Origin of the sequence: Lentibacillus sp. CBA3610 (assembly GCF_013373365.1) — a bacterium.
In the GTDB taxonomy this organism is placed as follows: domain Bacteria; phylum Bacillota; class Bacilli; order Bacillales; family Amphibacillaceae; genus Lentibacillus.
The window spans coordinates 1,730,147-1,787,569 of the sequence record NZ_CP035925.1; the positions used below are offsets into that span (position 1 = coordinate 1,730,147).

65 protein-coding genes, 2 pseudogenes, 1 riboswitch and 1 other annotated feature (1 of these 69 running past the window's edge) are annotated in these 57,423 nt (G+C 41.5%); of the genes and pseudogenes, 21 read left to right on the top strand and 46 right to left on the bottom strand.

Annotated features, from left to right (window positions below):
* Both Len3610_RS08770 and Len3610_RS08775 read right to left on the bottom strand, forming a co-directional pair.
* Nucleotides 1-257, bottom strand: the beginning of a protein-coding gene (locus tag Len3610_RS08770) for an SDR family oxidoreductase (RefSeq protein WP_176447615.1). It extends 502 nt beyond the left edge of the window; the window shows 257 of its 759 coding nt (coding positions 1-257); its start codon is at nt 255-257; the stop codon falls past the left edge of the window.
* A gap of 136 nt (nt 258-393) precedes the next feature.
* On the bottom strand, nt 394-546 hold the full coding sequence (locus Len3610_RS08775) for a hypothetical protein (protein ID WP_176447616.1): 153 nt from the start codon (nt 544-546) through the stop codon (nt 394-396).
* Nucleotides 547-679: 133 nt separating this feature from the next.
* Between Len3610_RS08775 and Len3610_RS08780 the strand changes: the two genes are divergently transcribed.
* On the top strand, nt 680-1,114 hold the full coding sequence (locus Len3610_RS08780; protein ID WP_176447617.1) for a universal stress protein: 435 nt from the start codon (nt 680-682) through the stop codon (nt 1,112-1,114).
* A 103-nt stretch (nt 1,115-1,217) separates the two neighbouring features.
* Here the strand turns inward: Len3610_RS08780 and Len3610_RS08785 are convergent, their stop codons facing one another.
* The 10 genes and pseudogenes from Len3610_RS08785 to Len3610_RS08830 form a co-directional block, all read right to left on the bottom strand.
* Entirely contained in the window at nt 1,218-1,730 is a 513-nt protein-coding gene (locus tag Len3610_RS08785; RefSeq protein WP_176447618.1) for a MogA/MoaB family molybdenum cofactor biosynthesis protein, read from the bottom strand.
* Between the two features lie 15 nt (nt 1,731-1,745).
* Nucleotides 1,746-2,933, bottom strand: a complete 1,188-nt coding sequence (locus tag Len3610_RS08790; RefSeq protein ID WP_176447619.1) for an acetate kinase — start codon at nt 2,931-2,933, stop codon at nt 1,746-1,748.
* A gap of 23 nt (nt 2,934-2,956) precedes the next feature.
* Nucleotides 2,957-3,933, bottom strand: a pseudogene (locus Len3610_RS08795) (class I SAM-dependent methyltransferase).
* 176 nt (nt 3,934-4,109) lie between these two features.
* The gene (locus Len3610_RS08800; protein ID WP_176447620.1) at nt 4,110-5,609 is read right to left on the bottom strand and encodes a recombinase family protein; all 1,500 of its coding nucleotides are present in this window, start codon (nt 5,607-5,609) and stop codon (nt 4,110-4,112) included.
* Entirely contained in the window at nt 5,609-6,217 is a 609-nt protein-coding gene (locus tag Len3610_RS08805) for a hypothetical protein (protein ID WP_176447621.1), read from the bottom strand. The genes Len3610_RS08800 and Len3610_RS08805 overlap by 1 nt, the downstream gene beginning before the upstream one ends.
* 151 nt (nt 6,218-6,368) lie before the next feature.
* A complete protein-coding gene (locus Len3610_RS08810; RefSeq protein WP_176447622.1) occupies nt 6,369-6,671 on the bottom strand; it encodes a YolD-like family protein in 303 nt (100 codons plus the stop codon).
* 289 nt (nt 6,672-6,960) lie between these two features.
* Nucleotides 6,961-7,710, bottom strand: a complete 750-nt coding sequence (locus Len3610_RS08815) for a hypothetical protein (RefSeq protein ID WP_176447623.1) — start codon at nt 7,708-7,710, stop codon at nt 6,961-6,963.
* A 421-nt stretch (nt 7,711-8,131) separates the two neighbouring features.
* Nucleotides 8,132-8,632 carry a thiol peroxidase gene (tpx, locus tag Len3610_RS08820; RefSeq protein ID WP_176447624.1) on the bottom strand — a complete coding sequence of 167 codons (501 nt, stop codon included), beginning with the start codon at nt 8,630-8,632 and terminating at the stop codon, nt 8,132-8,134.
* Between the two features lie 100 nt (nt 8,633-8,732).
* Nucleotides 8,733-9,284, bottom strand: coding sequence for a GerW family sporulation protein (gene ytfJ, locus Len3610_RS08825; RefSeq protein WP_176447625.1), 552 nt, complete (start codon nt 9,282-9,284; stop codon nt 8,733-8,735).
* A gap of 13 nt (nt 9,285-9,297) precedes the next feature.
* Nucleotides 9,298-9,873 (bottom strand): DUF2953 domain-containing protein, encoded by a 576-nt coding sequence (locus Len3610_RS08830; protein ID WP_176447626.1) that lies wholly within the window; start codon nt 9,871-9,873, stop codon nt 9,298-9,300.
* Nucleotides 9,874-9,994: 121 nt separating this feature from the next.
* On the opposite strand from Len3610_RS08830, the gene Len3610_RS08835 reads away from it, so the two are divergent.
* Complete coding sequence (locus tag Len3610_RS08835) at nt 9,995-10,795, top strand: NAD kinase (protein WP_176447627.1); 801 nt, start codon at nt 9,995-9,997, stop codon at nt 10,793-10,795.
* Nucleotides 10,796-10,866: 71 nt separating this feature from the next.
* Here Len3610_RS08835 and Len3610_RS08840 read toward each other — a convergent pair whose 3' ends face one another.
* The 6 genes from Len3610_RS08840 to refZ all read right to left on the bottom strand — a co-directional run bounded on the left by Len3610_RS08840 (nt 10,867) and on the right by refZ (nt 16,722).
* Nucleotides 10,867-11,073, bottom strand: a complete 207-nt coding sequence (locus Len3610_RS08840) for an alpha/beta-type small acid-soluble spore protein (RefSeq protein ID WP_010532381.1) — start codon at nt 11,071-11,073, stop codon at nt 10,867-10,869.
* A gap of 281 nt (nt 11,074-11,354) precedes the next feature.
* Complete coding sequence (gene thiI, locus Len3610_RS08845) at nt 11,355-12,557, bottom strand: tRNA uracil 4-sulfurtransferase ThiI (protein ID WP_176447628.1); 1,203 nt, start codon at nt 12,555-12,557, stop codon at nt 11,355-11,357.
* A gap of 6 nt (nt 12,558-12,563) precedes the next feature.
* A complete protein-coding gene (locus Len3610_RS08850) occupies nt 12,564-13,703 on the bottom strand; it encodes a cysteine desulfurase family protein (protein ID WP_176447629.1) in 1,140 nt (379 codons plus the stop codon).
* A 112-nt stretch (nt 13,704-13,815) separates the two neighbouring features.
* Nucleotides 13,816-14,124 (bottom strand): hypothetical protein, encoded by a 309-nt coding sequence (locus tag Len3610_RS08855; RefSeq protein ID WP_176447630.1) that lies wholly within the window; start codon nt 14,122-14,124, stop codon nt 13,816-13,818.
* A 1-nt stretch (nt 14,125) separates the two neighbouring features.
* On the bottom strand, nt 14,126-15,820 hold the full coding sequence (ezrA, locus tag Len3610_RS08860) for a septation ring formation regulator EzrA (protein ID WP_176447631.1): 1,695 nt from the start codon (nt 15,818-15,820) through the stop codon (nt 14,126-14,128).
* A 278-nt stretch (nt 15,821-16,098) separates the two neighbouring features.
* Nucleotides 16,099-16,722 (bottom strand): forespore capture DNA-binding protein RefZ, encoded by a 624-nt coding sequence (refZ, locus tag Len3610_RS08865; protein ID WP_176447632.1) that lies wholly within the window; start codon nt 16,720-16,722, stop codon nt 16,099-16,101.
* A 122-nt stretch (nt 16,723-16,844) separates the two neighbouring features.
* On the opposite strand from refZ, the gene Len3610_RS08870 reads away from it, so the two are divergent.
* Complete coding sequence (locus tag Len3610_RS08870; protein WP_176449602.1) at nt 16,845-17,330, top strand: GAF domain-containing protein; 486 nt, start codon at nt 16,845-16,847, stop codon at nt 17,328-17,330.
* Between the two features lie 253 nt (nt 17,331-17,583).
* Entirely contained in the window at nt 17,584-18,186 is a 603-nt protein-coding gene (gene rpsD / locus Len3610_RS08875; RefSeq protein ID WP_176447633.1) for a 30S ribosomal protein S4, read from the top strand.
* Between the two features lie 1,403 nt (nt 18,187-19,589).
* Here rpsD and Len3610_RS08880 read toward each other — a convergent pair.
* The 7 genes from Len3610_RS08880 to Len3610_RS08910 form a co-directional block, all read right to left on the bottom strand.
* Entirely contained in the window at nt 19,590-19,976 is a 387-nt protein-coding gene (locus Len3610_RS08880) for a retropepsin-like aspartic protease (RefSeq protein ID WP_176447634.1), read from the bottom strand.
* On the bottom strand, nt 19,976-20,233 hold the full coding sequence (locus tag Len3610_RS08885; protein ID WP_176447635.1) for a hypothetical protein: 258 nt from the start codon (nt 20,231-20,233) through the stop codon (nt 19,976-19,978). Before Len3610_RS08885 ends, Len3610_RS08880 begins: the two co-directional genes overlap by 1 nt.
* Before the next feature lie 78 nt (nt 20,234-20,311).
* Nucleotides 20,312-20,524 (bottom strand): YolC/YozM family protein, encoded by a 213-nt coding sequence (locus Len3610_RS08890; protein ID WP_176447636.1) that lies wholly within the window; start codon nt 20,522-20,524, stop codon nt 20,312-20,314.
* Between the two features lie 365 nt (nt 20,525-20,889).
* Nucleotides 20,890-21,078, bottom strand: a complete 189-nt coding sequence (locus Len3610_RS08895; RefSeq protein ID WP_176447637.1) for a hypothetical protein — start codon at nt 21,076-21,078, stop codon at nt 20,890-20,892.
* A 28-nt stretch (nt 21,079-21,106) separates the two neighbouring features.
* Complete coding sequence (locus tag Len3610_RS08900) at nt 21,107-21,292, bottom strand: hypothetical protein (RefSeq protein WP_176447638.1); 186 nt, start codon at nt 21,290-21,292, stop codon at nt 21,107-21,109.
* A 13-nt stretch (nt 21,293-21,305) separates the two neighbouring features.
* Nucleotides 21,306-21,851, bottom strand: coding sequence for a transposase (locus Len3610_RS08905; RefSeq protein WP_176447639.1), 546 nt, complete (start codon nt 21,849-21,851; stop codon nt 21,306-21,308).
* A 37-nt stretch (nt 21,852-21,888) separates the two neighbouring features.
* Nucleotides 21,889-22,110: a transposase gene (locus Len3610_RS08910; protein ID WP_176447640.1), complete on the bottom strand. Its 222-nt coding sequence runs from the start codon at nt 22,108-22,110 to the stop codon at nt 21,889-21,891.
* A 530-nt stretch (nt 22,111-22,640) separates the two neighbouring features.
* On the opposite strand from Len3610_RS08910, the gene Len3610_RS08915 reads away from it, so the two are divergent.
* The 8 genes from Len3610_RS08915 (at nt 22,641) to Len3610_RS08950 (ending at nt 28,730) form a co-directional block, all read left to right on the top strand.
* A complete protein-coding gene (locus Len3610_RS08915) occupies nt 22,641-22,961 on the top strand; it encodes a hypothetical protein (protein ID WP_176447641.1) in 321 nt (106 codons plus the stop codon).
* Between the two features lie 130 nt (nt 22,962-23,091).
* A riboswitch (TPP riboswitch) is annotated at nt 23,092-23,202 on the top strand.
* Between the two features lie 95 nt (nt 23,203-23,297).
* Nucleotides 23,298-23,945, top strand: a complete 648-nt coding sequence (locus Len3610_RS08920) for a thiamine phosphate synthase (protein ID WP_176447642.1) — start codon at nt 23,298-23,300, stop codon at nt 23,943-23,945.
* Nucleotides 23,938-25,053 (top strand): glycine oxidase ThiO, encoded by a 1,116-nt coding sequence (thiO, locus tag Len3610_RS08925; RefSeq protein WP_255259851.1) that lies wholly within the window; start codon nt 23,938-23,940, stop codon nt 25,051-25,053. The genes Len3610_RS08920 and thiO overlap by 8 nt, the downstream gene beginning before the upstream one ends.
* A complete protein-coding gene (gene thiS, locus Len3610_RS08930; RefSeq protein WP_176447644.1) occupies nt 25,050-25,253 on the top strand; it encodes a sulfur carrier protein ThiS in 204 nt (67 codons plus the stop codon). The genes thiO and thiS overlap by 4 nt, the downstream gene beginning before the upstream one ends.
* Nucleotide 25,254: 1 nt before the next feature.
* Complete coding sequence (locus Len3610_RS08935; RefSeq protein WP_176447645.1) at nt 25,255-26,019, top strand: thiazole synthase; 765 nt, start codon at nt 25,255-25,257, stop codon at nt 26,017-26,019.
* Entirely contained in the window at nt 26,019-27,035 is a 1,017-nt protein-coding gene (locus tag Len3610_RS08940; RefSeq protein ID WP_176447646.1) for a thiazole biosynthesis adenylyltransferase ThiF, read from the top strand. Before Len3610_RS08935 ends, Len3610_RS08940 begins: the two co-directional genes overlap by 1 nt.
* 85 nt (nt 27,036-27,120) lie before the next feature.
* A complete protein-coding gene (locus tag Len3610_RS08945) occupies nt 27,121-28,452 on the top strand; it encodes a PTS galactitol transporter subunit IIC (protein WP_176447647.1) in 1,332 nt (443 codons plus the stop codon).
* The gene (locus Len3610_RS08950; protein ID WP_176447648.1) at nt 28,449-28,730 is read left to right on the top strand and encodes a PTS sugar transporter subunit IIB; all 282 of its coding nucleotides are present in this window, start codon (nt 28,449-28,451) and stop codon (nt 28,728-28,730) included. Before Len3610_RS08945 ends, Len3610_RS08950 begins: the two co-directional genes overlap by 4 nt.
* 152 nt (nt 28,731-28,882) lie before the next feature.
* Here Len3610_RS08950 and Len3610_RS08955 read toward each other — a convergent pair whose 3' ends face one another.
* Nucleotides 28,883-29,458 (bottom strand): sigma-70 family RNA polymerase sigma factor, encoded by a 576-nt coding sequence (locus tag Len3610_RS08955; RefSeq protein WP_176447649.1) that lies wholly within the window; start codon nt 29,456-29,458, stop codon nt 28,883-28,885.
* Nucleotides 29,459-29,549: 91 nt separating this feature from the next.
* On the opposite strand from Len3610_RS08955, the gene Len3610_RS08960 reads away from it, so the two are divergent.
* Entirely contained in the window at nt 29,550-29,699 is a 150-nt protein-coding gene (locus tag Len3610_RS08960) for a hypothetical protein (protein ID WP_176447650.1), read from the top strand.
* Here Len3610_RS08960 and Len3610_RS08965 read toward each other — a convergent pair.
* Both Len3610_RS08965 and tyrS read right to left on the bottom strand, forming a co-directional pair.
* Nucleotides 29,686-29,859 carry a hypothetical protein gene (locus Len3610_RS08965; protein ID WP_176447651.1) on the bottom strand — a complete coding sequence of 58 codons (174 nt, stop codon included), beginning with the start codon at nt 29,857-29,859 and terminating at the stop codon, nt 29,686-29,688. The genes Len3610_RS08960 and Len3610_RS08965 overlap by 14 nt on opposite strands.
* A gap of 159 nt (nt 29,860-30,018) precedes the next feature.
* Nucleotides 30,019-31,290 (bottom strand): tyrosine--tRNA ligase, encoded by a 1,272-nt coding sequence (tyrS, locus tag Len3610_RS08970; RefSeq protein WP_176447652.1) that lies wholly within the window; start codon nt 31,288-31,290, stop codon nt 30,019-30,021.
* A 491-nt stretch (nt 31,291-31,781) separates the two neighbouring features.
* Nucleotides 31,782-32,007, bottom strand: a binding site (T-box leader).
* Nucleotides 32,008-32,132: 125 nt separating this feature from the next.
* On the opposite strand from tyrS, the gene Len3610_RS08975 reads away from it, so the two are divergent.
* From Len3610_RS08975 to Len3610_RS08990, 4 genes are all read left to right on the top strand, one after another.
* Complete coding sequence (locus Len3610_RS08975) at nt 32,133-35,162, top strand: transglycosylase domain-containing protein (RefSeq protein WP_176447653.1); 3,030 nt, start codon at nt 32,133-32,135, stop codon at nt 35,160-35,162.
* Nucleotides 35,163-35,495: 333 nt separating this feature from the next.
* Nucleotides 35,496-36,149, top strand: coding sequence for a GNAT family N-acetyltransferase (locus Len3610_RS08980; RefSeq protein WP_176447654.1), 654 nt, complete (start codon nt 35,496-35,498; stop codon nt 36,147-36,149).
* Nucleotides 36,149-36,799, top strand: coding sequence for an acetoin utilization AcuB family protein (locus Len3610_RS08985; protein WP_176447655.1), 651 nt, complete (start codon nt 36,149-36,151; stop codon nt 36,797-36,799). The genes Len3610_RS08980 and Len3610_RS08985 overlap by 1 nt, the downstream gene beginning before the upstream one ends.
* A complete protein-coding gene (locus Len3610_RS08990; RefSeq protein ID WP_176447656.1) occupies nt 36,796-37,965 on the top strand; it encodes an acetoin utilization protein AcuC in 1,170 nt (389 codons plus the stop codon). The genes Len3610_RS08985 and Len3610_RS08990 overlap by 4 nt, the downstream gene beginning before the upstream one ends.
* 35 nt (nt 37,966-38,000) lie before the next feature.
* On the opposite strand, the gene motS is transcribed toward Len3610_RS08990, so the two are convergent.
* The 13 genes and pseudogenes from motS to Len3610_RS09050 form a co-directional block, all read right to left on the bottom strand.
* The gene (gene motS / locus Len3610_RS08995) at nt 38,001-38,801 is read right to left on the bottom strand and encodes a flagellar motor protein MotS (RefSeq protein ID WP_176447657.1); all 801 of its coding nucleotides are present in this window, start codon (nt 38,799-38,801) and stop codon (nt 38,001-38,003) included.
* The gene (gene motP / locus Len3610_RS09000; RefSeq protein ID WP_176447658.1) at nt 38,791-39,609 is read right to left on the bottom strand and encodes a flagellar motor protein MotP; all 819 of its coding nucleotides are present in this window, start codon (nt 39,607-39,609) and stop codon (nt 38,791-38,793) included. The genes motS and motP overlap by 11 nt, the downstream gene beginning before the upstream one ends.
* A 52-nt stretch (nt 39,610-39,661) precedes the next feature.
* Nucleotides 39,662-40,657 carry a catabolite control protein A gene (gene ccpA, locus Len3610_RS09005; RefSeq protein WP_176449603.1) on the bottom strand — a complete coding sequence of 332 codons (996 nt, stop codon included), beginning with the start codon at nt 40,655-40,657 and terminating at the stop codon, nt 39,662-39,664.
* A 779-nt stretch (nt 40,658-41,436) separates the two neighbouring features.
* The gene (locus Len3610_RS09010) at nt 41,437-42,522 is read right to left on the bottom strand and encodes a bifunctional 3-deoxy-7-phosphoheptulonate synthase/chorismate mutase (RefSeq protein WP_176449604.1); all 1,086 of its coding nucleotides are present in this window, start codon (nt 42,520-42,522) and stop codon (nt 41,437-41,439) included.
* A 138-nt stretch (nt 42,523-42,660) separates the two neighbouring features.
* Complete coding sequence (locus tag Len3610_RS09015; protein ID WP_176447659.1) at nt 42,661-43,110, bottom strand: YtxH domain-containing protein; 450 nt, start codon at nt 43,108-43,110, stop codon at nt 42,661-42,663.
* Nucleotides 43,111-43,132: 22 nt separating this feature from the next.
* A complete protein-coding gene (locus Len3610_RS09020) occupies nt 43,133-43,540 on the bottom strand; it encodes a DUF948 domain-containing protein (RefSeq protein WP_176447660.1) in 408 nt (135 codons plus the stop codon).
* A 510-nt stretch (nt 43,541-44,050) separates the two neighbouring features.
* The gene (gene murC / locus Len3610_RS09025) at nt 44,051-45,376 is read right to left on the bottom strand and encodes a UDP-N-acetylmuramate--L-alanine ligase (protein WP_176447661.1); all 1,326 of its coding nucleotides are present in this window, start codon (nt 45,374-45,376) and stop codon (nt 44,051-44,053) included.
* Nucleotides 45,377-45,493: 117 nt separating this feature from the next.
* Entirely contained in the window at nt 45,494-45,628 is a 135-nt protein-coding gene (locus Len3610_RS20845) for a hypothetical protein (RefSeq protein ID WP_255259852.1), read from the bottom strand.
* A 214-nt stretch (nt 45,629-45,842) separates the two neighbouring features.
* Entirely contained in the window at nt 45,843-48,059 is a 2,217-nt protein-coding gene (locus Len3610_RS09030) for a DNA translocase FtsK (RefSeq protein ID WP_176447662.1), read from the bottom strand.
* Between the two features lie 205 nt (nt 48,060-48,264).
* Nucleotides 48,265-48,863: pseudogene (gene ytpR / locus Len3610_RS09035) on the bottom strand (YtpR family tRNA-binding protein).
* A 15-nt stretch (nt 48,864-48,878) separates the two neighbouring features.
* The gene (locus Len3610_RS09040; protein WP_176447663.1) at nt 48,879-49,685 is read right to left on the bottom strand and encodes a DUF1444 domain-containing protein; all 807 of its coding nucleotides are present in this window, start codon (nt 49,683-49,685) and stop codon (nt 48,879-48,881) included.
* 16 nt (nt 49,686-49,701) lie between these two features.
* A complete protein-coding gene (locus Len3610_RS09045; RefSeq protein WP_176447664.1) occupies nt 49,702-50,019 on the bottom strand; it encodes a thioredoxin family protein in 318 nt (105 codons plus the stop codon).
* A 125-nt stretch (nt 50,020-50,144) separates the two neighbouring features.
* Nucleotides 50,145-50,663, bottom strand: coding sequence for a hypothetical protein (locus Len3610_RS09050; RefSeq protein ID WP_176447665.1), 519 nt, complete (start codon nt 50,661-50,663; stop codon nt 50,145-50,147).
* A 154-nt stretch (nt 50,664-50,817) separates the two neighbouring features.
* Between Len3610_RS09050 and Len3610_RS09055 the strand changes: the two genes are divergently transcribed.
* Entirely contained in the window at nt 50,818-51,258 is a 441-nt protein-coding gene (locus Len3610_RS09055; RefSeq protein WP_176447666.1) for a YtoQ family protein, read from the top strand.
* 596 nt (nt 51,259-51,854) lie between these two features.
* On the opposite strand, the gene Len3610_RS09060 is transcribed toward Len3610_RS09055, so the two are convergent.
* Both Len3610_RS09060 and Len3610_RS09065 read right to left on the bottom strand, forming a co-directional pair.
* Nucleotides 51,855-52,364, bottom strand: coding sequence for a DUF84 family protein (locus Len3610_RS09060; protein WP_176447667.1), 510 nt, complete (start codon nt 52,362-52,364; stop codon nt 51,855-51,857).
* A 9-nt stretch (nt 52,365-52,373) separates the two neighbouring features.
* Nucleotides 52,374-53,438 carry a M42 family metallopeptidase gene (locus tag Len3610_RS09065; protein WP_176447668.1) on the bottom strand — a complete coding sequence of 355 codons (1,065 nt, stop codon included), beginning with the start codon at nt 53,436-53,438 and terminating at the stop codon, nt 52,374-52,376.
* Nucleotides 53,439-53,630: 192 nt separating this feature from the next.
* Between Len3610_RS09065 and Len3610_RS09070 the strand changes: the two genes are divergently transcribed.
* On the top strand, nt 53,631-53,945 hold the full coding sequence (locus Len3610_RS09070; RefSeq protein ID WP_176447669.1) for a PepSY domain-containing protein: 315 nt from the start codon (nt 53,631-53,633) through the stop codon (nt 53,943-53,945).
* Between the two features lie 129 nt (nt 53,946-54,074).
* Nucleotides 54,075-54,329, top strand: a complete 255-nt coding sequence (locus tag Len3610_RS09075; RefSeq protein WP_176447670.1) for a hypothetical protein — start codon at nt 54,075-54,077, stop codon at nt 54,327-54,329.
* 105 nt (nt 54,330-54,434) lie between these two features.
* On the opposite strand, the gene Len3610_RS09080 is transcribed toward Len3610_RS09075, so the two are convergent.
* Together Len3610_RS09080 and trmB are read right to left on the bottom strand one after the other, a co-directional pair.
* Entirely contained in the window at nt 54,435-55,298 is an 864-nt protein-coding gene (locus Len3610_RS09080) for a YtnP family quorum-quenching lactonase (RefSeq protein WP_176447671.1), read from the bottom strand.
* 245 nt (nt 55,299-55,543) lie between these two features.
* Complete coding sequence (gene trmB / locus Len3610_RS09085; RefSeq protein ID WP_176447672.1) at nt 55,544-56,182, bottom strand: tRNA (guanosine(46)-N7)-methyltransferase TrmB; 639 nt, start codon at nt 56,180-56,182, stop codon at nt 55,544-55,546.
* 70 nt (nt 56,183-56,252) lie between these two features.
* On the opposite strand from trmB, the gene Len3610_RS09090 reads away from it, so the two are divergent.
* Nucleotides 56,253-56,540 carry a YtzH-like family protein gene (locus tag Len3610_RS09090; protein WP_176447673.1) on the top strand — a complete coding sequence of 96 codons (288 nt, stop codon included), beginning with the start codon at nt 56,253-56,255 and terminating at the stop codon, nt 56,538-56,540.
* Here Len3610_RS09090 and Len3610_RS09095 read toward each other — a convergent pair.
* Complete coding sequence (locus Len3610_RS09095) at nt 56,527-57,342, bottom strand: phosphotransferase family protein (RefSeq protein WP_369693662.1); 816 nt, start codon at nt 57,340-57,342, stop codon at nt 56,527-56,529. The genes Len3610_RS09090 and Len3610_RS09095 overlap by 14 nt on opposite strands.
* Between the last annotated feature and the right edge of the window lie 81 nt (nt 57,343-57,423).

Here is a 57,423-nt window from a genome sequence, read left to right on the forward strand (position 1 = left end):
TTGTTAATCAGGTAGTCAATCCCGCCATGGTGTTGAACAGCACTGTTGATCAAGTTGATGATGTCTGCTTTGTTCGTAACATCCGCTTTTTCAATATGCAGGAATTGGCTGTATGATTCGAATTCTTCCTGAACCTTCTTAGCCTTTTCAGCATTTCTGAAATACGTTGTTGTGACATGATAACCGGCTTCCAGAAATTTTTTGACCACTTGTTTTCCCAACCCGGATGTACCTGCTGTTATCAGTGCGTGTCCCATTGACCGTCCCTCCTTTTCATCATAATTTAGGTTGAACGCCCATCATGATTGGCATTATAACATAATATACTGTTAAAAAGGCAGAAAAACAATCCACCCCCTGGACAATGGTTCAAAGGATGGATTGATTAGCATGTTAGTTTTTTTGATTGTTGTACGTGTGGATACTCCTGTTATTGGAGAGTTTATCCTTATCTTCAATAACCCCGCTCTGATAACTTTCGAACAATTGGTTTTTAACGGCGGAAATACCTTTTTTATCTTCAACCCATTTATTTTTCTTGGCCAAGTTTCCTCACCTCCAGTTTTAGTATGTTCATATTAAAGACACAAAAAAGTGCTTTCTCTTTCCAGTTTTGGAAATTCTGATTGTCATGCCGATAAAAAGGGTATTAGAATAATAAGAAAAGGAGGGGATGATTGTGGATGCCGAATACAAGAATATCGTTGTTGCGGTAGATGGGTCAGAAGCTTCGGAAAAAGCATTCCGAAAAGCACTGGATATTGTTAAACGAAACGACGCAAGAATGATACTGGCTCATGTGGTTGATTCCAGAACATTTGCTACAGCTGAGGCATATGACAGGACGCTTGCAGAACGTGCAGAAGAATATGCAAAGGATCTGGTGGACAGTTACGTGGAAAATGCGAAAGTTTCCGGTATCACAAATTTGGTGAGATGTATCGAGTACGGATCACCTAAAGTTAAAATTGCCAAAGACATCGCTGGTAATTTTGGCACGGATCTGATTATCTGTGGTGCAACCGGTATGGGGGCCGTTGAACGATTCCTGATTGGCAGCGTCTCAGAAAGCATTACACGATACGCCAGCTGTGACGTGCTGGTTGTACGCTGAACAATGGACGTACTGTATACATGCGCTTATGACAGAATGCAGTTATCGCGCGACCTGGTTACTGCCATCGCGCGACCTTTGTGCTGCCATGATTTCGGCAACATTATCTGATATCTTTTTTTACTTCTTGCACGACATGCGTTATTTCCGGAATAATCAATTTATTCATGGCTAATTTAACAGCACCTGATGAGCCGGGTGTTGCAAAAATGGCTGTATGTCCGATGACACCGGCAATGGCTCGTGATAAAATGGCTGCCGAACCAATATCTTCCTGATAGCTGAGCACGCGGAAGATCTCACCAAACCCACTCATTTCTTTACTGAGCATAGGTTGTATCGTCTCAATCGTCACATCACGATAAGCGATACCCGTACCGCCATTCGTTAAAATAACATCGACATTGGCATTTTCACAGCCGGCAGCAACCGCATTCTGAATGACGTCCTTTTCATCGTGAATAACCTTCTTAATGGTTACTGAATGCTCTGCTTCCTCCAGCAGTTCCTTCATCAAATTTCCGCTCTTATCCGTTTCCTCAGTTCGTGTGTCACTGATTGTTAACACCATGCATTTAACCGGATTATTCTCCTGTTTATGCTGATGAACAGACAAAACAAATCTCCTCCCTTAGCCTTGTTCTGTTAGCCTGACTGTATCACGGGCTATCACCACTTCCTCGTTCGTTGGAATGACCATGACTTTTACCGGGGAATGCGGATAATTGATAAACACTTCTTTCCCGCGGGCTTTATTACGGGAAGGATCCCAATAAACCCCCATAAATTCGAGACCGGTCAATACTTTTTCCCGGATCACATCACTATTCTCACCGACACCTGCTGTGAAAATAATCGCATCAACACCTGACATTCTTGCTGCATAAGAACCCAGATACTTATGAATACGTTCCGCAAAAACTTCCAGCGCCAATTCGGCACGTTCATCTTCATCTGCCTGCTGTTCAATATCGCGTAAGTCACTGGAGAATCCGGATAATGCCAGCATTCCGCTTTTCTTATTTAAAATATTAACGACTTCATCTGCCTCTTTTCCAGTCTTTTCCATAATGAACGGAATAAGCGCCGGGTCAATATTTCCGGAGCGTGTACCCATTGTTACGCCTGCAAGTGGTGTGAAACCCATTGATGTGTCAATTGATTTACCTTTTTCAATCGCAGCAATACTCGCACCATTTCCTAAATGACACGAAATGAGACGTAATTGTTCCAGCGGTAATCCAATCATTTCTGCTGCACGTTGTGAAACATATTTATGTGATGTGCCGTGAAAACCGTATTTGCGTATCCCGTAATCCGTGTAATACTTATACGGCAAACTGTATAAATAAGATTTCTCCGGCATCGTCTGGTGAAAGGCTGTATCAAAGACGGCCACCATTGGTACATCCGGCAGCAATTCCCTGAATGCATGAATTCCTGTTAAATTCGCCGGGTTATGGAGCGGTGCCAATTCGGAAACTTCTTCAATCGTCCTGATCACTTCATCTGTTATCAGCACAGAATCACTGAATTTTTCACCACCATGCACGACCCGGTGCCCAACTGCATTTATCTCCGCCATTGACTGAATCACGCCTGATGATTGCAGTTTATCCAGCAATCGTTTTACGGCGACTTCATGATCCGGAATGTCTATTGTCTCTTTATTTTTTTCATCCACTTCAATCGTGAAGACAGAATTACTTAAACCAATACGTTCAACAAGTCCCTTTGCCAAAACAATTTCATCAGGCATGTGAATTAACTGGAACTTTAAAGAGGAACTGCCGGCATTGATTGCCAATATATTGGACATGCGTTTTAACTCCCTTCATACAACTATTTATTCATATTTTCATCAAACCATTGATTTATTTGGGCTAAAATATCATTCATTGCTTCAGTATTTTTAAACGAAGGGACCTGAACTAACAATGGTTGTTTATATACAGTTGCAGACGGTCCTTTCTTTTGCAGCATTAAAATACTTTTTCGATTTTTATCAGATTTAAACGCTGAATCCGGCAATTGTAAGACACCGACTATATGCGCTTTTTCCTGAAGAAAGGCATGCAGTTTATCGGACCCGTCACTGTCGAAAAGAAACTCCGGAATAACAAAAATCAGATAGCCGCCCTCTTTGTATAATTCATGCTTTGTTCAATGAATAAGTGATGCGCATAGGAATGACCTTCATCAGCTTTCAGTGCATAGTCATTAGCACGAATATCGTCCGGATAGTAACCAACCGGTAAGTCGCTGACAACCAAATCAACCGGATCCATCAGAAAAGGACGCAAGCTGTCCTGATGAAAAAATTCAACCTCTTTCTTTTGCAGATTGGCATTCAAAACGGCAAGCTGAATAAGTGTCGGATCAACTTCTCCTGCAGAAACATGTTCGAGCTCATCCAGCTGTTCCATGACAGTCATTAACAAGTTTCCCGTACCGCTTGCCGGGTCAAACACCCGCAGATTGTCGTGTCCGTGTGTCATCTTTTCGGCCAGATAACCAACAAACAAGGCAACCGCTTCAGGTGTCATCAAGTGCTGTTGCTGGGTAGCACCTTTCATGCCTTTTAAGATGGCGAGCTGAACGGCTTTTCGAATTTCCACAATTTCATATGTTTCAGTATCCGGAATGTCTTGCAGTTTTTGGTTTAATGGACTGTCAATGCCTTCCGGCGGCTGCCCCTGAAAAAGGGTTTCCAGTACCACTGACAAACTGTCCAAATACGTTTCATTCATATATTGTTGAACACTTTCAGTTAAATTATCAATATGCTCAAACAAGTTTTCCACATTCGTTTGTTCCATGTTACAAATCCTCCGATCCATTGTCTCTCAGAAGCGTTTCTATTGTACCAAAAGATCAGTGGTTCCTAAAACAAAAAGCTCCCCTGCCGCTACTTGCAGGGGAGCTGGAAGAACTTATTCTGCTTTTTGTGCTGCTTCCAACACAATATGCAAAATATAATAAGTAGGTTATCCCCTTAGAGAAAATTCACAGAAATCACCACCTCTTTCAAATCATCCTTAGTCCAAGTTATGCTACAGATCATTTCTTTGTATAATTTATTCTTCTCTTCATGATTTATATCTTTTGACACTTCATTAATAAATTTATCAATAACCGTTACACGTTCTTTATTATTAAGACTATCCATTGAAGTCATTTGTTTTTTTGTATCTGATATCTCTTTTTCCAGTCTCCACTTTTCTTCTTGTCTTTCTTGCGTTTTTTTACGTGTTTTTTGGATGTCATACAATCCATTTTCAAATGCTTCTTCTATTCGTTCAATGGCATGGTCTTGTTTATCTAATTCTTTGATTTTATCGTCTAGTTTTTTTTGCATTTTGTCTTCTTTTTGTTTCACAATGTTATCAGTTCTTATCTCATTCAATTTATCTTTTAATGCCAATGCAGTTTGGTAGATAGCATCTTCTATAATTTTAATATTTCCACTATGATTACCGCATTCACATTTCTGTACACTCATATCTCCACTATTCAATCTTTTTAAACTCATTCTTTTATTACATTTGCCACACGTAACTAATCCAGTCAAACTATATATCTGATTGTTATATACTTTTTTTGGAGATTTGCTAAATCGATCCATTATCTGTTCATGCTCTTCTTCAGAAATTATTGGCTTATGTGAATTTTTGACAATAATCCATTTTTCTCTAGGTAATTCCTTGAATGGTTTTGATGACGATGATTTGAGTCTGTTTCGTGTTCCTTCTGTTTTGTTTCCAATGACATATCCCAAATACACTTCTGATTTCAACAATCTTGATATGGTTGCTGCTCTCCATTGCAAACCTCTTGGTGATGGAATTTTTCTTTTATTCAATTCCCATGCGATATCTGATAACGTCATTCCTTCTAAAAAATAGTCAACAATCATTCTTATAGTTTCTTTTTCGTCTTCGTTAATGGTTAATTTCTTCAATTTATGATTACGATCATAACCAAACGGGGGTTTGCTTCCATGTGACCAACGCCCCATCTTTAGGCCAGTTTTCTTGCCAGCTTGTAACCTTTTATTGATTTGCTTATATTCAAATCTCCCCATAAAGGATTGCATGTCAAAAAATTGGTCATCACTTTCATTGTTTAAATCATATATTTTAAAAGGGTTTGCAGTAATGAAGTAAGTTTCTGTATGTTTTAATGTAAGAGCAATTCGCTCCTGATCTCCACTGCCCCCCCTTCCAAGCCTATCTGTATCAAATGCAAAAACAGCATCATATGAATTGTTTTCTATATCTATTAGAAGCTCTCGCATCTTTGGTCTTGCTTCAATTGTATCTCCAGAAATAACTTCTGGATATTCCACGAACGACCACCCATTTTCTTCACACGTATCTAAAATTGCTTTTCTATGTTTTATTAAATCTTCTTCCGTATCACCCATACTACGACTTTTTCTCAAATATACGGCTACGAATTTAATTTTTTCTAATCTATCCATTAAGCCTTCCATTACTTATCCACCCTTTCATATGTTGCTGTTATAGTAAAAACATCACTATTAGAAAATTCCATACCCTTATTCTCCCAAGTCTCACCTACTTCTTTTTTCAATCCTAATCTAATGACTTTTGTTCTTATAGATGAAATTGATTTTTTGGGCAACAAATCTTTAACACCATTAATACCTGTTGTTGGATATTTATCGATTAATATCTTCTCTTCTTCTTTAGACCATCTTGATTCACCTAACACTTTAGACATTCTATTTTCATCATCTAATTTCTTTGTTTCACCGTTCTTCTCTAATCCAAGTGATCTAGCCTTTCTTCTTATTTCATTTGGCTTAAATCTATCAAATATTTGTTCTAATTCTTCGTTGGTTGTAGTTTCATAAACCTCAATTAGTTTATCTTTTTCATCGTTTGTCCAGCGTTTAACTTTAATTCCTTTTCTAGATTGCTTTGGTGCTTTTCGTTTTAACCCCATTTGACTTGCTTTTATTCTTATTTTTTGTATTGTAAATCTAGGGAGTAAATCTTCTAGTTTCTCTGTGGGTACGTATTCATAATTATTTCTTAATATATCTTTTTCTTCTTCTGTCCATCTTAATCTAGCCATAAAGGCACCTCCTATATAAACGTTTTATTACAATTCAGCCTCAAATGTTATTAATTACATGGTTCTTTTTTCCTACAAGTTAATTATAATTATATTTGGATAATTATAAGAAGTAACTAATTCGAATATTATTAAATTATAGACACATCGGTTATATCATCAAAATCAATCTCAATTTTGCTAATGTTCTGAAAACAAATGCCCTATTATCCACTTTATCCAATTTACCTTTAATATTTTGAAAATCATGGCCTTGAAAATATGTTAATTCAAATGTTAAATCATTATAGATAGCCAACTGTAACTTCATTTCAGTATATTCTTTTTGTTGTTCATCCAATATTGGCTCTTCCTTCCATTCCTGTTGTTTCCAATAATCATTTAACATTTGAACATGTTCAGGCATCATTAGAGATGTCCATTTGATAGTACCTCGACCATTAATATGTGACATTTTTATACCATTTTTATAGAACATTTGATCCCATTATAACATAAAAATAAAAAGCCATCCATATTAGGCAGCTTTTATGTACTGACAATATCGCCATCATAATAATTGTTCATAAATTCCCATGTTGTGACTGAATTACAAACTGCAATAATCGCTTGTTTTCAAAGTGTTCTACTCCAAAAAGTTTTAACATTTCGTTATCAATTACTTGATTCATTTGTGTATTTCTCCCTTTGATAGTTTATTCTGTCGTGTTGCTAAATATCTTGCTGCATTACGTCTGTACTTATTACAGATCATTTATATCTTGCTTAACATTATTAAATAAGTTCATTACTTCATAAGTTAATTCACCTTGCTCAAGGTCATCTTTTAATCTATCAAAATTAATAATAATATTATTCATGTCGAAATTTATTAAATAATGCTTATCGTTATGCTCAAATCCTTCTCCGGTATACTTTTCAATTGTATTTGTTAGTGCAACATATTCATTGTTTTCAATATTAGTTTCACTGCCATTAACAACTGGATCAAACATTTCAATTATTTTATTCACATCCTCAACAAACATACTAGGATACTTACCTTCTTTTTGAGTGTATACAGGATATTCGCCTTCTAATTCATCTGGTACTTCATCCATGGATGTATATTTCTCAAAATTTTCTTTTGCTTCATTGTAAAGATCATCGTTAATATTGCCTTCAGATTCTAATGTCATTTCTGAATCTGTCACCGAGTAAGCAAATATTTGCATTGTATTTATTTCTCGTATAATTGCTTTCTCTAAATCGTTCATTTTGTATTCTTCACCGTTAGACGTGGTAAATTTGCCAATGATGTATTTATCATAAAAATCTTCATAAAGATTGTATTCATCGTTACTCATTTCTTCATCGTTGTTATGTACATCTTCAATAATTGGAATTATTTGATCAATATCCTTTTGCAAATCCTCATGTATCAGACTTTCTTGACCAATACACCCAACTAACACTAATGCACTTAATGTTAGTAATACAGCTATCTTTTTCATTACTAACTACCCCCCTCAAATTTATTTAACTCATTATTAATATCATTCTTTAGGCCTACAATGTCAATAGGCTGGTTCAAAAAAGCGAAAATTTCATTGCGTTCTTCGGTAAGCTTGATTATCTCACTAACAGGTAGACTTGCCATTTGTGATACGTTAGGAATTGAAATTGATGATTTATTAAAACTCACTAATACTGATTTAGATAATGAATCAAAATAGACATCTTTAAATACACATTAATTTTGGCTGTCCTAGCCTTTTTGATAAAGTGCTTTTGCTGGTTGCTAGGATTTTTATATTTAAATTTGCATAAAAAAATGGAGTCGCTATTGACTCCATTTTAGCTTCACAATATTTTTTTATCCTCTAAGTCTTCCCTATACTGTTATATCAATGGTTTCTAAGGGGATAACCTAATTCACATATTGTGCTTAATATGATGTAACACTCTCTCATAGTCAGGGTGATCTGTAACTTCGCTGACATATTCTACGTATGTTACGGTATCGTTCGAATCAACGACAAAAACCGATCGTGCGAGCAAGCGCAATTCCTTAATCAAAGCACCATATTTTTCACCGAAGTCTGCATCGCGGTGGTCTGATAACGTATCCAAATTCTTAACACCATTCGCAGCGCACCAGCGTGTCTGGGCAAAAGGCAAATCCATGCTGATGGTCAATACTTGTACGTTATCCAGTTTGTCTGCTTCTTCATTAAAACGTTTCGTCTCGTCAGAACAGACACCTGTATCGACAGACGGTACAGCCGCAATCAGTTTTACCTTTCCTTTATAGTCACTAAGCGAGACTTCCTGAAGGTCATTGGACAAAACCGTAAAGTCCGGAGCCTTATCACCAACTGATATTTCTTCTCCCAGCAGTGTGACTGGCTCCTGGTTGAATGTAACACTAGCCATTTAGAATCATCCCTTCCTAATATAAATTCATTAACCTATATTTAATTATGAAGGGCTTTACCATATATGTCCAATGATTACCCTATTGGTTTGTCCCACTTTAAAGGTCATAATGTTGATCAAAGTCGTCATCAAACTTTTGCGAATCCTGCCCGCGCTGCTGTTCCTGCCGCTTTTTCATTTCTTTCTCTTGACTGTCTTGACCCTCTTTGCCCTCTTTACTACTTCTCTGACTGGATTGCTGTTTCATCATATCCGGCAGACCCGATTCTTTTAATAACTGCTGGATCTTTTCAACTGCTTTTGGCGCAAAGTCCATCATTTTTTCGTATATGTGTATACTTTCATCAAGGTGAATCATTTTAATGCCTTTAGGATTGACAATCAAAAAAGCAACCGGTGTTACTGAAACACCGCCGCCACTGCCACCGCCAAAAGGCATCGAATCACTTCCGCCGGATTCATCTGAACTCTTGCTTCCGGTAAATTCACTCCCGCCGGCAGCAAATCCGAAGCCCAGTCTTGATACCGGAATGATCATACTGCCATCGGGTGATTCCACAGGATCGCCGATGATTGTATTAACCTCAGTCATATCCTTCAAATTTTCCATTGCTGTTGTCATTAATCCCTGTATAGGATGCTCATCCATGATAATCCTCCTCTTAGATGACTGCTTCACGTTTTGCAGGAAGTTTCCGTATGATTTTTAGTAATGCATAGATAGCTTGCCCGATTCTTATCGAAAACATGCAATCAAACTTTGAATCGATTCGTTTTTGATTAAAAAATGGGGTTACCTCAATTGATGGTTTACAATCAAGGTGACTTTTAGCCGATAATAAGCCTATCACCGTTCCTTGCACTGACCATATACCACCAGTCACCATACCGGTTGTGTGCGCCTTACCGGTACCAACCTCCGTATGCCAGGAAAGACTGTGAAAACGCAGCCTTTCTAAAACAAGCGTTGCCACCTCATAAAAATTCCTTATCTTTTGTATAAAATTCCGGCTGGACTTATGTAATAATGACAATACTTCCTGAAATGATTGTTCCTGATCGGTGTCTGCTTCCGATAAATCAATTGATCTTTCCAAAAGCCTGATACGGTAAACGTAAACAGCTAAGTAAAGCGTCTGAAGGTTGGGGTTTAATGTAACCGAACAAACGACTTTAATTCTTGACAGTAAGAGTAAAATACCACTAATCGCAACAACAATGAATAAGCCAATTACCATAATGTCACCCCGCAGTCATATCCTGCTGCAAATTTCCTTTTTTTACACATGATTGGGGTAAATGATGAATAAGTGATAAACTTAAAATAAGAAACAGCTTACTGAGAGGTGGATAGATATTATGTCCGATCGAAATAACATCTATTTTTATTACACTCGCGACAACGATCTTGACGAAAAATTACAACCTTTATTTAAACTGGCACGTGAAAATAACTTCAATATTGTGGAGAATCCGGAGAAAGCCAACATTATTATTAGTATCGGCGGTGATGGCACATTTCTTCAGGCTGTCCGTAAAACCGGCTTCCGCGAAGACTGTTTATATACCGGCATTACCCATTCAAATGAATCAGGCCTGTATTGCGATTTTAATCTGGACAACTTTGATGAAATGCTGTATACAATGCAGAATGAAGCGATGGAGGTGCGCCGTTTTCCAGTCATCGATGTTCAGGTGAACGGAGAATCATCATTTCATTGCCTGAATGAAGTCAGCATCCGGTCGACAATCATCAAATCAATTGTTATCGATGTACACATTGATGATAAGTATTTTGAAACGTTCCGCGGTGATGGACTAATCGTGGCTACACCTACCGGAAGCACAGGATATAATAAATCAATACAAGGAGCTGTTATTGACCCAAAAATCCCGTGTTTCCAAGTGTCCGAAATAGCATCACTCAATAATAACCGTTATCGTACACTGGGATCGTCTTTTGTCTTGAATAAAGACCGTCAATTGACATTGGAAATTGTTCAGGACGGGAATGATTATCCCATTATCGGATTGGATAATGAAGCCTATTCAGTCCGTAATATTCACGATCTTACCGTTAACCTGAGCGATAAAGTCATCAAAACAGTCAAACTTAAACATAACTCTTATTGGGATCGCGTCAAACGGACATTTTTATAAATCCAATCACCAAAATAAAACAGGGCTATCCTCAGTGAGGATAGCCCGAGCCATTATTATCAAGTTGTAAGTTACTGTGGCATGTTACCGCCAAATTGTTGTTCAGCTGTGTTTACAAGCCGTTTTGTGATTTCGCCGCCAACGGAACCGTTACCGCGGGAAGTAGTATCTGCACCAAGTTGTACACCAAACTCCTGTGCAATCTCAGTCTTCATTTGGTTCAAAGCTTGTTCTGCACCAGGTACTACCAGTTGATTTGAACTGTTGTTGCTTGGCATAATTAATCACCTCCTTGGTACTCATAGATTGTGTACCAAGGCGTGATTTTAAAACTGGTAGTTGTTGACAATAAAGTGAAACTTCATTCAGCGGGGTGCTTTTTCCCGCTGAATGTTAGTTGAACAGAATCGGACATGTACTGGCAGTTGCCCCACTATCCTCTTTGGTTTTTCCTCTTCATCTTGAAGTGGGGACTTACTGCCAGTAACACGCGGGATAAAGCGTGTCTACCTCACCACCTTGATGTGGGAGCTAACTGCAATTATATGCGATAATAAAATCACAGCAAATCGTCAAATTCCTTTTCTTCATCTGCTTTGCCAGTCAATGTAATCACCTCAATACCGTTGACCGCTTCCTCAATCAGCTCGGAAAAATCGGTCTGTGCTTCAAATTCATTTACCTTTTCCCGTACAGGTCTCGTCTTAGGTGATTTCGGAACAAATATCGTACAACAATCATCATATGGGCGTATTGAAATATCATACATGTCTATATCTCTGGAAATTTTAATAATTTCATCTTTATCCATAGAGACTAGCGGCCGGAGAACCGGATAATTGGTTACTTCATTAATGGCGTTCATGCTTTCCATCGTTTGGCTCGCTACCTGACCCAGACTTTCACCGGTCGTCATGGATAAAATCGATTCCTTTCTGCATACCCGCTCGCTTACCCGCAGCATCATACGGCGCATAATCGTCATCCCGTATTTCTCAGGCATTTCACGAAAAATATGCTGTTGCAACTTCGTAAATGGAACAACGTGAACCTTTACCTGATTTCCATAGTTCGTCAATTTTTCAGCTAAATCCAATACCTTTTGTTTTGCGCGTTCACTCGTGAACGGCGGTGAATGAAAGTGGATTGCTTCCACCTCTACACCACGTTTCATGGTTAAATAGCCGGCAACGGGACTGTCAATACCGCCGGACAGCATAAGCAGTGTTTTACCGGATGATCCCACAGGCAGCCCGCCAAGTCCGGGAACGACGCTTGAGGTAATATACGTTGCTTCGGTTCTGATTTCAACTTTTAATTCCAAATCAGGGTGATGGACATCTACGGTATAACCGGTCGTATTTGACAACAAATGTTTACCCAGGACATGATTCATATCCTGTGACCGTATCGGAAATTGCTTATCAATCCGCTTCACGGAAACTTTAAACGTGCGGACATCTGTACTGTTCTTCAATGCCCACAATGCGGCGTCCTTAATTTCCGTTTCATCATTTTGAACTTTTAAAGCTAAACTCAGACTCTGAATGCCAAATACATGCTGGCATTTTTCCATAACCTGGTCCGGGTCATGCCCATTCAATAAAACAAACATCCTCCCTTGTGTCCGTTTTATGACAGCATCCGGAAATGATTTCAGCTGCCTGCGAAGATTGTTCTGCAGCTGTATAATAAAGGTTTTTCTGTTTTTACCTTTCAAGGCTATTTCACCATAACGAATTAATATATGATCATATTGCATAACTATCTACTCCATTACTGCTTTTAATTGATGAATGGCTTGTTCTAAAGCATCCAGAAACGTCCTGATTTCCTCTTCCGTCGTATCATAAGCCAGGCTGATACGCAGCGCAGAAGTTGACCGGTCTGTCCCATGTCCGCATTCTGTGAGGATTTTGCTTTCGTCCGACTGTTTGGATGAACAGGCGGACTTGGTTGATATATAAATTTTCTGTTCACCAAGCGTATGAATCATCACTTCCGGTTTCAATCCAGGGACCGAGATATTCATAATATGCGGTGCTGCATCATCAGGGGTGTTAATCTTCACAGTATCCATACCGGAAAATTTATGCCGTAAAACTTGCTGAAGTTGAAACATATGCGGTATTCCTTTGCTTTGCCGTTCTAATGTCAGCCTGAGTGCCTTGACCAGTGAAACAGAACCGGCAAGATTTTCGGTACCTGATCGTAAAGCCTGTTCCTGGTTGCCGCCGTGGAATAGCGGAAATAGGGTTGTTCCTTGTTTGACACACAACAAACCCGTTCCTTTTAATCCATGGATTTTATGTCCGGAAATCGTACATAAATCAATGCCACTGCCGGCGAGCTCTAATGGAACTTTTCCCAGTCCTTGAACATGATCGACATGGAAAAATAATTTCGGATACTGCTTGGCGATTTGGCCGATTTCGCGGATGGGCTGGACTGACCCCAGTTCATTATTCACATGCATGATACTGATCAAAATTGTATCATCCCTGATAGCATCGCTTAATTCACTGACTGAAATGACACCATTTTCATCCACTGGTACATACGTCACGTCAAATCCTAATTGTTCAAGTCCTTTGAACGCCTCATCAACCGAGGAATGTTCAATGGCAGTTGTGATGATATGTTTTCCGCGGCCTTGATGCTCGAGTGCTGTCCCTTTAATGGCCATATTATTCCCTTCAGTACCTCCCGAAGTAAATACTATCTCATCACGCTGTACATGCAGCAATTGTGCGGCTTGCTCTCTTGCTTTGGACAGCAGTTTTTCAGCCTCTCCGCCAAGCTGATGAATACTTGACGGATTGGCAAAGAACCGTTCAGACGCCTGTTGAAAACTCTCAAGTACCGCCGGATTGGGTTTGGTAGTTGCGCTATTATCCAAATAAATCATTCTTATACTCCCTTATATCATAATCCAGTATAACAGAAAGCAAGGCTGACTTAGCAGCAGAAGGATTTCACGTTTATCCTCCCCATTAAGGCAGCCTTTACATCATCTGTGTTCAATTTAAATTCAGTTCTTCCAGTACTACATCAATTGAAACTTCACCGGCATCATTCGTTTCACTTATATTGGTGATTTTTCTTGAGTTATAGACCATATCGTCTTTTGTGGCATAAACCCACTCAGATTCGCTTTGTTCGTCAAACACCCCTTCTTTGGTTTCCATCATCCCTATGTGTGCCTTTGGATGTGTATCAGCTGTAACAGCGGCTTGATCATTGGAAAAAATTAAAAATATGGCAACCGTCCAGGTACTTATCACGCCGGTAGCCAACAACAGGATAATTACCTTAAATCGACACTGCATATTAATTAGCTGCCTTCTGAAATTCTTCAATATGTTTCAGGGCACCCGGTTCAACTTCTTCAACAGCTTTGGCAGCATTTTCAAGGGCCAGCTCATATTCATAAGAACGGAATAATCGCTCAGCTTCTGCCAGCTTAACAGCCAGTTCCGGATACTGACTTCGATATCGGTTGGCATACTGAATCACTTGTTCCGTCAAATAAGCCTGATCAAGTATTGTTTCTGTCTGTTCCGATACATAATCAATCGTTGTTCTCGCTTCTGATAGTGCATCCTGGACTTCTCCCATGTCAAGTGGCTGTTTTTCCAGAGCATCCAATACACGATTATTTTTATTGACAGCTTCATCCATTTTATTCCAGATAAATGACGGAACACCAGGGATATTACTTTTATTCAGTCTTCTGGTAACCTGATATAATTGATTCTTCATATCCTTTAAGTTTTCTTTTGCATCGATTTCGTCTTTTCGTAAATTTCGGATCCGCTCTTTAAATTCCTCATGTTTTTCCTCTAAGGTTTCCAGATCTTTCAGTCCGTTTTCAATCTCTTTCCGCAAATCGGAATATGCAGCAGTATTATTATGTTCTACCGCGTTTCTTGTCTCGTCAAGTTGTTTGTGTAATTGATTGATCGATTTATCCAATGACAGGTATTTTTCCATATCACTATCTTCAAAATAATAGCTTTGTTTTAATGTCTCCACTTCTTCTTTTGTTACATCAAATTTATTTACCATCGCATTTAATGCATCCTGATAAGGCGTTATTTTCGTTTCGACGTAATTTTTGGCAAGGGCTTCCTTTTCAAGCAGTTGATACATTTCTGCTATCCGCTCTTCTATTTCAGGTATAATGGCGTTCGCCTGTGATGTATCACCTTTCTCCAGAGCGTTCATGCACCCATCAAGCTGACGCTGATAGTGATGGACCTCTTTTTCAAATCCAAGATGTTCAATCCTGTACCCGTCTTCTTTCATCTCCCGCATGCCTTTAAACAGCTCGTCCAACTCGTCGGGTAAATCATATTTGCACTTTCGATAGATGGATGGGAACTCTTCCATTTCTGCCGTGAGATTGTCTAACTTCAGTTTCAATTCCTCAACCAGTTCCCGGGCTTCTGAATAATCTCCTGATGCCACTAACTCATGATAGCGCTGAAGTTCCCCTTCCAGCTCATCCAATTCAGCATCAAATCGTGATTCTGCCTTACCGTACTGATGACGGTTTTGTGAAAGTGTTTTTCTCAACGCTTTCAAGCCGGGCTGTATCCGCTCAATCTTTTCACGGCTTGATTCCTCTGAAGCCATTAACTGGTCGAGTTCCTCCAATATCTCTTCAATTTTCTGTTCAATGGATTGCAGCGTCTGTTCTGCATGATGCAATGTTTTTTTGGCACTTGGGAAACGATAGCGGTCTGCCGCTTCTTCCGCATCAAACAAATACTCCTCAATATCCGGCAGCTCTTTTGTAACGATATTCTCCCATCGTGTTTTCCATGATTCAAATTTTTCCTGTGTTTCACCGGATAGATTCAAATCTTTAATACGTGAGAGTTCAGAGGCAATATTGCGGTTCATAATATCCATTTTCCAGGCTTCCAGACGATCCACCACATCATAAACCCTTTTTCGCATAATGAGTCCTGTAATAATTAATGCAATTATAACTAAAATACTTCCAATTATGTATGCCATAAAGTGCCTCCTAACTTATTCTGAAGAGGTTGTTCAAAAAATCCTGTGAACATAACGACTCGAATGACTGAGACGTCACAATCGTAGTCAGGGTCCTTTTGAACTACATTAAATAAGAGGATCTTCCTATATATGTATAAATTCGCCTCAAATAACAGTTAACCATATTAATATAATATCACGTTATTGGCATTTTTGGCTAAAAAAATTCAAATAAATTCATGATTTGACAAGATTTTTTCCGGGATGTCCCGGTAAAAGTCTGTTTTCATTCAAATTTAACCGGTTGTTTCACTGTTTTGTTCCACTACATAATTCAGCCAATTATCAATTGTTCGCGTGTAATTCTTTACAAAGAGATCATGTGAAGAACTCCCGACAACCTGACTTCTCCATTCATGCTGCAGCAAGTAGGGAGTGATTAACATTCCTTTTAGCTGCATCAGCAAAAACTGGTTATCCTGTTGCTTTCTTTTCTTTTCCGGAAAAATCGCATAAAAAGCATTACTGATAAGGTAATTTTCCTTTGCGAGATATGTAACCGCCATTTCACGGACAAACACGGAATCCAGTGATAGTTCCCGTTGGATAAAACATGATAATTGATAGTTGTGCTGTTTGTACTGTATAATGACGTCAACCATCTCTTTCAGTTGTTCCAATGGTATAAGGGACTCGCTTTCCTCAAGGGATGCTTCGATCGTCTCAAGGTATGCTTCATAATACTGCGTAACAGCGTACTCAAGAAGCCCTTGTTTGCTTTTGAAATAATAGCTGATAAGTGAAACGTTAATATCCGCTTTGTCAGCTATGTCCCTTACAGATGTACCATGGAAACCATTCTGAAAAAACAATGAAGATGCGGCGTCTATAACTTTCTGTTTCGTCGGATTTTTTTTCATTGGAACTCATGCCCCCTTACTTCTCTTTTACGACGAAATGAGGAAATTTCCTGCAATTTTCGCTCGACAAATATCACGGCTTTTTTGTCGAAATAAATATCAATGGAAGGAATTGAATGATTATGTTTCAAGCAACCGCTTATTCCGGTAACAAAGTAAACGATTATGAACAATTACTGAAACAGCTAACCGTCCTGTCTGAAGATGAAACAGATACTACTGCCATTTTATCGAATGCATCCGCTTTGTTAAATCAATTTCTTAATGAGGTTAATTGGGTGGGATTTTATTTATGGAAAGACGATGAACTGGTACTCGGACCGTTCCAGGGGCTGCCTGCATGCATCCGGATCGCATATGGCAAAGGCGTCTGCGGTACTGCCATTAAGGAAAACAAGACTACTCGCGTGCCCGATGTATTCGAGTTCCCGGGGCATATAGCCTGTGACAGTGCCAGCAGATCAGAAATTGTCGTACCACTGACCGTAAACAATGAAATCTATGGTGTACTTGATATTGACAGCCCAATCAAAAACCGGTTTGACGAAACAGACCAAATCTATCTGGAGAAATTTGTAAAGGAACTGGAGAAATTGATTCAATCATAATAACCGATTTCTATTTAAATGCTATAAATAGTTGACTTCCAGCTTGATAACCTATATACTATTCGTTGTGTAAAATAAAAAGGTAGCCTATGTGAACCGGCATTGCCCCCATTTTGTTCCTCTTAAATTACTAAGAGGTGTATCGTGTAACTCTCTGCTGCTGGAGCGATGGTACATGAAAATAAAATGGACAATGATCAGGAACACGGTCGTTTATTTTATGCAAATAAACTAATAAAGGAGGAAATGTCCTATGGCACGATTTACCGGATCAGACTGGAAAAAATCACGCCGCCTTGGCATTTCGTTAACCGGAACCGGTAAGGAACTGGATAGACGCCCTTACCCACCGGGACAGCACGGACCTAATCAGCGTAAGAAAATGTCGGAATATGGTCTGCAGCTGCAGGAAAAACAGAAACTCCGCTTTATGTACGGACTGAACGAGCGTCAGTTCCTTAGCTTGTTCAATGCAGCGGGGAAAATGAAAGGTGTTCATGGTGAGAACTTCATGATCTTGCTGGAATCCCGCCTGGATAACCTGGTTTACCGCTTTGGTCTGGCACGTACACGCCGCCAGGCACGTCAGTTAGTGAATCATGGTCATGTAACTGTCGACGGCGGTCGTGTTGATATTCCGTCCTATCGCGTCATGCCCGGTCAAGTCATCGGATTGCGTGAAAGATCTCAAAACCTTGACATCATCGAGGAAGCAATCGAAGTGAACAACTTTGTACCGGACTATCTCACATTTGATGAAGATCAAAAACAAGGAACGTACTCACGTTACCCTGAGCGTTCCGAACTGCCGGCTGAAATTAACGAAGCGCTTATCGTTGAGTACTACTCAAGATAATCGATTTGCTTCGTATAACAATGCCATTAAAACCCTCGAAACCTCTGATAAATTGCAGGTTCCCGAGGGTTTCTAATGATGTCCAAACAAACGAATAACCAATTTTATTTTCATTGGATATAGCATCCTTTTTAGCTTTATGTATAATTGCTAAAACAGTCACATTTATCAAAAATAAAGTATAGTAAATTAATACATATATAATCCAGCGGTTGATTTGTGTTAAATCACTTAGTGGACCTGTCAGAAAAAAGATAAAAACTATAATCAAGGATATAAAAATTATAAAGGGCAGAATAACATACATTTTATCCCATAATCTGTGTTTTAGGAATGTGTCGCTTTTCTTCTCTTGGAAATACATTAATAGACTAAGTAAACCAATGATTATTACTAAAAGCAAAGACGTCCCTGCCACCTGCATATTTATTATATCGGTTGAGGTAGATGGCACTCCTATATCTTTCTTAAACATATCTGCTATGTACGCAAAAATCACCAGTAGAGCAATTATAATACTTTGAAATAAAGTCCAACGTGAAAAAAATATACAGCATCATTCTCTTGCATTCATTATTTCGTTAAATGACCAGATTCAGACACAATGCTTCGTCAACTACTGCGTCCTATTGATGAATAGCCTACTTGGAAGAATTGTGGTCACCGATTACACTACTAAAAACCTTCAATTAAAAAGAAAATAGCAACCACTAGAAACAGGGGTATTATCAAGCTTTTTTGTTTATCTGTTTTCCACTTATAAAATGTTATAATTATTAACCATAAGAACTTCATTTTCTTTACAGATTAATGCGTAAGCAACATCTACTCAATCATACTCCTGCCTCCCTGAACGTTTTAAAGCAATACATTTATTAAGGAAAATAGCCCAATAATACGATTTAGACACTGTCCTTATTCCATTTTCACGCCTGTTTAATGAAGAAAATATAAACAAAGCCAGTTAGTGATTGTTCAAATTGATGTATTAATATAGTATCCATCTCCGAGTTCGAATTTTAATTTTGATACAAACTCAATCCTTTCCATCGTGAGATAACTAATATTGCTGTAATCACGCTTATTTTGTCACCGTAATCAGTCTGTTCCAAAATTTTTCCATACTCAATGACCCAATTCATTAACTCAGATTTCAATTCATCAGAAAGAGGAAAATCATCAATATCGAGGTTACAGCTACACTTTGAACACCACAGAGGATCAGCGCTATAGTCAGCTTCATCTTATAGGGTATTCGTTGCGAATACTTTGATCTGAGAAGTTTGTCATTTAACAAATTAGTTTTCCTTACTCATATCCTGGACTTATCGCCCTTAACTCCTTTAGTTGTGAAACCTGAATTAAAAAACGGCAAGTATGTAAGTCCACTTATATACTTGCCATTAGCTATTTGACTGTAATATCAATTCGTCTATATTTATAATTGCTTTCAATCGTTGTAACAAGTCCAATCCAATAATACCTTCTAAATTAAAACCATAATTCATTGCACCAATTTCTAATGCAAAATCTTCAGTCCGCATATCTCCAATTCTTACCGAATCAACAATTTTTGAGTACACAAATCCTGATCCTCCAACACCACTAATACGATATATCGTATCATTTTCTTCCGCTACAATCCCTATTGATTCTGCTAAGTCTGTTGATACAACTGTACTTCCTGAGCCAGTATCAACTAATACACGTTGTAAAGGAAGCAACTGTCCGTTAAATGTTAATTCCATATCCGTAAGCAATAAACCATCTTCAATTATTATTTTTTTCACTATTGCCTTACACCCACCCATTTTTTCTCAAAGATATAAGGCTCCTTACGGCGAGTATGAAGAACATATAATTCTCGTCCAGGATCTTCTCTATGAATTTCTTGATATACTTTCATAGTATCTGGAGAATTAGAAAACTTTTTTAAAGGAGCGATCTCATCTAAAATACGCTCACTTTTTTCATCTGTATGTGCTTGAACAGCTTCTATCAAAACCCATTGTTCCGGGAAAGCCTGGCGTACATCTTCCCACTTCATTTGAGTCACCTCCAGGATTATTTAATTATATTATACCATGATCGTTTCTCGCTCCCGGTTCTGGAAGTAATAGTTTAATTAGTCATTATCCGGATTTAGGTCATCTGAATCCAGGTTTTCTCGTGCGTTATCACGAAATTCTCCTACATCTGAAGAATATTGGTAAACATTAAGTTTATATTGTTCTAAATCCGCCTTAGATAAATTGCTACCCAAATAACTTTCAACTTCCGTTATGTCATCTTCATCATAAACCGATACGTCAATAATAGGAAAATCTTCACCAGGCATTTGGGTACTTTGAACTTCACCTTCATATTTATCCCATAGCGAATCAACAACTGCCTCCGTACTGTATGGCTCTTTTTGTGAGCATCCTAATAATACGGCTCCTATAACAGCACACCCTAAAGGACCGGTGAAAAACTATATTTTTTATCCATCAAATATGCAAACCAAGACCCGGATTTTTCTTTGATACCCTTAAATAAGGAAAGTGATGGCGGTGGTGTCTTTCATCCGTTTTTCAGTTTTCAGCGCATGCTGAAACACCGGTCCTGGCCCTTTGCCTTTTGAACCCGGCTTTAACTTCTAAGATTTTTGAACGATGGCGTACAGAGTGCTTTGTTCCTGCATGAAAGTCCAGCCTCTTGCTTCTAGCAACGATCCATGCCGTGAACTGTCTTGGCCTCAGCGAAATTCATGTTCACAATGGACACGCTCGTCCTGGATATCTTGATATTTGCCATCAATCTGGATTGTTTTGCTTGATTTTTGGCCTTGACGTTATCGACTTTTTCCTGCCGTTTTCTTTGGTGTTCAGGGTTGTGTTTTTTCTTTGCCAAGTCGGGACCTCTTTCCAATTCATGTTTCTCAGGCAATCAAGGGAATGATGCCTTGGGAAATGAGATAGGCCAAATACGCCGGTGTGCCATAGGCCTTGTCACCCGATAACGTCCGGATCTGGATTTGCGGATGTTGAAAACGAACAGCGTTTAGCTGTTGCTGGCTTATTTCTCTTTCAGCTGTACCGGAAGCAATGCTTGCATCAGTTTTCAAAATAATCCCTGATTCAACGTCTATCAGGTCGTGCACGAGGAAAGCGGATAAGCTTCCTGCCCTTTGCTCTTTTGTACAAACGGGCATCAGGGTCTGTCGTAACTCCGATGGTTTGATTGGAAAATGTTTTGCCATGAAAGTCCTCATGGCTGGCATTTTCCTGAAGTTGATCCGATTGATGATTGTTCTTTGATTTCGGAGGCTGAGGAGTTTGATCATCATCGTCGCTGTCCGTATTGTCATTGTCTGATGGAGCCAAGGATGCCTCGTCACGTTGCTTTTTATTTTCCAGATAACCTTCAATGGTTTGAACCGGGGCCAGCTCTATTTCTTCCAGACTGTGAATGGACGCGTTTGCACGCACTTGTGTGCCGTCCACACCGGCATGAACGTCTGGGCGAACGAGGCCGGAAGCAATGCACTGATTAACGACATGCATCATGATATCATCAAAAATACCGTGACGACGCCAAAGCGCTCTTGTCTTAACAAGTGTTGTCCGATCAGGAAGAGAAGACTCAAAATCCAGGCCGCAAAACCACAGGTAGCCAGCATGCATAGGGAGCGTTTTTCAAATAGTTCCCGTTCCCGAGTGATTAAATAGATACTCCAGTACAACTAGCCGCACGATCAATTTCAGCATTTGTAGATGGCCGGCCTGTTTTTTCGGAGTAGAGAGGTTTCACCCAATCGTGGACAGCTGAAAAGTCGATCACATCTTTCACTCTTCTCAGGATATGGTTCCCGGGAACGAGATCCTCCATATCAATATATTGAAACATGCTGGGTTGAATGTGGTTTTGCTTCGGTGAATGCATAATCGGATCATCCTTTTATAAGTGTTCTATAGACTATATTCGACATAAAGCAAGAAAATTCCTAGTACAATTTGACTTTTTCACCGGACTTCTAAAACTAATATTCCTAACTTGCCTTTTAAACCCAATTTTTCCCCTCCGTTGCTTGTAGAGAAGAAGGTGATCAAACCTGATACAACAAAGAGTAGAATAAAGAATTGAATAATAATTCCTATCACACTACAGATTAAACCTGAGGTTGCTAATCCTTTACCACCTTCATTTGTTTTAACAATTGCATTTTAAAAAAAATAACCCTATTACCCAGCAGGAATGTATAACTGTTGATGCTCAGAAATTATTCTGAGCATTTTTTATTGAATGATTTGATTTAGTCAACTTGATAATCTTGAAGAAAGAATACTATTTCCTCCCTCTTACTCCCTCTTACACAGACTAAACGAATAAACTTCTGCATAAATTGGACACCCCCAGTTAACTGCCTTTCCGGTTTACAATCTATCCGAATACTATATCTTAAGCGTGAAGGATTGTCAGGGAAAGGAGTGGTAGCGATTCCGGATTCAAACCATGAACCGAAACGATATGAATCAAGATTGTACGAAATAGAAGCCCGGCTGAAAGTATTGGAAAAGTCATTAGAGTCAAAAGCGGATACGAAAGATGTTATCGTAAAAATCGATGAATTAATTAAAGAAAAAGAACTCATTACAAAAACAGAATTAAATAATTTTCATAAAAGGATGGAAGCAACGCTGCATGCCAACCATGTTAAACTATTAAAATGGATGGTAGCCACCGGTATCAGTTCTGTGGCCGCCATTGCTGCAGTTTTGCGTATATTTGTTTGAGTGACCCTCCTGCATTAAATCTTCCTCCACGCAGTGACCATATTAATACCGAATGACAACACCTCAATGTGATAGAAAATTTGAACCATTGACAATGATTTTATCGATGTTACAATCTAACTAACAATTTAAAAATCACTAGGGGTGCCTTTTAAAAAGGCTGAGATTAAAGTGATGGACTTTAAGACCCTTTGAACCTGATACGGTTGATGCCGGCGAAGGGAAGTGACCGAACGATAATTACCATTCTATAACCAGCTATACGTTCAAAACCACTTCCCTGTCATCAGGAAAGTGGTTTTTTTGTGTTTTAAAAGTGTTAGAGGAGGTGTATCAGTGGACCGTGTTCAAAAACGTGACAAAACTATCGGTAAACTCCATGTCATCTCGACCGGACATCAACTCCCTGAAAAACTGGCAGCCATTACCGAACAAATCATTCACCAAGTAGACGTAATTCATCTTCGGGAGAAATCGTGGTCCGATAAACAAATGATTCAAACCATACAACTGCTTCAAGCCAAAGGCATCCCAATGGATAAACTTGTTGTCAACCATCGTGTGGCAATTGCCCATGGCATGGACACTAAAGGCGTGCAACTCACTCATGCCAGCATTGATCAAGAGACTGTTCGTCGCACTTACCCCAATCTCAGTATTGGCTGTTCTGTCCACTCAGTAAAAGAGGCCATTTATGCCTGGCGTCATGGTGCTGATTATTTAGTTTTTGGTCACGTATTTGCAACCCGGTCAAAACCCGACTTACCACCTAAGGGGCTGATGGAATTACGAAGAGTTGTCGGGCACGTCAACATACCCGTTCTGGCAATTGGCGGGATCACGCCGGAAAACACACCGGATGTCATGCAGGCTGGAGCAAGCGGAATTGCTGTATTATCCGGAATACTGCTGGCCAACAACCCTCTGGAAAAGACGGCAGCCTATAACAGAGCATTACAGAAAGGCGGTGAACAAAGTGTATGATGTCATTATTGTTGGGGGTGGTGTCATTGGGAATTCGATTGCCTTTCATCTAAGCAAGCGTCATTATCATGTTCTTGTCATCGAAAAGGATACCATCGGACAAAAGGCATCCGGAGCAGCAGCCGGGATGTTGGGCGCACAAAATGAAGTGGGTGCCGACAGTCCGCTGTCATCACTTGCACGTCAAAGCAGAGCCATGTTTCCTCCATTAGCGGAAGAACTAAAGTCACTCAGCGGAATCGATATCGAGTTGATCCACAGTGGCATAATCAGACTCGCCCGAACAGAAGAAGAAGCAAAACAGTTAAAACAGGCTGCTGATCGCCAACAGAATTCAGGTGAAGACGCAGAATGGCTATCCCGTGAACAACTGAAAGAAAAAGAACCGAATCTTTCTGCCGATTCCATGGCTGGGGCACTTTACATGCCATATGACGGTCAGGTCAATGCACGACTGTTAACGAAAGCGCTAGCACATTCGGCTGTTAAATTGGGGGCAGACATTCTGGAACATACGGAAGTACAGGATTTTTTGACTGAAAACAACCGTATAACCGGCGTCAGAACAACTACCGGCACAATTCTGGCCAATTCAGTTGTCACAGCAGGCGGGGCATGGAGTCGGGACCTTTTGAAAAAAACCGATTTAGCACTGGATGTGTACCCGGTAAAAGGCGAATGCTTTTCCGTTTATCATGATGAACATCTGATGACATCCAGTATATTTTCACCGGGGTGTTATGTTGTACCGAAGTCCGGCGGGAGATTCATTATCGGCGCTACACAAAAACCCGATAGCTTGGATGATTCCGTACGGCTGGACGGCCTGCATTCACTGATAAAGCGCGCCATTGGTCTGATCTCTGAACTCAGAAATGCAAAATGGGAAAAGGCGTGGACCGGTCACAGGCCGCAAACGAAAAATGGATTGCCTTATATGGGCGAACATCCCGATATTAACGGGTTATGGGTGGCAGCCGGACATTTTCGAAACGGTATTTTATTAGCGCCCATTACCGGCTCGCTGATGGCAGATTATATCGAAGGAAAACCTGTCAATGATACCTTTCGACTTCAGCAACTATCACATAAGGAGGTTAATCTATGAATCTCTTGATTAATGGTTCAACGGTTCAATTACCGGAGCATGTATTCACGATTTCGGATGTTATTAATCATTTTGCAGTCGATCAGCCAGTGGTCATCGTTGAATATAACGGTGAAATTTTAGATAAAGAAACCCATTCGACAACAAATGTGGCGAATGGCGATAAACTGGAATTGGTTAATTTTGTAGGAGGTGGCTGATATGCTAACCATTAGCAACAAATCCTTTCAATCCCGCTTACTGCTGGGAACCGGAAAATACCCGAATGTTGATGTACAAAAACAGGCCGTTGATGTATCGGAAACAGAGATTTTAACCTTCTCTGTCCGCCGCATGGATATTTTTGAGCCATCACAGCCCAACTTATTGGAAGAAATCGATGTGACAAACTATGACCTGTTACCGAACACAGCCGGTGCCTATACAGCAAAAGAAGCTGTGCGCACAGCCAAACTGGCACATGCATCCGGTCTTTGTGACATGATCAAAGTCGAGGTGATCGGGGATACGAAAACACTGCTGCCGGATCCTGTGGAAACAGTGAAGGCAACAGAGGAATTGCTCAATGAAGGGTTCACAGTCCTTCCCTATACGTCTGATGATGTCGTTTTGGCCGGAAAATTGGAGGAATTGGGTGCGCATGCCATCATGCCCGGCGCATCACCAATTGGATCGGGGCAGGGTATTATCAATCCGCTTAACTTAAGCTTGATTATCGAGCAGTCGAATGTCCCGGTGATTGTTGATGCGGGAATTGGATCCCCGAAAGATGTGGTTACGGCCATGGAACTCGGCGCCGATGGTATTCTTTTAAACACAGCTGTCTCCGGATCTAATGACCCTGTCAAAATGGCTGAGGCGATGAAACTTGCTGTTCAGGCAGGACGACTTGGGTATGAAGCAGGCCGCATTCCGAAAAAGCGTTATGCGACTGCCAGCAGCCCTGAAGAAGGAGTCAGTGTCTAATGGAAGAGCGCTATTCCAGACAAATATTATTTTCACCCATCGGCAATGAAGGCCAAAGAAAAATAAGGCAGAAACATGTCCTCATCATTGGCGCCGGAGCACTTGGCACCAGCATTGCGGAAATGCTTACCCGTGCCGGTGCCGGTAAAATCACCATTGCAGACCGGGATTATGTTGAATGGAGCAATCTTCAGCGTCAGCAGCTTTACACTGAAAATGATGTGGAGAACCGGCTTCCAAAAGCGATCGCAGCCAAAAGCAAACTGGAAGCCATCAATCGTGACGTGAGCATCGAAACTCACGTTACTGATGTGACACCAAGCGAGTTAGAGCAGCTTGTGCAAGGCGTTGACTTAATGCTCGATGCCACAGATAATTTCGATATTCGTATGATTATGAACGATACTGCTCAGAAATACAACATTCCCTGGATATACGGGGCGGTTGTCAGCAGTTATGGCATCAGTTACACGATTATACCGGGTGAATCACCATGCCTGCATTGTTTGATGGAGCAGGTTCCCCTCGGCGGATTAACCTGTGACACAGCCGGCATTATCAGTCCCATCGTCCAATTAGTAACGGCACACCAAACAGCAGAAGCATTGAAAATTTTAACCGAAAACAGGGACGCGTTGCGAGATAAACTTGTATCCTTCGATCTGTGGAGCAACCAGCAAGCTTCAATAAATGTTCAGAGGCTAAAAAGCGACAACTGTTCCTCATGCGGCGCGTCGCCAACCTATCCGTTTCTGGATTATGAAAACCAGACCAAAACGGCTGTTTTATGCGGAAGAGATACGGTGCAAATCCGGCCGCAATCACCCAAAAAACCGGATTTGCCGGAAATGGCTGACTACCTGTCCCAATTGGGAATAGTCGAACAAAATCCGTTCCTGTTGTCATTTGCCGTTGATGCCAACCGGCTCGTCTTATTCCAGGATGGGCGTGTCCTAGTTCACGGAACCAATAATGTCGCTCAGGCCAAATCACTTTATCACCGGTATTTAGGTTAAAGTATTGATAGTAAACAATGCGAATACACCGCCTTGTTTATCAACAATAAAACCAATATGGTAACCATTATCAGGGGGATCCAGGATGCAAATCTTACAATGGTTTGTCGATTTGGGAGCAAGCGTCATGCTCCCGATTATCTTTTTCATCTTTGCATTGATACTTCGAACCGGTATCAAAAAAGCCTTCCATTCCGGAATTACAGTCGGTGTTGGGTTTGTCGGCGTGAATCTGATTCTTGATCTATTGACGGAGAGCCTCGGACCGGCAGCACAATCGATGGTTCACCATTTCGGCATGGATCTGCAAATGATTGATGTCGGCTGGCCGGCCGCTTCGGCTATTTCCTATGGGACCGTACTGGGGAGTCTGGCTATCCCGATCAGCATCGGTGTCAACCTCCTCCTTTTAACTATCGGACTTACCAAAACCGTCAACGTCGATATTTGGAATTATTGGCATATGGCCTTTACCGGATCACTTGTCTATGCCATAACGAATGATTTTACCCTTGGGATATTAACCATCGGCGTCCATGCCATTGTTGTACTGTTAGCGGGGGATCTATTAGCCGATGATGTGGAATCTTATTTTGGTTATCAGAAAATGACGTTTCCACACGCGGCTTCTGCACCGTCCTATTTTTTGGCGAAACCGATGAATGCATTGTTTGACCGTATTCCCAAATTTAATCAAATCCAGGCAAATCCGGAAACCATTCAACGGCGTTTTGGCTTATTCGGGGATTCTACGATGCTCGGCGCGCTTCTTGGGCTCCTGATTGGCCTTTTGGCAGGATATAACGTGCAGGAAACATTGCAATTGTCCGTTCAAACTGCGGCTGTCATGCTGTTACTGCCGAAAATGGTTGCTTTGTTAATGGAAGGTCTCACCCCGGTTTCTGAAGCTGCCAGCAACCGCATCAAAAAAAGATTTCCCGATCGCGACTTGTATATTGGAATGGACAGTGCACTGACGATTGGGCATCCGGCTGTTCTGTCCGCTTCGTTATTAATGGTGCCAATCACACTGGCGATGGCTGTTATCCTGCCGGGAAATCGTGTCCTGCCATTCGGCGACTTAGCCTCACTCCCGTTTTTGTTTTGTTTAATGGTGCCTGTATTCCGCGGCAATATCATTCGAACAGTGATCACAGCAACGATTTATATCGGTGTGGGATTATACATAGCGACCTGGATTGCACCACTATTTACGGAAATGGCCATTAATGCAGATTTTGATACGGGAACGAATACCATTATTTCCTCGCTGATTGATGGTGCCGTTTGGACAACATTTATTTTCACCGGATCCGGACAGTGGCTGGGCTGGTTTGGTATTGGCTTGATTGGAATCATGGCCTTTGCTGGACTTCTATATATTCATAAATGGAAACGTAAGGAGAATAATCGATGAAAAAAGTACTCGTTATTTGCGGTACAGGAATTGCAACATCCACCGTTGTTATCGAAAAGTTAAAGGAATGGCTCGAAAAGGAACAGCTTAATGAACACGTGACATTACATCAAGCAAATGTTCAAGATGCTATCAATAAAGAGAATGAATACGACTTCATGATATCGACCACGATTGTTCCTGAAAATTTACAGGAAAAAGCGATTGACGGTGTTCCATTATTGGCAGGAACAGGTGAAGAAGACGTTTATGAAAAGATTAAGCATCGAATGAAATGAATTAAATGATATTTTACGATTGGTTATCCCGCATGAAACTGACAGATGGATCCCCACTTATCCGCTTTAGTTTTATCTCATCGTCTTAAAGTTGGGCTTCCTGACTGTACATGCGGGATAAAATCTTTATAGCAACAAATTATTTCCTCCAATTATGATATGAATTGCCTGTCCCTACATTCCTCAGTACTCACTGCTACCCCGCGCAATTTCCGCCTGGCTCCCTTCCCCCAACTCTTCACTGCCTCTGCCGTAACACCTTCCTGTTCAGCAATTTCTTTTAGCGGCTTGCCTTCAATAATATGTTCGGTTACCCATTTCCATTGATTGTCCGACAGCTGACCTTTCACTTTCTGCCAAAATGCTGCGTCGCATTCCTCATGGTCTGCCTCCTGTCTTACGATCGGATAGTTCCAATTCTGATTCCGATAATAATTGCCCTTATCAATATGGACCCTGTGTTCGTAAGCGTATTGCGCTGTCTTTTCCGTTTCTTTGTTCTGCTTCCGCATCAAATCGATTATACGATTGCGGATCATGTAGTTAAAGTACGTTGCCATCGTTCCTTTATCAGGTTCGTAATTCTCGTACGCATTCCACATGGCGACCAAACCTTCCTGATAAAATTCCTGATGCGGATCCTGAATATTCAGCCGGTGAATGTAATAATGAATCCGCCGCTCGTTCTGTCTGAAAATCTCCTCAAAAGTAGCCATTTCCCTCTCCATCTTAATCCCCCCGTAATGTTTGTAGGCAGAGGTTATCAAACGCCCTCTTCATGACTATAATCGAAACTTTTTCGGATTTGGGGGCATTAGTATGAAAAGTTATTTTAAAAATTTTTTAACAGGGAAACGCCACTTTTTCGGGATTCGTTTCGATTGTAGAGGTGAGAAGGGATATGGACGTGCTGATGAGAAAAGTGAGCGTATTAAGGAGATGCGCAAAACTCGCTTCAGGAATCCTTAAATCCTGTTTTTCGAAATTTCACTAATATATATACCAGAGTTATGAGTGCAAACACGAAAATTAAATGATATCTATATTCAGGGAGAACAAGCAGCAAGGCACTGAAAAGGATAATCCCTATCGCCGTTAATACTGTTTCAATCAGTTTATAATTTTTCATAATTGCCCTCCTAAGCATTAATTGTGATTGTAACACAAGCAAAAAGCGATAGAAGGGAGCATGAAACTTTTTAAAATTTCATGCCCCAAAATTAGATTCATTTCGATTATGGTTATGAAGAGAAGAACAAATTTTTACCAACAATGATCCGAATCGAGCCTAACTGAAACGCACCAAAAAGTATTTTTTCTTCCCGCGGCGGATAACGGTAAATTGGTCATCAATGCGATCATCTTCACCCACAACATATTGCAGATCCTGCTGGCGTTCACCATTGATGTAAATTGCGCCGTTCTTGATATCTTCCCTTGCCTGCCGTTTGGATGACGAAATCGATGCATTTACGAGCAGATCAATCAGGCCGATATCTTCTTTGGATGCCTCATATGTCGGGACATCTTTAAATCCCTGCTCAATATCGCCGGCTGACAGATCTTTCAAATCACCACTGAACAGGGATGCTGTAATTTTTTGTGCCTGTTCCAGTGTTGCCTGACTATGCACCATTACCGTCATTTCTTCAGCAAGACGTTTTTGCGCCTGGCGTTTTTCCGGATTGTTTTCGAGTTCCGCTTGCAGTTCATCAAGCTCAGCATCTTCAAGAAAAGTAAAGTATCTTAAAAATTTCATCACATCACGGTCATCAGTGTTAATCCAGAATTGGTAAAACTCATATGGGGTCGTTTTTTCCGGATCAAGCCAAATCGCACCGCCCGCTGTCTTGCCGAATTTGCTGCCGTCTGCTTTGGTAATCAGTGGCAGGGTCAGGCCAAATACATTGATTTCCTCATCTTCGTTTTCACGGGCGCGGCGAATCAGTTCCATACCGGCTGTAATATTGCCCCATTGATCGCTGCCGCCGATTTGCAGGGTGCAGGTTTCTTCTTCATAGAGTTTCATGTAATCGAGCGACTGCAAAATCATGTAACTGAACTCTGTAAAGGAAATGCCCTGCTCAATTCGGGCTGATACAGATTCCTTGCCAAGCATGTAATTGATGCCAAAATGTTTGCCGGCATCACGGAGAAAATCAATCACCGTCATGCTTCCGAGCCAATCATGATTATTCCGGGCGACTGCAGCATTTGTCCCATTATCAAAATCAAGCAATTTGGCTAATTGCTGCTTCACTTTTTCACTGTATTCATGCACAACCGACGCTTCATTCAGGGAACGTTCAGTTGAGCGGCCGCTCGGGTCACCGATCATACCGGTTCCCCCACCGATCAGGCCAATCGGTTTATGGCCGGCCCGCTGGAATCGTTTCAGCATGATAATCGGCAGTAAATGACCAATATGCAGACTGTCTGCTGTTGGGTCAAACCCGCAATATAAGGTCACCTGATTTTCGTTCAAGTGTTTTTCCAACGCTTCCCTGTCTGTCGTTTGCTGAATCAGACCGCGTTTTTCAAGATCTTGTAAAATATCCATACAGCCTCCACTCCATTTCAGAAATAATAGGTTGTTCTCATATATAGCGTTGTTATTCATCACCGCAGTTGAAATACACTTCACTTGCCACGGGTCCTAGCCCAGGCAGCACAACGTTGGTTGCAAGGAGCCGTACAGGGTAGGGAAAGTTTCGGCAGCGACACGTCGCACGAAGATAAAGTGTTTTTCTTTTTCGAGGACGTGGCGTTACTTGCTGTTCTTCCTTTATATACTCTGCGGGGCCCCTTAGGCTCGGTTGTCTTAAGCGTTGAGATACTTTCTATGTGACTTTTCGATGGCTTCCCCTAGGTGTTTGCTCATTTAGACACCTCCTCTCTGACGTTTCAACGGCTTTCGATGGCTGTTTCGGCACTGAGATGCCTTCTCTCTGACTTTCCAACGACTTTCGATGGCTGTTTCGGCACTGAGAGACCTTCTCTCCGACGTTTCAACGGCTAAAACAGCCAAAATAAAAAACCCGCCCCCATAAAATAAGGGACGAGTTTACGCTCGCGGTACCACCCTTGTTGCACCTATCATGCCACTTGGGATTGTTAACGGTGATAACACCGTCTTCTTTGGGCATTCGAATAGACTTCTGCCCAAGGAAGATGCTCCGGATTGTAATTCGTCTGCAAATGTTTTCCGGCTCACACCACCCACCGGATCTCTGAAAAAGTGATTTGCACAACTACTTTGATCGTTCAATGCTCTGAATATATGATTATTATCTATTCATACCACACATGTAACACAAATGCAATATCTAATTAATAATTTTAAATTCAACACATGAAACTGCTGTGCTATAATAGATTTGATTCAGGGGAGGTTTTTAAAAAGTGAACTTTAAGCAAAATGTAGAGAAATATATAAGTAAAGCTAAATCACTTTGGGGAAGTGTCAAATCACATCGATATACCGAAAAAGTACAATCTGTCTGGAGAACGGGGAAAGTCCAAAAATCAACACGTATCAGTTATGATGTCATTTGGAGTGTTCTATTATTCTTCCTGATTATCGGTGTGATTGGAGCATTTTTTGCCGGTGGTGCCGGTGCTGGTTACTTTGCATCCCTTGTCAAGGATGAACCAATCCGCGACTACGAAAGTATGGAAACCGATATTTATGATTATGAAGAAACATCATCACTTTATTTCGCGGGTGAGAAGTATATTGGTGATATCCGTTCTGATATACACCGCGAAGAAGTCTCATTGGAAAATGTTTCGGATGTCCTGAAAGATGCGGTCATTGCAACGGAAGATGAATATTTCAACGAGCATGAGGGGATTGTTCCGAAAGCCATTGTACGCGCGATGGTTCAACAGGTGACCGATTCCGCCACACAGACCGGGGGAAGTACTTTGACACAGCAGCTCGTCAAAAATCAAATATTGACGAATGAGGTGTCATTTGAGCGGAAAGCAAAAGAAATTTTAATCGCCATGCGTCTGGAACGTTTTTTTGAAAAAGATCAAATTTTGGAAGCATACTTAAACATTGTCCCATATGGCCGTGATGCCTCAGGAAGCAATATTGCCGGGATCCAGACAGCAGCACAGGGCATATTCGGAATTGATGCATCAGAAGTGAACCTGGCCCAGGCTGCTTATTTAGCTGGTTTGCCACAAAGCCCTTCTTCTTATACGCCTTTTCAAAACAGCGGGGGATTAAAGGATGAAGAAGGATTGCAACCGGGGATTAACCGCATGAGTTCAGTATTAAACAGAATGTATGAGTCAGATTACATTTCAAAAGATCAATATGACGAAGCGATGGCATATGACATAACAGCTGATTTTACCGAGGAATCACAGTCACCGGTTGAAAAATACCCGCACTTGACATTTGAAGCCGAAAATCGTGCCAGTGACATCATTATGGAGCACTTGGCCGAGGAAGACGGCTTTTCCATGGACGATTTAAACAGCAATGAGGATTTGATGGAAGAATACAGCGCATTGGCCGATCGTGCTTTACGGCGAAACGGCTATCAAATCCATACAACCATTGACAAAGAAACACACGACACCTTTAGGGAAGTCGCGCACAACTATGAACATTACGGGCCGGATAAGACCGGATATGAGGAGGACCCCGAAACTGGCGAACAGGTGGAATCCATCGATCCAGTCCGTACAGGCGGTATTTTGATTGAAAATTCAACAGGAAGAATTATCAGTTTTCTGGGCGGACGGGATTTCGATGAGGATAGTCAATTGAATTATGCCACCCAGGCAGTACGGTCAAACGGGAGTACGATGAAACCGATCCTGGTTTATGCCCCGGCATTCGAAAAGGGTGTCGTCCAACCGGGTACGCCTGTAGCTGATATACCGAGAACTTATTCGGGTGGCTGGACACCGGGAAATTATGGCAGCGGCTATTACGGACTCGTTTCAGCACGGACAGCGCTGGCCAATTCATATAACGTCTCAACAATCGACATTTATGACCGGTTCAATGAGCAGGATCCCGTCAGTGAATTTCTCGAACCGATGGGCATTACATCAATTGGTGAAAATGAATATGCCAACCTGTCGCTCTCAATCGGTGCAACGACAACGGGTATCACGGTTGAAGAAAATGTTAACGCCTTTGCCACACTTGGAAATCAAGGGCAATTTGCCGACGGGTATATGATTGAAAAAATTACAGACCAGGATGGCGACGTCATATTTGAACATGAGCCGGATCCTGTTGATGTCTTCTCACCGGAAACAGCCTACCTGACGATTGATGTAATGCGGGATGTGCTTGATCAGGGAACTGGCACATACGTGCAGTCACAGATTAACAACAAAAATGTTGACTGGGCAGGTAAAACCGGTACATCACAGGATTACAAGGATGCCTGGTTTGTCGGTGTTAATCCAAATGTATCGATGGGCGTGTGGCTTGGATATGACGATGAACATAGCATTCAATGTCCATCCTGCTCGTTAAGCTACAGCCAGCGGACCCAGCAATTATGGGCACAGCTGATCAATGCAGCGTCCGATATTAACCCGGAACTGGTGGCACCTGAGGAGAGCTTTGAACGGCCGGATGGTATCGTCTCACAAAGCTACTGTGCCATTTCCGGAATGCTGCCTTCAGATCTATGTGAAGAAGCAGGATTAGTGCAAACCGACCTGTTTAATGCCGAGCATGTACCGACGGAAGAAGATGACAGCCTTATCCGGGGGTCTTATGTCACCGTTGACGGAAGAGCTGTTGCAGCAGATTCAAACACACCGGACGAATTTGTGGAAGGTGATGGTCTAAGATTCAATCCGGAATTTCTGCAACGAAATAATTATGATCAGCTCAGTGATCTTTCCACTCTCTTCCCGCGTACCAATCGGGAAGCATGGGAACAGATTGGTGTGCCGGAATCAGAGGTCAGCAGTGATGTGATCGAAGACGATGGCGAAAATCCTGACGCACCTTCCTCGGCTTCAGCATCAGGCGATGAGCTATCCTGGAACACCTCAGGCAGCAATGACGTTGTTGGTTACCGGATTTTCCGGGCCAACAACCCGGATGGCTCATTTGACCTTGTTGGCAGTACAACTGGGACAAGCTTTACCGTGCCGGATAATGGTGCTGTCTATCATGTGAAAGCAGTTGATTATTTCGGATTAGAATCGTCAGCATCAAATGACGTCACATTCGATGATGCTTCTGAATCTGAGGAAGATTCGGACTCAGAAGGAGATAACGGCAATGCCGGCAGTGATTCCGATGAATCGGATAATGGCAATGATGAAGACAATAATGGTGATACGAACGGATCAGATGATGGCAACGATGAAGACAACAATGGCAGCGGGAATGGTGATAATGGAGATGGCGATCAGGATAATAGCAACAATGATGATGACTAAAAGAGGTTGGGACATAACCAAAATGATCAATTCTAAAGATGAACCATAAATTACTTTAGCGGAGTATATTTCCGCAGCGGTATATATGCACCAACTTAAGTTCGGATTTTCCTTTAGTAAAAGCGCTTTTGTCCCAATCTCTTTTAAAAGATAAGTATAAAGTTTGTGGTTACCACAGTACCCATCACTGTGGTATCCAAATCAAAATTTAATCATCTTTTACCTTGTTTTTTCTTATTTAATTTCCTGCTCCTACTAAAAATCCGATGCAAAATCCTGTATAATGAAATTAATGAAAGCGCTATTATTAATCCTCGTTAAAGGGGTGAAAAAGTGGACCATACAAAAACATATTACTCAACAACGCATGATACATCTAATGGATCGATCATCATCGAAGGACCACTTCCATCTGCAGAATTGAAAAAGTATCATTTTCATGAACATTTAACGGCATTCCGCCCCGCGCCCAAACAATTCGAGGCTCTCTTAAGTATTGCGGATTTCAAAGAGGGTCGCATCATTATTGCCAGAACTGAGGATACCATCATCGGCTATGTGACATATTTACATCCGGACCCGCTTGAAAGATGGTCAAAATTCAATATGGAGGATTTGATTGAATTGGGAGCTGTTGAAGTTATCCCGGCCTATCGCGGTGCAAAAGTTGCCTCAGGTTTGCTGAAGGTTTCCATGATGGATGGCTATATGGAAAACTACATAGTCATCTCCACCGAATATTATTGGCATTGGGATCTGGATGAAACCCGTTTAAGTGTTTGGGACTACCGGAAAGTGATGGAGAAAATGATGGCAGCAGGAGGACTCCTCCCTGCTCCCACTGATGATCCCGAAATTATCTCCCACCCGGCTAACTGCCTGATGGTTCGAATCGGTGAGAACGTACCGGAAGAATCCATCAAGCAATTTGATAAATTGCGCTTTTTACAGCGGCATCAATACCGCAATATGAGAGGGGGATTATAATGCTTGTAGAGGAAATCATGAAAACTAATGTTTATACACTTCCGCCAACAGCAACTGTAGCCGATGCTTTACAACTATTAAAGGAAAATCATATCCGGCATATACCGATTGTCGATACTGAACAACAGGTCATCGGAATTGTATCAGACCGTGATGTCCGGGATGCATCACCATCAATATTTGCCGATCATACAAACTATCAAGCATTCAATAATGAAATCCAATCAATCATGAGTCAGCCGGTAACAACCGTTCACCCGCTGGATTTTGTGGAAGAAGTAGCTCGTGTTTTTTACGATGAAGAATTTGCTTGTCTTCCTGTCGTCAGTGAAAACAGATTAATTGGCATGATTACGGAAAAAGATATGCTGTACACGCTGATTCAATTAACTGGCACAAACGTTCAAAGTTCACAGGTCGAAATTAAAGTACCCCACAAACCCGGTATTTTACCGGAAGTTGCAGCGGTTTTCGGAAAACGAAAGACCAATATAACATCAGTCCTGATGTACCCTTATAATGATGATCCGAATTATAAAATCCTTGTTTTCCGTATCCAAACAATGAATCCTCTGCCCGTGATACAGGATTTACGGGATGCCGGCTATAACTTAATGTGGCCGAATAATATAGCGGAGCCAAAAGTATGACATGTGGCGCAGCTTTTATTTATTCAACTAAATTTCTGGACTATCATTTTCATTCGGATCATCCATTTAATCAAAGACGCGTTTTGTTATCGAAGGACTTACTTGAAAAAAATAAATTGCTGTCAAAAAGTGATATAACAGAACCCAGAATGGCCACTGAGGATGAATTGGCTCTTTTCCATGACAAAGTCTTTATCAATGCTGTTAAACGGGCGGGTACCAGTGACCTGTCTGATGATGAATGCATGGAATATGGGATTGGAACGGAAGATACACCAGCATTTCCCAATATGCACGAAGCGTCATCTTATCTTGTTGGCGGGACACTCACAGCCGTTGATTCTGTCTTACAGGGAAAATCTGAGCATGCATTGAATCTCGGCGGCGGACTTCACCATGGCTTCAAACGGAAAGCGAGTGGTTTCTGCGTTTACAATGACGGTGCTATTGCCATCAACTATATACGACAAAACTATGACTTGAAAGTTTTGTACGTTGATACAGATGCCCATCATGGCGATGGTGTCCAATGGGCTTTTTATGATGATCCAAATGTATGCACATTGTCGATCCATGAAACCGGCAGATACTTGTTCCCCGGTTCCGGCCATATCAATGAACGAGGGATTAAAGAAGGACACGGGTATTCGTTTAACCTGCCGATCGATGCGTTTACCCAGGACGAATCATTTACACAAACCTATGAAACGGCTTTACGGGAAATTGCTGATTTCTTCCAGCCTGATGTGATTTTGACACAAAATGGTGCTGATGCCCACGTGAATGATCCACTGACTCATTTATGTGCAACGATGGAAACTTTCGAGCAAATTCCGCTCCTTGCACACAAGATAGCGCATCAATATTGCAACGGACGCTGGATAGCACTGGGTGGCGGCGGATATGATATGTGGCGGGTTGTCCCGCGCGCGTGGGCCCAAATTTGGAGTGTGATGAAGACAGGGGATATTCAATCGGGCGATTTGCCGCCTGACTGGCAATCCGAATGGCAGTCAAAGTCACCAGTCACGCTGCCTGTCACCTGGCATGATGAGAAACAAATTATACCGAATATTCCGAGGAAAGATGACATTACAGAAAAGAACGACAAAGTACTGCAGAGTGCGCTGAAATATACGAACAATAAACTTAATGAAATGCTATAGAATCTTAAAAGGGAGACGCGTTCAGCATCTCCCTTTTATGAATCGTTATCATCATTTTCTGCATCGTTTTCCAATATAACCATTTCAACACGTCTGTTTTGACTCCAATTTTCTTCAGAATCATTCGGCACCACTGGTCGTGTATCGCCATATCCGGCTGATGAAAATCGTGAGGCATCAAAGTCATTTTCATCGATCAAATAACGAATGACACTGCTCGCTCTGGCACCGGATAACTCCCAATTAGATGGAAATTTATAGCTGGAAATCGGTCGATCATCCGTATGACCTTCGACTTTAACATCGTTAGGCAGATTCATCAAAAGCGTTCCAACCTTGTCCAAAAAAGGTTTTCCCGAATCCAGAATTTCTGCTTCCCCAGTATCAAATAATATACTTTCCTGCAATACCAGAACAACCCCACGGTCTGTTCTGCTGGCTGAAATAACATCATTGAGGTTTTGATTATGTAAATATTCTTCCACCTGTTCCATCAATTCATCCAGTGAATCCTGTTCTTCCTCATCTGTCCGGTCATCCCGGTCATTAATATTTTCCAGCTGTGTCGGATTTTCAAATTCGTTGGAATTCTTACCGCTTTCCTCAGCACTTGTATGCTCCGTCGGGTTATCCATTGGTACAGGTGAAGGATAAAAATCAAAAATCATTCGGTTTCTGAATGACTCCGAAATCGCATCAAATTTGACCATATCAATCTGTGACACGGAAAATAGCAATATAAAGAAAACGAGAATCAATGTTACCATATCTGAGTACGTAACCATCCATTTGGGTGCACCTGACTGGCCATTATTCCGTATTCGTCTACGCTTCATTTACGCTCTCCCCGGAAAAAACAGCTTCCTCTTCAGTTTCGTCTCTCACTTCATCGGGCAGAAAAGCACTCAATTTTTCTTCCAGGATACGCGGGTTTTGACCTGACTGCACACCAATAACGCCCTCAATGATAATTTGTTTCGTGAACATTTCTTCTTCTGTTTTAGCAGCGAGTTTATTCGCCATCGGTAAAAATACCAAATTAGCCATAACCGTGCCATACAGGGTGGTTAACAACGCCACAGCCATGTTTGGACCTAGTGTAGCCGGGTCAGTCAGACTGTTCAGCATCAGAACCAAACCGACCAATGTCCCGATCATCCCCCAGGCGGGCGCATACTCACCTGCCTTTTCCAGGATAACCCTCCCTTTGTAGTGGCGTTCTTCCATTGCCGTTATTTCTGCATTCATAATATCATTAATGACCTCAGGCTCAATCCCATCAACAGCAAGCAGTACACCTTTTCTGATAAACGGATCATCCACATCTTCCATTTCGTTTTCAAGAGCTAAAATACCTTCTCTGCGGGCCCGTTCTGCAAGGCGAATGAATAGTTCAATCAGTTCCTTGAGTCCCTGATCTTTTTGGTGGAAAGCTTCCTTCATAACCTTCCCGGTCAGCTTAATCTGAGCCATCTTAAAATTGATCAATAATGATGCTGTCAGTCCGCCTAACACAACAAATATGGAGGCTATATCCAAAAAGGAAGCAATACCTTGTGTACCACCTTTGGAGAGGATTGCCAGCATGATCATAATAAATCCCAGCGTGATGCCAATTGGTGTTAAGATGTCTCGTTTTCTCATATTCCGCTCCTCCAAATGAAAAAATAAGTCATCTTTTATATCGGCATAAATATTATTTTGTTGAATCCCTTTCGACAATTCGATGTGGCAGTATGACTTTTTTCTCTTCCACATCTTCCTTGTTCATATATTTGGTCAGTAAACGCATCGCAACGGCTCCGATATCATACATTGGCTGTACAATGGTTGACAGTGTCGGGCGTACCATTGTCGCCAGTCTTGTATTGTCGAAACCAAACACTTCCAGGTTACCGGGAATTTGATAACCTTTGTCCTGGGCACCGTGAATGACACCAAGCGCCATTTCGTCTGAAGCCACAAACACAGCAGTTGGCCTGTCCTCCATTGCCAGCAGCTGATTGACAGCTTCGATGCCGGAATCGTATGAATAATCACCCGACAGAATGTATTCATCTTTCAGGCTGACCGATTTTTCGTTAAATGCACGGATATACCCGTTGTATTTCTGCTGATTGGTCATTGTATCATCAACACCTGAAATGAATGCAATTTTTTCATTGCCTTTATCCAGCAGATAGGTCGTTGCTTCAAATGCTGCCGCCTCATAATCAATGTTGACCGACGGAATGGTGTTTGTTTCATCCTGTGTCGCTGCCACCACCACTGGTACTGATGATGTCTGGAATTGGTTGACATGATCGTCAGTAATATCGCCGCCCATAAATAAAATACCATCGACCTGTTTTCCCAGCATAGCGTTAATTAATTGCAGCTCTTTATCTTTATTTTGATCGGAATTGCTTAAGATGATGTTGTATTTATACATGGTCGCGATATCTTCAATCCCTCTTGCCAACTCGGCAAAAAAGATACTTGAAATATCCGGGATAATCGCTCCCACTGTCGTTGTTTTTTTGCTTGCGAGTCCTCGTGCAACGGCATTCGGACGATAGCCCAGCTCTTGAATCGTATTCAAAACTTTTTTTCGTGTGACAGGTTTCACATTCGGGTTTCCATTTACTACACGTGAAACGGTTGCCATTGATACGTTTGCTTCTCTGGCTACATCGTATATTGTTACAGTCATCATTAACTACCTCCTTGATTGATTGCCAAACGCTTTTCTCTTGCCATTATGATACGCTAATACGAACAAAAACACAAAAATTTAAAGGCTGATATTAAACAATCAACCTTTAAGGGGAACTTGCTTCATTGGGAATTAAAAACGACATTTCTTCAGTATTGCAGTATAAATAATAGCAATATGTTTTAAAAAAACACAATAGACTGGCTTCGCATGAGGGGTATGGCAGCACTGCCCGCCTGCCGTTAGTCTTCGTTTGGGAGACTTCCCAGGGAGGGAGGTGCTTTCCTATGGACGTTGCGCTAACGCTCATGATATCCTCCTGAGATGAAAGCACGCGTTTATCGTTTCTGATAATTACCGTAAAAAATAACCCCTCATATGCGTTTGAAGGGCACTGAGGGATTATTTTCACCTTATGCTGCCTAAGCAGCCCCTCTTGATGGGGTTCGAGTCCACCTGTCATATTTCTATCTTAATTATACCACGAAATCAATGTTTGTACACATTGTTTTTTTATTTTTTTGTTCCTTCATCATAACCTTTAAGCCAGTATCAGACGCAATCTGTTTTCACCCTATTCCAGAATAAAAACACAATATTAAACAGAATGTAATCCAGGTTTATCAATAAAAAAAGGGATACTTCATCACTTGTGATTTGTATCCCTGAATTCTATGGTTTTACAGAAAACCAGAGAGAAATATGCTTACCTCACCACAGGGTGTTTCACATATGTCTCTCTGCCCTCATTTCTTTCACCAGCAAATGCCAAGCACTTATTTTTGCATGGCCTTGCGTGGTGCAAATGCATCGAGCTCTTTCATGAAATTGTCAAACGTTGGAATATCCATCTGCTGAGCTGCGTCAGACAATGCAACGGCCGGATCCGGATGAACTTCTGCCATGACCCCGTCAGCTCCAATCGCAACAGCTGCTTTGGCTGCCGGCAGCAATAAATCCCTGCGCCCGGTTGAATGGGTGACATCCACCATTACCGGCAAGTGTGTTTCCTGTTTTAAGATTGGGACAGATGAGATGTCCAGCGTGTTGCGGGTGGCCTTCTCGTAAGTCCTGATACCTCGTTCACACAATATGATGTCCCCATTGCCTCGTGAAATAATATATTCCGCTGCATTGACAAATTCGGATATCGTTGCGGACAGCCCACGTTTCAACAGTACAGGTTTGTTAGTTTCCCCGGCCGCTTTTAGCAGTTCAAAGTTTTGCATGTTGCGGGCACCTATTTGAATAACGTCCACATAATCCAGTGCTTTTTCCATGTGTGCCGGATTGACAATTTCACTTACAACGCCCAAATCATGTTCGTCTGCCACTTGTTTCAAAATCTGCAATCCTTCCACACCAAGTCCCTGGAAATCGTATGGGGAGGTTCTTGGTTTAAACGCTCCACCGCGGAGTAATTTTATGCCATTCCGTTTCACCGCTTCTGCCACCTGGTTGACCTGGTCGTAACTTTCGACTGAACATGGACCCATGACATGCTGCATATCGCTGTTTCCGATTTTTTCGCCCTTAATGTCGATAATCGTATCTTCCGGTTTCATTTTTCTCGATACAAGCAATGCTTTTCGGTGATCATCTTCCTGCAGTTCAAGACTTGCCTTGAATATTTCTTTGAAAATATGTTCAATGGTCGAATTCTCAAAAGGACCATCATTTTTTTCTGTCAGTTCATCCAGCATTTTGCGTTCTCTTACCGGGTCAAACCGATTGATGCTTTGTTTTTCTTTTACCTGCCCGATTTGCTTAACAGTTTCTGCACGCTGGTTAATCAATTTCAAAAGCTCCAGGTTGATACCATCCAATTGTTGGCGTAATTGTCCTAACTCATCACTCACGATAATCCCTCCTGCAAAGATTCGCTTTATTATGAAAATATATTGAGGATTATTATACCGAAAACTTTTGCCTTTGTCACCCTTAAATTTGTAATCAAAGAAAAAAAACCAGTGAATCATCACTGGCTTCAGTTCATTACTTCATTTTGTTTCAGATTTTTCGAATTCCGCCGCAGCCTCTTCAGCCGCTTCTTCAACAGCTTCATTATGACTGTCGTTATTTCCGTTCAATTTTCCTTGTATATTTTGACTCAATTCCTGTGTCTTCTCTTGTGTTTTCTGTGAAAGTTTCGATGTGGAGTCAACTGCTTTTGTTCTCAGATCCGAACCTTTCAGATAGGCTTGTTCTTTCAGTTCCGACCCTTTATGATAAGCTGTATCTTTCCACTCTGTTCCTTTTGCATATGCTGTATCTTTCCATTCACCGGCACGACCCTTTAACTGCACGGCACCATCGTTGATATCCCCGCGTAATTCTCTGCCGGACTTTGGCGCCCACAACAAGGCCGTTACAGCACCTGCCATCGCACCAATAAGTGTCCCAATCATGAAATCCTTCGTGTTAATGTTGCTGTTATCACTGTTCCCCATCCTGATCTCCTCCTTAGTTATTTTATTTATTTCTTTTCTTTTTCCAAAAATCAACAATCGAATTGCCCCATTTCAGCACCTCAGAAACTTTCTCCTGGTTTTTTGCTGCTGAGTTGGATATATGGGACGATAAATTTCGCAGTGATTCATTAAACTCATTGACCGTGTTTCCAACCCCTTTAACACCATCAAATAAAATGTTTAACTTGTCCGACTTTTGATTGACATCATCTGCAAGACTGTTCGTTTTATTAAGCAGTTCAGTTGTTTCGGTGGTAATTCCCTGCATTTGGTTTTCAAGATTTTCCAACGTGTTTGATATATTGTTCATTGTCCGTTGTGTTGCTTTCAGGGTTATAACCACATAAATAACCAGTACTGCCAATGCTGCGGCAGCAATAAAAGCAGCTATGTACAATAAGACCTCCATCGGCTGACCAACTCCTTCAATTCGGCAATAATTCGATGTCATGACGCGTTTCGGGTATGATGAATGAAGCAAGGAATTCTCTTATTAATTTCCCCAATGATGATTATTTAAACATGCATTCCTTCAATAATCGTCCGAACCATCCAGACCATCACCTCTAAGTGGTTGTTCAAAAAGTCCGGTAAAAATGACACGTCGAACAGAGGACCTTCTGCTAAACTCGCCCACGTCCTGTGGGCACATCCTGTGGAAGCTCGTTGGCTTGTTTCTCCGCTCCTTGGAAAAGAAAAACACTTTTCCTGCGTGCTAGAGCGTCTGCTCATGTATTTAAAGGCATACATTCCGCTGCTCGAAACTGCGCCGCCTCGAACTTCTCGGTCCTTTTTATCCTCCCTTTTGAACACATCCTCTAAGTATACTATAACGGATTTTTACTATAATTTCGACACATATGTCAGAAAAACCGTAACCGGATAGGAAAAAAGAGCCTATCGTTTGGCTCCTTCTCAGCTAAGCATTTTTTGTTTGCTCGTAGTTAACCAGTTCGAGCTGGTTTTCATAGGTCTTCTGGAATTTTTGAATATCCCCTGCCCCCATGAATATCAGGACACTATCTGAATGTTCCAATAACACTTCCGTATTTGCTAAATCCAGAATCCGGCTGTCATCCACTAGTTTCTGCAAATCTTCTATCGTCAACTTACCGCTTTCCTCTCTTGCTGAACCAAAAATATCACACAAATAGACGTGGTCTGCCAGATTCAGACTATCGGCAAATTCCTGCAGAAATGTTCTTGTACGTGTGAAAGTGTGAGGCTGAAATATCGCTATAATTGGTTTATCATGATATTTCTTCCTCGCTGAGTCAATCGTTGCTGTTATCTCACGCGGATGATGCGCATAATCATCAATTAATACCTGACTGCCAAAATCCTTCTCTGTGAACCGGCGTTTGACACCTTCAAAAGAGTCCAATACTTTTACCTTTTGTGCTTTTATATCCTCATAATGGCAAATAGCAATCACAGACAAGGCATTCAGTACATTGTGGTTTCCGAACATCGGAATGGTAAATGTATCGTAATAGGTATTCCGGACAAACACATCAAATTCAGTGCCATGTTCTGTTTCGGTAACATTTTGTGCCTGAAAGTCGTTCGTACTGGAAAAACCATAATAAACGACCGGCACTTTCGCCTGGATTTGCTGTAATTGTTCATCATCACCACAAGCAATAATTCCCTTTTTTACCTGGTCTGCCATAGATTGGAAGGCATCAAAAACGTCATCCACGCTTGTGAAATAATCGGGATGATCGAAATCAATATTCGTCATAATCGCATAATCAGGCTGATAGCTTAAAAAGTGGCGCCTGTATTCACATGCTTCAAATACGAAATAATTGCTTTCCATATGTCCTTTACCTGTACCATCACCAATTAAATAGGAAATCGGATAGGATTCATCAAGCACATGAGCCAGGAGTCCTGTCGTAGATGTTTTCCCATGCGCACCGGTCACGGCAATACTGGTATATTGTTTCAGCCATTCTCCCAAAAAGTCATGGTATCGATAGAAGGTTAAGCCTTGTCTTTTTGCTTCTTTAATTTCCGGATGGTTATCTGAAAAAGCATTACCCGCTATGATGGTGTAGCCTTCTTTGATGTTCATCTCTGAAAAAGGGAAAATTGGAATGTTTTTATCCTCTAATGCTTCTTGTGTAAAAAAACGCTTCTCTACATCTGATCCCTGCACTTTCTCGCCGGAATCGTGAAGTATATGAGCAAGTGCACTCATTCCGGTTCCCTTAATACCAATAAAATGGTAAGCTGTCATAAAAAGAACCTCCAAATTTATGTCTGTCTAAACAAATTATTATTTCCATTCATACTGCTATTTTGTCATTATAGCAAATTATATTGGAGAATAAAATGTTTAAAAATAGGGCTTCAGTCAGATTTCATAATCAATAACGGTCAATGACCCCCCCATGCAGTTACCAACCTTTTCCATGTATGGATCAGAGTGATAATGCCACCCTTCCTCTTCTTCCGGGATGCCACTAACCCGCACGTTACCATTATCCATGTTTAATGAATTTCCGCCGACAGCATACAGACTATTCGTATCTCTCGCCTGCCTGGTGAAATGATCAGCTTTTTCCTGCGAGAGGAACTGGCTGTTTTTACGACATTATATACATTCAAAGCCCCTGATGTTCTTCTCACAAACTAATGTCAATAACACAGCCAAAATGCTGATATATCCCGGAAATAGTCATAGTCATTTCGTATGCACACGATTAATTCTCCAATTGGGCAGCGGAAACTAAAACTTCTCGTGGTTTACTTCCATTTTGCGGTGCAATGATTCCCATATTTTCCATCGTATCCATTAACCTGGCTGCACGGTTGTAGCCAATTTTAAAATGACGCTGAATCAGGGAAGTGCTTGCACTATTCTGCTGGATGACAAAATCAATGGCATCATCCAGGAGTTCATCCACCTGATCATCCTTTGTCACGTCTTCAAGCAATTGCTCCTGCTCAAATTGATAGTCCGGTTCTGCAATTGACCGTGCATACTCTGTGATACGGTCAATCTCATCATCCGATACAAAGGCTCCCTGCAGTCTGATGCTTTTGCCTGCACCGTTTTCCGTGAATAACATATCGCCTTTACCCAGTAACTTTTCAGCGCCGCCTTTATCAATAATCGTTTTGGAATCCACCTGTGACGAAACACTGAAAGCAATCCGAGTCGGTATATTGGCCTTAATCAGACCGGTTATAACATCCACAGACGGACGCTGGGTGGCAAGCAGCAAGTGAATACCACATGCACGTGCTTTCTGAGCAATTCGGCTGATAGCATCCTCAACATCCTGCGGGGAAACCATCATTAAGTCAGCCAATTCGTCAATGACAATGACAATAAACGGCATTTTATCATCCGAGCGATTCTCTCTGGACATCTTTTGATTATAGCGTTCAATATCCCTGACACCTTCCCGGACAAACGCATCATAGCGCTCTTCCATCTCTCTTACTGCCCATTTCAGAGAAGCAGTTGCTGCTTTCACATCGGTGATCACCGGTGAAATCAGATGCGGAATGCCATTGTACGGTGCCAGTTCAACCATTTTCGGATCAATCAGCATAAACTTGACATCCTCATGACTTGCCTTATATAAAAGACTGATCAATATGGTGTTAATGCAGACACTTTTCCCTGACCCAGTTGCGCCGGCGATCAACCCATGCGGCATCTTCTGGATATTGGTTACAAGCGGGTCCCCTTCAATACTTAACCCCAGACCGATCGTCAACGGGGATTGACTTGTTTTAAATGTTTCCTTATTAAAAATTTCCTGCAGGCTGACCGTTTGGGCGTGCTGATTCGGGATTTCAATACCTATTGTATTTTTTCCGGGTATTGGCGCTTCAATCCGAATATCCTTGGCTGCCAGGTTTAATTTAAGATCATCACTGAGATTTTTAATTTTGCTTACTTTGACACCCGGTTCAGGCTGCACTTCAAACCGCGTAACGGAAGGGCCCTGTGTTACGTTAACCACTTTCGCCTGAACATTGAAATGTTTTAATGTTTTTTCCAAAAGCTGCTGCTGGTTTCGCATCCAGATATTATCCTGCTCCGTCTTTTGAACCGGGTCATCCAGTAAATGATACGGCAATGGGCTGGTTTGTCCTGATTTTTGGTTGTCAGCTTGCGATTTGACCGAACGTCGCTGGTTACGTTTCATTTCACGTCGACTATCATTTGCCGACATTAAAACATTAAACGGCGGTGTTTTAGGGCTTGATTGTGCCTGGTCAGGCTGCTTTGAGCGCCGTTTGCTTTTATCACGATGCTTTAAAGCTTTTGGTGTCTCAGTTGATTCGGATTTTGTTGTTTCGGATACTGATTTGTCATTTGTACCGGTTCGCTCAGTACGTGCCAAGTCCCCGTTATCATGTTCTGTTGAACCAGCGCCGGATGACTGCCATGTAAAATCAGGCTGTCCTGAATCCCCGGTATCTTGTTCAATGTTGAGCGATGTCTCAGTTGTTGCGGCTGCCTGATTTGACATTAAATGTTTATCTTGATTATCATAGCGCTGTTTCCTCTGAAACGCCGGCACATCTTCATTGGTTTTTCCCTCTTTTTGTTTTTGAAAACCATAAATCGGTGATGGCACGTCTGTTGGTTCAAAAGGCTTTTTCGTTTCCGGTTTGTAAATTTTCGGCTCTGGACGGGATTCCTGTTTGGGATCGGACTCCGGTTGTTTTCTTTCACGGTTTGTTTTACGCTGATATGCCGGTATATCAGCTTGTTCCCTTTGTTTCGGCTGATCTGGGATGACAGGAAAACGAAATGATTTCTCAGCAGGATATTGATACGTCATGCGCGTATGGATATCCTGATTGTTTTTTTTCAACTCTCCTGAAGACCGATCATGCCTTTCTTCTTTTTCCTCAAAAAGAAAACGGCTGATTTTCTTTTTCCATCGATCCCACATATGTATTCACTCATTTCTTTATAAATCAAGTTAAGGTACTCCTATTTTAGCAGTTCTTATATGAAATTGTAATACATCATCGTGTTCTTTCCGACTGTGAATATGTTCTGGTCCCGGGTGCAGGTGTCACACATCACACCCAACCGGCTGCCGGACCATTGCATGAAAAAACAACCTTTGTCAGATGACTCAGGTTGTTTTTATACTAAAATTCAAATGGCTCACCAGTCGTATAGGCGTCATCCAGCACATAAATTCCTTTCTCTTCCGGTGCATTCGGAAGCCCCAGTTCTTTCCGGGAACATATCATACCATTCGATGGAACCCCTCGCAATTTTGTCGGTTTGATTTTCATCCCGCTTGGCATGACGGCGCCCACTCTTTAGCGACAACCACTTTTTGGCCGGCATCAACATTAGGGGCACCACAAACAATCTGCAGTTGGTCATCACCTGTATCAACCTGGCAGACACTTAAATTGTCAGCATCCTCGTGCTGTGACGTTTCGTTGACATAACCGACAACAAACTTTGGACTTAAATCGAAATCAAGCGGATCAGCCAGGTTACTGTGACTGAACACTTCTTTCATTTGATCCAACAGTGTCTCCGTCAAGGTAATACTGCCCTTTAAATCAAAATAGCTTGAGGCGTTAAAAATGTTGTAACCGATAATAGTACCTTGTTTATTCGTTATTTTTGTTATATCCCCATAGTTTTCGTATATGATGTCATAACGATTCCCGTCTTCAAGCGGAACTATCAAGACATCCCCTATACCACCGGGATTATAAAAAACATCCATATGGCTCATTCCTTTCTATTTCTTTTCCGGACGATTTTTGGCAAGTATGAAAACCGGTTCGAGCGTTTTATTTTCATAAATGAAGGGCAATGAGGTGATTGGGATGCGTCCTTCTGCAAAAAACTTCATCGTCATTTGTGCCAATATATCATAGCCCGCCTTATTTTGGATATCGGCAAATATCAACACATCCTGGTGCGGTACTGCAACGGCCAGTTCGCCTTTTACGTTTGCCATCATCTCTTCCAGAAACGCTTCATTTAAAATCCGGCTTGCATCATAACCATCCTGCTTTGCCACAAAATAAAAATCATTATCGGCAACGGTATCTTTTTTATAGTCATTATCCAAAGAACGGATATTAAAGCTGGCAATTTCATCGATCCGCTCTTTTGTCCAGCCTTCATCCTCCAGCATTGATTCATCAATTAACTGATAGGATTTACCCAGGTCCAGCGCATAATAGACACGCGTCTCTGCCGTATGTTCTTTATGAATAAGTTTTTTACCGCTGTTCGTTTCAGTTGTAAATGACGTAGCCCGGATAACGGGAAAAATATTTTTCTCCATCCCGGAAAGGTAATGTTCTTCATGCATAATCTTCAATGCCTCTGATACATGCTCCTCCAGATCATCAATGGCCGCTTCACCACGTTCATTATACTTTGAAACGACATTCGGTAGTGTAATCGTCATTCCCTGTCCGGTGTCTTTCCACTCGATACGAAACGTGTCTTTATCACGGTTATAGGATGTTCTGAAACGCTCGTTTGACAACCTTTCCTGAAGTATCTTTTTCATTTTGAGACTGGTCATTTTCATATCTCTGCATCCTTTCCTATCCGCTGACTTCTTCCATAAATGCCATAATTTCACGTTTAGTTTTCCGGTCTTTACTGACGAATCGGCCGACTTCCGCACCATCCTTGAATGCAATAAAACCTGGAATTCCGAAGACGTCATATTTCTGACAAAGATCAATGAACTGATCACGGTCCACTTCAACAAAAGTAAAAGATGGATAGGCTTCTTCAATTTCCGGTAAAACCGGTTCGATAACACGGCAGTCCGGGCACCAGTCAGCCGAAAACACCGCGACCACATTTTCATTATTTATAAAGTCGTTGAATTGATTTTCCGATTCAATTATTTTCATGTCGCATCTACCTCCATCACTACATCTATCATATCTTTGATTTTGCTTGGATTCAATCATCATGACGTTATCGCAAAATAGCGTAAAGTTCAATTAGTGCTATTCATGTGTTACAATTCGCACCTCTAATTTGCCATCACAATCGAGCGCGCCATGCTCATCATCGCTTCAGAATCACGTTCCATTCCCGATTTGGATGTGTAGGTTGTAATTTTGACACCGCCAATTCCAGTCTGAAGTTCGTAGCTGTCTTCCTCATCATCCTGAAGAACACGGATATAGCCAAATTTTTCCTGGTCTACAAAGGTCTCAAGCAGTAGAGCCTGTTCACTGTTTGCCGCTGCTGATTCGTAGCTTAACTTACTGAGCGGGGATTCAAGGTTATTATAAAACACAATATAGGTCTGTTCACCATCTTCCAGGACGACATTGGTTGCATCTTCCTCAACGACATCCATGCCTTGGGGTACGTGCATCGAAAAGGTATTCAGCTGTTGATTGGTTTCGATTGACTCGTCAGCATTAAAAACGTCTTCCGCGGTGTCTTCCGCACTTTTGATTGCCTCTTCCTCTGACGGCATACTGCACCCCATCAATACAGAAACACAAAATAACATAATGATAACACCTTTTAACTTTCTCAATGCTCTTCCCCCAAATCCAGTACTTTTTCCTTAGTCTATGATACTATGATTTCTTATTTTGACAAGGGAATTGTTTTAATTCAGATTTTTTTGTTTGCGTTGTTTTCAAAAAAAGATAAGATAGAATAAGAAGATAAATTATGGAGGGATCTACATGGAATTAACGGTTTATCTCGCAGGCCAGATTCATGACGATTGGCGGGAACAATTAAAATCAAAAGCTCAAGAGAAAAATCTCCCGCTTACATTTGTCGCACCACAGACAAACCACCACCGTTCTGATAATGTGGGAGAAGACATTCTCGGCGAACAGCCCGGCAATGTGTATAAAGATGATGCGGCATCGAGTATTAACAATTTACGGACACAGGTGCTGATGCAAAAATCAGACGTTGTCGTTGCATTGTTCGGGGAGAAATATAAACAATGGAACACAGCAATGGATGCCAGCGCTGCCATCACCATGAATAAACCGACGATTCTCGTGCGGCCCGAGTCACTCATCCACCCGCTGAAAGAACTTTCCAATAAAGCTAATGTTACGGTTGAAACAGTCGATCAGGCATTGGATGTATTGAACTATATTTATGAATGACAAAAGCTGCGGCGGGAATCAAAAGAAGTGAATTCCGCAGAGACAATCGTAGCATATCCATCAATCCGAAAATACGATAAACGAAGCTCGGTTAATGAACCGAGCTTTTTACTGTCTTCTTGAATTGCATTTCAAAACGGTGGAAAGCTATCGAAAGAGCGGTCCTCTCGTGCATTTCACTCCACCAAAGTGTCCGTAAGCTACGTGAGAAGGTCTGTCTCGTGCGCTTTCCTCTTCAAAAGTGATGAAAAACTACGAGAGAGCAGTCCTCTCGTGCATTTCACTTCACCAAAATGTCCGTAAGCTACGTGAGAAGGTCTGTCTCGTGCGTTTTCCTCTTCAAAAGCGATGAAAGCAATCGAGAGAAAGGCCCTCTCGTTCATATTCCTCTCAAAAAACGGTGAAAAACAACGTGAAAAGGAAATTTAATTCAAATATCTTTTCAAACAGCGCAAAGCCAAAGCAGAAATGTTATTAATGATCAGATCGTATATCAATAAAAAATAGACACGAATCGAAATACGATTTGTGCCTATCATTCTTAAGCGCTGATCATTTTTTCTCCGGGAAATGAACGTGTATACTTAACACCTTGCTCATTTATTTTCCTCTGCATATTCCCACTGTCCATGCAAAAGCTTAACGACATGTACAAACATCTTTTGTCTTGAAATGCGATCATTGGTGAAAATGCCAATGGCTCCTTCCTTTTTGCGAACATCCTGCCGTTTGGCATAAGCATCCATCACATCGCCAAGTTCAATTCCTTTCTTCAGCTCATCATCAATTTCTGCCGGCAGTAAAATTCTGGCACCACTGGCTGTAAATATATTGTTTTCCTTTGTTATAAGCGCACCCCAATTGCATAGGTACAATTCATTGTCAACATACATGACACCGCCTTCCAGACCGATGCCGATTGCCCCTGATGCTGTTTCAAGTCCGTTGAAAGCCCGATTAATGGCACCCAATCGTGTCTCCGCATCTGAAAATGGCTGCTGACTGACCATGGATGGTGCATCTGCCGGGGATACTTGATCATCTGAAAAAACTTCTTTCACTGCTGCGATTTTAGTGGGATTTTTTGATCCGACTACGATGTCCATATTGGCTCCTTAATTCGATTTAATCGCGTCAACTGCATTTTGGTCCGTTGATTTAACGAGTTTCACGAGCAATTCTTTGGCAGCCTGGTAATCATCCACATGAATAATAGATGAAGACGTATGAATATAGCGCGAGCAGATACCGACAACTGCTGACGGAACGCCATCATTGGAAACGTGAACACTGCCTGCATCCGTACCACCTTGTGAGATGAAATACTGGTATGGGATATCACTTGATTCAGCTGTATCCAGAATAAAGTCCCGCATACCGCGATGAGTGATCATCGACTTGTCAAAAATGCGCAACAGGGCACCTTGACCCAATTGGCCAAATTCTTCATCGTTGCCTGACATATCATTGGCCGGTGAAGCATCAAGCGCATAAAAAATGTCCGGTTGAATCATATTGGCAGCTACTTTAGCGCCTCTAAGCCCAACCTCCTCCTGAACGGTCGCACCAGAGTAGAGCTGGTTTGGCACTGATTCACCCTCCAGTTCTTTTAACAGTTCAACAGACAGCCCACAACCATAACGGTTATCCCACGCCTTGGCAAGAATTTTCTTCTCGTTGGCCATTGGTGTGAACGGACAAATTGGTACAATTGACTGACCGGGTTTGATGCCGATTTTTTCTGCGTCCTGCTTATCATCAGCTCCGATATCGATCAGCATATCTTTCGTGTCCATTGGCTTCTTCCGCTGTTCCGGTGTCAAGTTATGCGGTGGTGTTGAGCCAATCACACCGATGACCGGGCCATTATCAGTCATCACTTGTACGCGCTGTGCCAGCAGCACCTGGCTCCACCAGCCGCCCAATGTCTGGAAGCGGATCATGCCATTTTTAGTAATTTGTGTAACCATAAAGCCAACTTCATCCATATGACCAGCGACCATCACCCGTGGACCGTCACCATTTTTGACGCCGAAAACACCCCCAAGATTATCCTGGATCACGTCATCAGCATACTTTTCCAGTTCACCCCGCATAAACGTGCGAACGGCGTGTTCGTTACCGGGAGCCCCCTGCAGTTCTGTCAGGTTTTTAAACAAATCCATCGTTTCCTGATTCATCTGTATTCCCTCCGTTTATATGTAATAGATTCAGTATAACGGAAAATATACACATCTTTCCACCATTCCAATATTGTTCCACATTAAACCGCCTGTTTTAATCCCAATCGGTTTTTATTTTGATATTTTTCCGTTATACTAGTAATTAAAATAAGAAAGCGATAAAATATTAATTCCAGAGGTGACCAGAGTATGAAAGCCAGAAATGCAGTCATTGCTGCCGGAGCAGGAATCGCAGCAGGATTTATAATGAAACAGCAAATCGACCGCTATCAGAAAATCACACCCGAGAAAGCGTTGAAACAAGCAAAAGAATCATTCAAAAAGCAGGGCCCAATCAGCGGTTCCTGGATTTACATGAAACCTGAGGAAGTCGAGAAAAACGGATTATTGTACAACGCCTATCGCGGTGGAGTTACACGGAATATCGACGGTGAGAACAAGCAATATGAATTTTATATTGATGTTGATACAGGTGCCGTGATTGACTCCGTGGAGACCGCATAATCTTTGCTCATACCATAAAATGCACCGTCTTTATACGGTGCATTTTTTTAAAAATAATATTCAGTAAATTATGATAACATAACTTCTTATCCCATGATGCCGCATAGAAAGGGAGGTAGGGAAACATTCATGCGAAAATTCTGGCTGTCAATTGTTGGCGGTGTTATAAGCGGCTTAATAATTTCGCTGATTGCTTTTCAGAATGAACCGTTAATCATAAGTTATCAGAAGAAATATCCGGAAGACACTTATACCGTTTCCGGACTTAATTTCGAGCTCATTGTTGATTCTGGACGAATGATGGTCATTAGCTTTGTTATCATTTTCGTTGGCTGGATCCTCATTGAAAAACTGATCAATAAAACAGGGAAACGTGACGTTTAATATGAAGCGGGCATTTCACTTTTGCTCGTTGCCCCCTCAATTAGTTCAATGACAGCCACCAGTCACAAGGTAATCATCTGACTAATTTAATATATTCAACTGCATTTACCGATTATCCCCGTAATCATACCGCTCCCGTTCCACTTGACCGATCCGTTCGCCCGCTTCATCAAATTGAATCGCCCGGAAGTACGCGTCATGATAAAATGTATACCATGCTTGTTTCCGATAACCGAAGTCCATCCACTTTTCTTTCTGATGGACGGATGTCACCGGATAATCATCATAGGCCAGCGCCCACAGCTTATTTTGATGGGCATGCGTCGGCATGATGTCCGCCATATGAATCCATGTATGATGATCATCCTCAAATAGAATAATCGAATGGCCGTCACTGTGTCCGCCGGTGTGGATCATCTTCAGGCCGTCAGTAATGGTCAGTTCATTCTCAAACGGCTCTACCTGCTCCACGACCGGTTTCCAGTTCATTTCCCAATATGTATTGGCCGAGCGAATATTCGGGTTGCGCATTTCATCCCATTCAACACGGGAAACGTAAATCACGGCATTTTTAAAAACTGATTCATAACCATCATCCACAGGTTTCGTCAAGCCGCACGCGTGATCAAAATGTAAATGCGTCATCAGCACGACGTCAATATCATCTGTGGAAAGTCCCAATTCTGCAAGTGACTGATCAACAGATGACTCTTCCAGCACACCGAAGTTCCGGATTTGTTTATCGGTTAATTTCCCATTTCCCATGCCGGATTCAATTAAATAATTTTTTCCGTCAATCTGGAGTAAAATCGGATCTGTCCTGAGTTCAATCTGATTCTTCTCATTGTATGGATATTTCTTTCCCCATAATGCTTTCGGGACAACCCCAAACATCGCTCCGCCGTCGAGAAAATTCACTCCACCGTTAAGCCATGTCAGTTTTGCCCGTCCAATCTGTAACGTTTCCAATTGTCATCCTCCTTTACCTATATATTCAGTTTAGCGAATCCAAGCCACGCTGTAAACGATTGCATTCCGGTATTAAAAAAACTGTTTTCTCAAAGATTATTTTTTGCCCCAAAACCCATAAACTGCGACATAATTTTTGGAATGTCTTCCTCCCATTCTAAAACTACGAAAAGAACCTTAAAAAAAGACTGGTATCCCAGTCATTTTTTAAAATATACGAGAACCCTGCTTTCCGCCACAAATGCCTAATCAAATTGAGCACGGCAGCGGTAAATGGGTTGTCCCTTTGCTGAGAATTTCTCTTCGTATTCAGTCATGATGTTTTCGGAATCTTCAATACTGTGAAGATCGATTGTTACGTCCTCCAGTTTCAGCCCAAACTGGGAAAAGCTGACGAGTGAATACTCAAATAGACCCTGATTATCTGTTTTTAGCACGATTTCCCCTTCAGGCTGCAATATATGCTGATACTGTTCGAGAAACGTATGAAAGGTCAGCCGTCTTTTGGCATGGCGTTTTTTGGGCCATGGATCGGAAAAATTCAAATAAATGACGGAGATTTCATTCTCGGCAAACAGTTCTTGTAAGTCAGCTGCATCAACATGTAACAACACCACATTATCCCGGCCTGCATCTTTCATTTTACTGCCGGCCATAACAATGATACTTTTGGCCAATTCAATGCCGATAAAATTCACATTCGGATGCTGCTCCGCCATACCTGCCATAAATTGACCTTTTCCGGTTCCAATTTCCAAATGAATCGGATTGTCATTTCCAAACAATTCCTGCCACTTTCCCTTTTTTTGCTCCGGGTTCGGGATAATCAAGTGTGTATTCTCTTTCAGAAAGTCATCTGCCCACGGTTTATGACGCTGTCGCATGATACTTCTCCTTTATCCATAAGCATATAATTTGTCATATTGGTTAACACTTTAAATTGAGGTGATTTAAATGACGCTGACGACACACAACCAATTACAATTATTGCATGATATTTTAACTGAACAGACGGAAGATTGCTGTGGCGAAATTAGCGAATACCAGCAAATCAAACGATTAGTACAGGCGCTGATAGCGAACGATCGTATTTCAGACGAGCAGCTGCTCCAATTGCTGCCTGAAATTTATAATTACGGACGACAGGGGGAAATTGCCCAAAACGATGAAGAACACATTCTTTCCAATAAGTCAAATATCAATACGTGGGTAAATGCTATCCAACAGACTAGCGTAGAATAGCATCTCCTACATATTGATTCAGATCACGTAAATTGGTTAATCGGTCCTGCATTTTATCCATTCGGCTGCGTTCATGATGCCAAACCAAATAAGAAAGAGCATCCATGATTAAATACCAGTACATGCGTTCAAATAACTGCTCATCCCTGGCAATTCCATACTGGTTCAGCCATACACTCCAGTCTTCCTGTGGTACATACCATTTTAATATGAAACCAAAGTCCATGGCTGGATCAGCTATCGTGGCATTATCCCAATCAACCAGGTAGAGCTGTCCTTTTGTGGTTAATATAATATTATTATGATTCAAATCGCAATGACACACGACCTGCTGCCGATTACGGGTATACGGCAGCAAGCGCTGCAGGTATTCAATCGCTTTCCTGACTTCTTTATAGTGATCTGTCAAACCACTTGAGCTCAATTGTTCGACAATGTCATTAAAATGCTCATCTGGTGTAACCGGCTTTTTACCCAGTCGCATAAGCATATGCAGAAGTTCGGATGATCCGTGTATTTTACGGAGCAGATCAGCTACCCGGTGATGCTGCATCTCCTCAGTTTTCAATTCCCGTCCTTCAAGCCACTCCTGAGCGGTTATAACATCACCATTTTCCATCCGTTTCGTAAAGACAAGCTTTGGCACAATACCCTCTGCTGATAGGACTGCCAAAAATGGCGATGAATTTCTTTTCAAAAACAGACGTCTTTCATTTTTTTCAGCAATGTAAGCATCACCTGTCAGTCCGCCGGCAGGGGTGATCGTCCATTCTTTTCCTACTGCTTGTTGAAGCCAACTCACTATAAATACCTCAAATCATGAATAGATTGACATTAATAGACCTGAATTAAAAAAACTCAGGCTTAGCCTCGTCTTTCCAGA

What these genes read in the sequence shown, in the direction of transcription:
- Len3610_RS09090 (WP_176447673.1), top strand. Translation starts at nt 56,253, where the DNA reads ATGACGCTGACGACACACAACCAATTACAATTATTGCATGATATTTTA.
- thiI (WP_176447628.1), bottom strand. Translation starts at nt 12,557, where the DNA reads ATGCAATATGATCATATATTAATTCGTTATGGTGAAATAGCCTTGAAA.
- Len3610_RS09055 (WP_176447666.1), top strand. Translation starts at nt 50,818, where the DNA reads ATGGAATTAACGGTTTATCTCGCAGGCCAGATTCATGACGATTGGCGG.
- Len3610_RS08790 (WP_176447619.1), bottom strand. Translation starts at nt 2,933, where the DNA reads ATGTCCAATATATTGGCAATCAATGCCGGCAGTTCCTCTTTAAAGTTC.
- Len3610_RS09040 (WP_176447663.1), bottom strand. Translation starts at nt 49,685, where the DNA reads ATGAAAATGACCAGTCTCAAAATGAAAAAGATACTTCAGGAAAGGTTG.
- tpx (WP_176447624.1), bottom strand. Translation starts at nt 8,632, where the DNA reads ATGGCTAGTGTTACATTCAACCAGGAGCCAGTCACACTGCTGGGAGAA.
- Len3610_RS08950 (WP_176447648.1), top strand. Translation starts at nt 28,449, where the DNA reads ATGAAAAAAGTACTCGTTATTTGCGGTACAGGAATTGCAACATCCACC.
- Len3610_RS09020 (WP_176447660.1), bottom strand. Translation starts at nt 43,540, where the DNA reads ATGGAGGTCTTATTGTACATAGCTGCTTTTATTGCTGCCGCAGCATTG.
- Len3610_RS08805 (WP_176447621.1), bottom strand. Translation starts at nt 6,217, where the DNA reads ATGGCTAGATTAAGATGGACAGAAGAAGAAAAAGATATATTAAGAAAT.
- rpsD (WP_176447633.1), top strand. Translation starts at nt 17,584, where the DNA reads ATGGCACGATTTACCGGATCAGACTGGAAAAAATCACGCCGCCTTGGC.
- Len3610_RS08830 (WP_176447626.1), bottom strand. Translation starts at nt 9,873, where the DNA reads ATGGTAATTGGCTTATTCATTGTTGTTGCGATTAGTGGTATTTTACTC.
- tyrS (WP_176447652.1), bottom strand. Translation starts at nt 31,290, where the DNA reads ATGGATATTTTACAAGATCTTGAAAAACGCGGTCTGATTCAGCAAACG.
- Len3610_RS09070 (WP_176447669.1), top strand. Translation starts at nt 53,631, where the DNA reads ATGAAAGCCAGAAATGCAGTCATTGCTGCCGGAGCAGGAATCGCAGCA.
- Len3610_RS08940 (WP_176447646.1), top strand. Translation starts at nt 26,019, where the DNA reads ATGGAAGAGCGCTATTCCAGACAAATATTATTTTCACCCATCGGCAAT.
- Len3610_RS08870 (WP_176449602.1), top strand. Translation starts at nt 16,845, where the DNA reads ATGTTTCAAGCAACCGCTTATTCCGGTAACAAAGTAAACGATTATGAA.
- Len3610_RS09015 (WP_176447659.1), bottom strand. Translation starts at nt 43,110, where the DNA reads ATGGGGAACAGTGATAACAGCAACATTAACACGAAGGATTTCATGATT.
- ezrA (WP_176447631.1), bottom strand. Translation starts at nt 15,820, where the DNA reads ATGGCATACATAATTGGAAGTATTTTAGTTATAATTGCATTAATTATT.
- Len3610_RS09075 (WP_176447670.1), top strand. Translation starts at nt 54,075, where the DNA reads ATGCGAAAATTCTGGCTGTCAATTGTTGGCGGTGTTATAAGCGGCTTA.
- Len3610_RS20845 (WP_255259852.1), bottom strand. Translation starts at nt 45,628, where the DNA reads ATGGATAATGGTAACGTGCGGGTTAGTGGCATCCCGGAAGAAGAGGAA.
- motS (WP_176447657.1), bottom strand. Translation starts at nt 38,801, where the DNA reads ATGAAGCGTAGACGAATACGGAATAATGGCCAGTCAGGTGCACCCAAA.
- Len3610_RS08965 (WP_176447651.1), bottom strand. Translation starts at nt 29,859, where the DNA reads ATGAAAAATTATAAACTGATTGAAACAGTATTAACGGCGATAGGGATT.
- Len3610_RS08905 (WP_176447639.1), bottom strand. Translation starts at nt 21,851, where the DNA reads ATGCATGCTGGCTACCTGTGGTTTTGCGGCCTGGATTTTGAGTCTTCT.
- Len3610_RS08840 (WP_010532381.1), bottom strand. Translation starts at nt 11,073, where the DNA reads ATGCCAAGCAACAACAGTTCAAATCAACTGGTAGTACCTGGTGCAGAA.
- Len3610_RS08855 (WP_176447630.1), bottom strand. Translation starts at nt 14,124, where the DNA reads ATGCAGTGTCGATTTAAGGTAATTATCCTGTTGTTGGCTACCGGCGTG.
- ytfJ (WP_176447625.1), bottom strand. Translation starts at nt 9,284, where the DNA reads ATGGATGAGCATCCTATACAGGGATTAATGACAACAGCAATGGAAAAT.
- Len3610_RS09045 (WP_176447664.1), bottom strand. Translation starts at nt 50,019, where the DNA reads ATGAAAATAATTGAATCGGAAAATCAATTCAACGACTTTATAAATAAT.
- Len3610_RS08800 (WP_176447620.1), bottom strand. Translation starts at nt 5,609, where the DNA reads ATGGAAGGCTTAATGGATAGATTAGAAAAAATTAAATTCGTAGCCGTA.
- Len3610_RS09060 (WP_176447667.1), bottom strand. Translation starts at nt 52,364, where the DNA reads ATGGACATCGTAGTCGGATCAAAAAATCCCACTAAAATCGCAGCAGTG.
- Len3610_RS08945 (WP_176447647.1), top strand. Translation starts at nt 27,121, where the DNA reads ATGCAAATCTTACAATGGTTTGTCGATTTGGGAGCAAGCGTCATGCTC.
- Len3610_RS08955 (WP_176447649.1), bottom strand. Translation starts at nt 29,458, where the DNA reads ATGGAGAGGGAAATGGCTACTTTTGAGGAGATTTTCAGACAGAACGAG.
- Len3610_RS08850 (WP_176447629.1), bottom strand. Translation starts at nt 13,703, where the DNA reads ATGATTTATTTGGATAATAGCGCAACTACCAAACCCAATCCGGCGGTA.
- murC (WP_176447661.1), bottom strand. Translation starts at nt 45,376, where the DNA reads ATGACAGCTTACCATTTTATTGGTATTAAGGGAACCGGAATGAGTGCA.
- Len3610_RS08810 (WP_176447622.1), bottom strand. Translation starts at nt 6,671, where the DNA reads ATGTCACATATTAATGGTCGAGGTACTATCAAATGGACATCTCTAATG.
- thiS (WP_176447644.1), top strand. Translation starts at nt 25,050, where the DNA reads ATGAATCTCTTGATTAATGGTTCAACGGTTCAATTACCGGAGCATGTA.
- Len3610_RS08815 (WP_176447623.1), bottom strand. Translation starts at nt 7,710, where the DNA reads ATGAAAAAGATAGCTGTATTACTAACATTAAGTGCATTAGTGTTAGTT.
- Len3610_RS09065 (WP_176447668.1), bottom strand. Translation starts at nt 53,438, where the DNA reads ATGAATCAGGAAACGATGGATTTGTTTAAAAACCTGACAGAACTGCAG.
- Len3610_RS08910 (WP_176447640.1), bottom strand. Translation starts at nt 22,110, where the DNA reads ATGCATTCACCGAAGCAAAACCACATTCAACCCAGCATGTTTCAATAT.
- Len3610_RS09030 (WP_176447662.1), bottom strand. Translation starts at nt 48,059, where the DNA reads ATGTGGGATCGATGGAAAAAGAAAATCAGCCGTTTTCTTTTTGAGGAA.
- Len3610_RS08985 (WP_176447655.1), top strand. Translation starts at nt 36,149, where the DNA reads ATGCTTGTAGAGGAAATCATGAAAACTAATGTTTATACACTTCCGCCA.
- Len3610_RS08890 (WP_176447636.1), bottom strand. Translation starts at nt 20,524, where the DNA reads ATGCCTGGTGAAGATTTTCCTATTATTGACGTATCGGTTTATGATGAA.
- Len3610_RS08935 (WP_176447645.1), top strand. Translation starts at nt 25,255, where the DNA reads ATGCTAACCATTAGCAACAAATCCTTTCAATCCCGCTTACTGCTGGGA.
- ccpA (WP_176449603.1), bottom strand. Translation starts at nt 40,657, where the DNA reads ATGACTGTAACAATATACGATGTAGCCAGAGAAGCAAACGTATCAATG.
- trmB (WP_176447672.1), bottom strand. Translation starts at nt 56,182, where the DNA reads ATGCGACAGCGTCATAAACCGTGGGCAGATGACTTTCTGAAAGAGAAT.
- Len3610_RS08885 (WP_176447635.1), bottom strand. Translation starts at nt 20,233, where the DNA reads ATGAAGTGGGAAGATGTACGCCAGGCTTTCCCGGAACAATGGGTTTTG.
- Len3610_RS08960 (WP_176447650.1), top strand. Translation starts at nt 29,550, where the DNA reads ATGAAAAGTTATTTTAAAAATTTTTTAACAGGGAAACGCCACTTTTTC.
- Len3610_RS08835 (WP_176447627.1), top strand. Translation starts at nt 9,995, where the DNA reads ATGTCCGATCGAAATAACATCTATTTTTATTACACTCGCGACAACGAT.
- Len3610_RS08990 (WP_176447656.1), top strand. Translation starts at nt 36,796, where the DNA reads ATGACATGTGGCGCAGCTTTTATTTATTCAACTAAATTTCTGGACTAT.
- refZ (WP_176447632.1), bottom strand. Translation starts at nt 16,722, where the DNA reads ATGAAAAAAAATCCGACGAAACAGAAAGTTATAGACGCCGCATCTTCA.
- motP (WP_176447658.1), bottom strand. Translation starts at nt 39,609, where the DNA reads ATGAGAAAACGAGACATCTTAACACCAATTGGCATCACGCTGGGATTT.